Origin of the sequence: Streptomyces sp. B15, from assembly GCF_018070605.1 — a bacterium.
Taxonomy (GTDB): domain Bacteria; phylum Actinomycetota; class Actinomycetes; order Streptomycetales; family Streptomycetaceae; genus Streptomyces; species Streptomyces smyrnaeus.
This window is the reverse complement of the sequence record NZ_JAGPXJ010000044.1, coordinates 1-57671: the sequence shown is the minus strand read 5'-3', so window position 1 is coordinate 57671 and position 57671 is coordinate 1. Positions and strand designations below refer to the sequence as shown.

Here is a 57671-nt window from a genome sequence, read left to right as displayed (position 1 = left end):
CCTCGAAGAGCTCGACGCGGTCGACGGCCTGGTCATACCAGGGGGCGAGTCGACCACGATCAGCAAACTCGCCATCACCTTCGGCCTCATGGACCGGCTCCGGGAGCGGGTCTCGGCGGGGATGCCCGCGTACGGCTCGTGCGCCGGGATGATCCTGCTCGCCGACAAGATCCTCGATCCGCGCTCCGGGCAGGAGACCATCGGCGGCATCGACATGATCGTCCGCCGCAACGCGTTCGGCCGCCAGAACGAGTCGTTCGAGGCGACCGTGGAGATGCCGGCGGTCCCCGGCGGACCGGTCGAAGGCGTCTTCATCCGCGCCCCCTGGGTCGAGTCGACGGGCGCGGCGGCCGAGACGCTGGCCTCCTACGACGGTCATCCGGTGGCCGTCCGCCAGCGGCACCTGCTGGCCACCGCCTTCCATCCGGAGCTGACCGGCGACCAGCGGGTGCACGCGCTGTTCACGCAGATGGTGCGGTCAGCACACTGAGTCGCTGACGGTAGGATCTGCGCGTCGGGAGAAGTCGGGACTGTGAAGGAGCGAGGCTGTGTCCGGCCACTCTAAGTGGGCAACCACCAAGCACAAGAAGGCCGTGATCGATGCCAAGCGCGGCAAGCTCTTCGCGAAGCTGATCAAGAACATCGAGGTCGCGGCCCGGATGGGCGGTGCCGACCCGGAGGGCAACCCGACCCTCTACGACGCCATTCAGAAGGCGAAGAAGCAGTCGGTTCCCAACAAGAACATCGACAGCGCGGTCAAGCGCGGCGCGGGCCTGGAGGCCGGGGGCGCCGACTACGAGACGATCATGTACGAGGGGTACGGCCCCAACGGCGTCGCCGTGCTGGTCGAGTGCCTCACCGACAACCGCAACCGCGCCGCCTCGGACGTGCGGGTCGCCATGACCCGCAACGGCGGCTCCATGGCCGACCCCGGCTCGGTCTCCTACCTGTTCAACCGCAAGGGCGTCGTCATCGTCCCCAAGAACGGCCGGACCGAGGACGACGTCCTCGCCGCCGTGCTGGAGGCGGGCGTCGAGGAGGTCAACGACCTCGGTGAGAACTTCGAGGTGATCAGCGAGGCCACCGACCTGGTCGACGTGCGTACGGCGCTGGTCGAGGCCGGTATCGACTACGACTCGGCCGAGGCCAGCTTCGTCCCCAGCATGCAGGTGGAGCTGGACGAGGAGGGCGCGCGCAAGATCTTCAAGCTGATCGACGCGCTCGACGACAGCGACGACGTGCAGAACGTCTTCGCCAACTTCGACGTGTCGGACGAAGTGATGGCCAAGGTCGACGCATAGGCCCTCCCCCCTGCGACGGTGAGCGGGTGGCCCTGCCCGTCGGCTGCGGGCCGCGGGTCGTCGGTGGCCGGCCGTCGCGCTGTTCCCCGCGCCCGCAACGGGGCACGGCCCCGTTGCGGGGTGCCCGGTTCTGTCAGAGGTTCCCGATAACCTGCGGGAACACAGGCACGGTTGCACAGGGCACACCGGGAGAGGGGGATGGCATTGCGCGTGCTGGGGGTCGACCCGGGGCTGACCCGCTGTGGCATCGGCGTGGTCGACGGTGTCGCGGGGCGACGGCTGACCATGGCGGGCGTCGGGGTGATCCGCACGCCTGCCGAGGCGGAGATCCCCGAGCGGCTGGTGCTGATCGAGCGCGGACTGGAGGAGTGGCTGGATGAGCACCGCCCCGAAGCGGTCGCCGTGGAGCGGGTCTTCAGCCAGCACAACGTCCGCACCGTCATGGGCACCGCGCAGGCCAGTGCCGTGGCCATGCTGTGCGCGGCCCGGCGCGGACTGCCCGTGGCGCTGCACACCCCCAGCGAGGTGAAGGCAGCCGTCACCGGCTCGGGACGGGCCGAGAAGGCGCAGGTCGGCGCCATGGTGACGCGGCTGCTGGGGCTCGCGTCCCCGCCGAAGCCCGCCGACGCGGCCGACGCGCTCGCCCTCGCCGTCTGCCACATCTGGCGTGGCCCCGCGCGCAACCGGCTGCAACAGGCTGTCGCCGCCCGGCAGACCGCCCCCGCCTCAGGCAACCACCGTCCGCAGCCCCGCAGGAAAGGCACCGTTCGATGATCGCCTCCGTCTCGGGACCCGTCGCCGCGCTCGGCCCCGACTCCGCCGTGATCGAGGTCGGCGGAGTCGGTATGGCCGTCCAGTGCACGCCGGGCACGCTCGCCGGGCTGCGCATGGGCGAGCCGGCCAAGCTCGCCACCTCGCTGGTCGTACGGGAGGACTCGCTGACCCTCTACGGCTTCGCGGACGACGACGAGCGGCAGACCTTCGAACTGCTCCAGACCGCCAGCGGGGTGGGCCCGCGGCTGGCCCAGGCGATGCTCGCGGTGCACAGCCCCGACGCGCTGCGGCTCGCTGTCTCCAGCGGCGACGAGAAGGCGCTGACCGCTGTGCCGGGCATCGGGAAGAAGGGTGCGCAGAAGTTGCTGCTGGAGCTGAAGGACCGGCTCGGCAAGCCGCTGGGCACGGTGCCCGCCTCGCGCGCCGCCGCCCGGGCCGCCGCGGGCTGGCAGGAGCAACTGCACGCCGCGCTGGTCGGCTTGGGATACGCGGCCAAGGAGGCGGACGACGCCGTCACGGCAGTGGCACCGCAGGCGGAAGCCGTCGTCGCGGACGGCGGCGAGCCCCAGGTCGGTGTGCTGCTGAAGGCCGCCCTCCAGTCGCTGAACCGGGCACGGTGACACCATGAGCTTTGACGAACGGCTCGTCGACGCGGAGGTCGACAGCGACGAGCAGGCTGTCGAAGCCGCGCTGCGCCCCAAGCAGTTGGGGGAGTTCATCGGGCAGCCCAAGGTGCGCGAGCAGCTCGATCTGGTGCTGCGCGCCGCGCGGGCCCGCGGGGGCACCGCCGATCATGTGCTGCTGTCCGGCGCGCCCGGGCTGGGCAAGACGACACTGTCGATGATCATCGCGGCCGAGATGGGCGCGCCCATCCGCATCACCTCCGGCCCCGCCATCCAGCACGCGGGCGATCTCGCGGCGATCCTCTCCTCGCTCCAGGAGGGCGAGGTGCTCTTCCTGGACGAGATCCACCGGATGTCCCGTCCGGCCGAGGAGATGCTCTACATGGCCATGGAGGACTTCCGCGTCGATGTGATCGTCGGCAAGGGGCCGGGGGCGACGGCCATCCCGCTGGAGCTGCCGCCGTTCACGCTGGTCGGTGCCACCACCCGGGCCGGACTGCTGCCCCCGCCGCTGCGGGACCGCTTCGGCTTCACGGCCCACATGGAGTTCTACGAGCCGACGGAGCTGGAGCAGGTCGTACGCCGGTCCGCTCAGCTGCTGGAGGTGCGCACGGACCCGGAGGGCGCCGTGGAGATCGCCGGGCGGTCCCGGGGGACGCCGCGTATCGCCAACCGGCTGTTGCGCAGGGTGAGGGACTACGCACAGGTCAAGGCCGACGGTGTCATCACCCGCGAGGTGGCGGCGGCGGCGCTGGAGGTCTACGAGGTGGACGGGCGCGGTCTCGACCGGCTCGACCGTGCGGTCCTCGGCTCGCTGCTGAAGCTGTTCGGCGGCGGCCCGGTCGGGCTCTCCACGCTCGCCGTCGCGGTGGGGGAGGAGCGTGAGACAGTGGAGGAAGTGGCCGAGCCGTTCCTCGTGCGCGAGGGGCTGCTGGCCCGTACTCCTCGTGGTCGCGTGGCCACACCAGCCGCATGGGCTCATATGGGTCTCACCCCGCCCCAGCAGTCCTCGCGGTCGGCTTCCGGAGGGTCGGGGCAACAGGGCCTGTTCGGAGCGTGACGGCGCGGAGACTCGTCGAGTCAGGAACCTCGGTGCCATGCTTGACGTTGTTCCATCGGCGAAGGCTCGCTTAGACTCCGCCGACGCCCTCCCTTTGCGGAGGCTTGCCCACCCCGAATACCCAGGCCGCTGAGACGCGGCCATGCGAAGGAATATCTTCCGCCGTGGATCCTATTGCTCTGCTCCCGTTCATTGTGATCATCGGGGCCATGTTCCTGATGACTCGCTCCGCCAAGAAGAAGCAGCGTCAGGCCGCTGAGATGCGCGACCAGATGCAGCCTGGCACGGGCATCCGCACCATCGGGGGCATGTACGCCGTCGTCAAGGAGATCCGCGAGGACAGCGTCCTTGTGGAGATCGAGCCCGGCACGCACGCGCTCTTCGCCAAGAACGCCATCGGTGCCGTGCTCTCCGATGAGGAGTTCGACCGCATCACGAACGGCCCCGAGGGCGAAGAGTTCGATGTCGACACGGTGGTTCCCGACGATGCCTCCTCGCTGACCCAGGACGAGGACGCCCCCTCCGACGCGAAGCCCGACCTCCAGAAGAAGGACGCCGGCGACGACGCCGACGCCGCCGGGAAGCAGGACGGCGAGGAGCCCGCCGAGGCGTCCGACGACGAGCCGAAGACGGACTCGGCCAAGGCCGACACCGCCGAGGCCAAGGACGGCAAGCGGGACGGGGACGCCGACTCCAAGTAAGGTCAGCGCCGCCGGGCTGGGGGAGAAGACCGGGTCCGGCGGCGTAGCACGTCCACAGACCACTTCGCGCGCCGCTGTGCCGCGCCCGGCCGAACTCGCGGGGCGGCACGGGCGGTTGGACAGGGAGAGACGAGAAGGTGGCAGCACCGAAGAGGGGTCGCAGGGCCTCCGGCGCCAAGGGGAGGCCGTGGCGCGCCCTAGGGCTGATTCTGGTGATCACGGCTGGGCTGGTCGTGGGAATGTTCGCCTCGGGCCACACGACGCCCAGGCTGGGCATCGACCTGGCCGGTGGCACCAGCATCACGCTGGAGGCGAAGAACCAGCCGGGCAAGCCCAACGCGATCAACAAGACCAACATGAACACCGCCGTCGGCATCATCGAGCGGCGCGTCAACGGTCTTGGCGTGACGGAGGCCGAGGTTCAGACCCAGGGCGACCGGCACATCATCGTCAACATCCCCAAGGGCACCAACTCCAAGCAGGCGCGCGAGCAGGTGGGCACCACGGCGCAGCTTGCTTTCCGTCCGGTGCTGACGCTGGCGCAGGCCCAGCAGCCGCAGAAGCCGCAGCCCAAGCCCTCCAAGTCCGGCAGCTCCGACAAGCAGGACGGCAAGAGCGGCGAGGACGGCAAGAGCGGCGAGGACGAGAAGGCGTCGCCCTCCTCCTCGCCGTCGGCCTCCGCGTCGTCCAACGGCCAGGGCCGCGCCGTCACCGAGGGGCTGACCGCCAGGACGGACGAGAGCCCCACCCCCAAGCCCGGCGAGTCCGGTGGGAAGAAGAGCCCGCAGCCCACGGCGCCGCCGCAGCAGCCCCAGGCCCCCGGCGTCTCGGCCGCACTCACCAAGAAGCTGAACGCGCTCGACTGCAGCACCAAGGAAGCGCGGGCCAAGGCCAGCGAGAAGGCCGCGAGCACCAAGGGTTCCGAGCCGGTCGTCGCCTGTGACACCAAGGATCCGATCAAGTACGTGCTCGGCCCCGTCGCCGTGCAGGGCAAGAACGTCAGTGAGGCCAAGGCGGTCTTCGACCAGCAGCGCGGTCAGTGGATCGTCCAGATGTCGTTCAACGACAAGGGTTCCGACCAGTTCGGCGAGATCACCGGCAAGCTGTCGAAGAATCCGCAGCCGCAGAACCAGTTCGCCATCGTGCTCGACGGCCAGGTCCAGTCGGCGCCGACCGTCAACCAGCGACTGACCAGCAACGCGGAGATCTCCGGCAGCTTCACCCAGGAGTCCGCGGAGGAACTGGGCAACATCCTCTCCTACGGTGCGCTGCCGCTCTCCTTCGAGGAGTCGGACGTCACCACCGTCACCGCCGCGCTCGGCAGCGACCAGCTGGAGGCGGGTCTCATCGCGGGCGCCATCGGCCTCGCGCTGGTGATCGTCTATCTGGTGGCCTACTACCGCGGCCTTGCCCTGATCGCCATTCTCAGTCTGCTCGTCTCCGCGGTCATGACGTACACGATCATGACGCTGCTGGGCCCGGCGATGAGTTTCGCGCTCAACCTGCCGGCCGTCTGCGGTGCCATCGTCGCCATCGGTATCACGGCGGACTCGTTCATCGTCTACTTCGAACGTATAAGGGACGAGGTACGCGAGGGCCGTACGCTGCGGCCGGCGGTCGAGCGGGCCTGGCCTCGTGCCCGGCGCACCATCCTCGTCTCCGACTTCGTCTCCTTCCTCGCCGCCGCGGTGCTGTTCATCGTCTCGGTCGGCAAGGTGCAGGGCTTCGCGTTCACGCTGGGCCTGACCACCGCGCTGGACGTGGTCGTGGTCTTCTTCTTCACCAAGCCGGTCATGACGCTGCTCGCCCGCAGGAAGTTCTTCGCCGACGGACATCCCTGGTCCGGTCTCGATCCCAAGCGGCTCGGAGCCAGGCCACCCCTGCGGCGCGGTCGCCGCACCGTCAGCACCGACACGAAGGAGGCCTGAGGTGTCCCGTCTCGGCAGTCTCGGCGCCCGGCTGTACCGCGGTGAGGTCGGCTACGACTTCGTCGGACACCGCAAGTTCTGGTACGGCCTGTCGATCCTGATCACCATCACGGCCATCGTCGGTGTCGTCGTCCGCGGCCTCAACATGGGCATCGAGTTCGAGGGCGGCGCCGTCTTCACCACGCCCAAGACCTCCGCCTCCGTGGAGCAGACCACGCACTCGGCGGAGGAGATCTCCGGGCACACCGCCATCGTCCAGGAGCTGGGCGACGGCGGTATGCGCGTGCAGATCGCCAGCGTCGACACCGAGACCTCCACCCAGGTCAAGGAGAAGCTGGCCGAGGAACTGCACGTCAACCCGGAGAAGATCGACGCCCAGCTGGTCGGCCCCAGCTGGGGCGAGCAGATCGCCAACAAGGCGTGGCAGGGGCTCGGGATCTTCATGATCCTCGTGGTGATCTATCTCGCCATCGCCTTCGAGTGGCGCATGGCGCTCGCCGCGCTCATCGCGCTGATCCATGACATCACCATCACCGTCGGTGTCTACTCGCTCGTCGGCTTCGAGGTCACACCGGGCACGGTGATCGGTCTGCTGACGATTCTCGGCTACTCGCTCTACGACACGGTCGTCGTCTTCGACGGCCTGAGAGAGGGCAGCAAGAACGTCACCAAGCAGACCAGGTACACCTACAGCGAGGTCGCCAACCGCAGCATCAACAGCACGCTGGTGCGCTCGATCAACACCACCGTCGTGGCGCTGCTGCCGGTCGCGGGCCTGCTGTTCATCGGCGGCGGGATGCTCGGTGGCGGCATGCTCAACGACATCGCGCTCTCCCTGTTCGTCGGCCTCGCCGCCGGCGCCTACTCCTCGATCTTCATCGCCACGCCGCTGGTCGCCGACTTCAAGGAGCGCCAGCCCGAGATGAAGGCCCTCGCCAAGCGGGTGCACGCCAAGCGGCAGAAGGCGGCCGAGCGTGAGGTCCACGAGCCGGGCGACGACCAGGACGGCGAGCAGGCCGACCCGGACGACGAGGCCCCGGACGGTGACGGCGGTGTCCGCCCCACCGTCACCGTGGACAACGGCCGCGACGGTGGCCCCGCGGCAGCGGGCGCCGGAGTCGCGGGGCAGCGGCGCCAGCCGACCTCCCGTGGCCGAGGCCGCGGCAGGCCGTCCGGAAAGCGCAGGTGAGCCGGTGAGCACGAGCCAGTCCTCAGCGGTCCCGCTGGTCCCCGCCGATGTGCGGGAGCTGCTGACCAGCCGGATCCACGACGTGCCCGACTATCCGAAGCCCGGAGTGATGTTCAAGGACATCACCCCGCTGCTCGCCGACGCCAAGGCGTTCGCCGTCCTCACCGATGTGCTGGCCGACCTCGCCGAGCGGCACAGGGCGACGAAGATCGTCGGTCTGGAGGCGCGCGGCTTCATCCTCGGCGCCCCCGCCGCCGTGCGCGCGGGCGTCGGCTTCGTGCCCGTCCGCAAGTCCGGCAAGCTCCCGGGCGCCACGCTCTCCCAGGCGTACGACCTCGAATACGGCAGCGCCCAGATCGAGGTGCACTCCGCGGGGTTCACGGAGGGCGACCGGGTGCTGGTGATCGACGACGTACTGGCCACCGGCGGCACCGCCGAGGCCTCCGTCCAGCTCATCCGGCGCACCGGTGCCGAGGTCGCGGGCGTGGCCATACTGCTGGAGCTCGGCTTCCTGGAGGGACGCAAGCGGCTGGAGCGGGCCCTGGCGGGTGCGCCGCTCGACGTCCTCGTCACCGTCTGAGCCGACCACCCGCGGTCTGGTCCGACCACCGCACCGTCCCGCCCTGGGACACCGGCCGAGGGCACAAGGCGGCCACCCGATACGTTCTACAGGGCGTACCCCGGCACCGAAGGCCGGGGGAGGGTGGCCGCCTTCGTCGTCCCCCCGTCCCGTCCGGGCGGGCCCGTCCCCGTGCGGGTGGCTACCATGGCAGTCCGACCTGGGGTCCACCGAGGAGTGCTCTTGCCAGACGAGGCCCAGCAGCTCACCGCCGCGCAGCGCCAGGAAGCGGAGGCCGCGGGCGAGGCGGCCCAGCGCCGGCCCGGCGCCGCGGCCAACGGCGGGCTGCCCTCGAAGAGCGAGGGCAGCGGCCGGTCCCGCGCCGCCGACGCCTCCGGGAAGCAGACCGGAGCCCCGGGCCGCGGCGGCAGGGGCGGCGACCGCGGAAAGGGCGCCGAGAACGACGCTCGCGACCGTGTGGCGCCCGCCCGCGCCGTCTCCGGGGTATCGGGCCGCTCCGGGTCCTCCAACCGCGTACGCGCCCGTCTGGCGCGTCTGGGGGTGCAGCGGTCCAGCCCGTTCAACCCCGTCCTGGAGCCGCTGCTGCGGATAGTGCGCAGCAACGACCCCAAGATCGAGTCCTCCACGCTCCGCCAGATCGAGCGGGCCTACCAGGTCGCCGAGCGCTGGCACCGCGGTCAGAAGCGCAAGAGCGGCGACCCATACATCACCCACCCCCTCGCCGTCACCACGATCCTCGCCGAGCTCGGCATGGACCCGGCGACGCTGATGGCGGGCCTGCTGCACGACACCGTCGAGGACACCGAGTACGGGCTCGACACCCTGCGTCGCGACTTCGGCGACCAGGTGGCCCTCCTGGTGGACGGCGTCACCAAGCTGGACAAGGTCAAGTTCGGTGAGGCCGCGCAGGCCGAGACGGTGCGCAAGATGGTCGTCGCGATGGCCAAGGACCCCCGCGTCCTGGTGATCAAGCTCGCCGACCGGCTGCACAACATGCGCACGATGCGCTATCTCAAGCGGTCCAAGCAGGAGCAGAAGGCCCGCGAGACGCTGGAGATCTTCGCGCCGCTCGCCCACCGGCTGGGCATGAACACCATCAAGTGGGAGCTGGAGGACCTCGCCTTCGCGATCCTCTACCCCAAGATGTACGACGAGATCGTGCGGCTGGTGGCCGAGCGGGCCCCCAAGCGGGACGAGTACCTGGCCGTCGTCACCGACGAGGTCCAGGCAGATCTGCGCGCCGCCCGTATCAAGGCCACCGTCACCGGGCGGCCCAAGCACTACTACAGCGTCTACCAGAAGATGATCGTCCGCGGCCGGGACTTCGCGGAGATCTACGACCTGGTGGGCATCCGCGTCCTGGTGGACACCGTGCGCGACTGCTATGCCGCGCTGGGCACCGTCCACGCCCGCTGGAATCCGGTTCCCGGGCGGTTCAAGGACTACATCGCGATGCCCAAGTTCAACATGTACCAGTCGCTGCACACGACGGTCATCGGGCCCGGCGGCAAGCCCGTCGAACTGCAGATCCGCACCTTCGACATGCACCGCCGCGCCGAGTACGGCATCGCCGCGCACTGGAAGTACAAGCAGCAGGCCGTCGCCGGTACCTCCAAGGTGCGCACCGACGTGCCCAAAAGCGCGGGCAAGGGCGGTGCCAACGACGAAGCGATCAACGACATGTCGTGGCTGCGCCAGCTGCTCGACTGGCAGAAGGAGACCGAGGACCCCGGCGAGTTCCTGGAGTCGCTGCGCTTCGACCTCTCCCGCAACGAGACCTTCGTCTTCACCCCCAAGGGCGACGTCATAGCGCTCCCGGCGGGCGCCACCCCCGTCGACTTCGCCTACGCCGTCCACACCGAGGTCGGCCACCGCACCATCGGCGCCCGCGTCAACGGCCGGCTGGTGCCCCTGGAGTCGACCCTCGACAACGGCGACACCGTCGAGGTCTTCACCTCCAAGGCGTCCGGCGCCGGGCCCTCCCGGGACTGGCTCGGCTTCGTCAAGTCACCGCGCGCCCGCAACAAGATCCGCGCCTGGTTCACCAAGGAGCGCCGCGACGAGGCCATCGAGCAGGGCAAGGACGCCATAGCGCGGGCCATGCGCAAGCAGAACCTGCCCATCCAGCGCATCCTCACCGGCGACTCGCTGGTCACCCTCGCCCACGAGATGCGCTACCCCGACATCTCCGCGCTCTACGCGGCGATCGGCGAGGGCCATGTCTCGGCGCAGAACGTCTGCCAGAAGCTGGTGCAGGCGCTCGGCGGGGAGGACGAGGCCAAGGAGGACATCGCGGAGACGGCTCCGCCGATGCCCGCGCGCAGTTCGCGGCGCCGCTCCACGACCGACCCGGGTGTCGTCGTCAAGGGCGCGGGGTCGGACGTGTGGGTCAAGCTGGCCCGCTGCTGTACGCCAGTGCCGGGTGACCCCATCATCGGATTCGTCACCCGCGGCAACGGCGTTTCGGTGCACCGCGCCGACTGCGTCAACGTCGACTCCCTCGCCCGGGAGCCCGAGCGGATCCTGGACGTCGAGTGGGCGCCCACCCAGTCGTCCGTCTTCCTGGTCGCCATCCAGGTCGAGGCCCTGGACCGCTCCCGTCTCCTCTCGGATGTCACCCGCGTACTGTCCGACCAGCACGTCAACATCCTCTCGGCCGCCGTGCAGACCTCCCGCGACCGGGTCGCCGTCTCCCGCTTCACCTTCGAGATGGGCGACCCCAAGCACCTCGGCCACGTACTGAAGGCAGTACGTGGCGTGGAGGGGGTGTACGACGTCTACCGCGTCACCTCTGCACGGCGCCCGCAGTAGGGCTCCGGGGGTGCGGGGGCGGTGCCCCCACACCCCCGGCGGTCAGCCGCCGAACTCCTGGAGGCCCCTGAGCGCTTGGTCCAGGAGGGCCTGGCGGCCTTCCAGCTCGCGCTCCAGCTTGGCGACCTTGGCGGTGTTCCCCGCGGCGCGGGCCTGCTCGATCTGGGCCTTCAGCTTGTCGACCGCGTCCTGCAGCTGACCCGCCAGTCCCGTGGCGCGGGCCCGCGCCTCCGGGTTGGTGCGGCGCCACTCGGCTTCCTCTGCCTCCTGGATGGCCCGCTCGACGGCGTGCATCCGGCCCTCGATCTTCGGCCGCGCGTCGCGCGGCACATGGCCGATGGCGTCCCAGCGCTCGTTGAGGGAGCGGAAGGCGCTCCGTGCTGCCTTCAGATCGGTGACGGGTAGCAGCTTCTCCGCCTCGGCGGCCAGCTCCTCCTTCCGCGCCAGGTTCTCCCGCTGCTCGCTGTCGCGCTCGGCGAAGACCTCGCTGCGGGCCTGGAAGAAGATGTCCTGGGCACCGCGGAAGCGCGCCCACAGATCGTCCTCGTGCTCACGCTGCGCCCGGCCGGCGGCCTTCCAGTCCTGCATCAGCTCGCGGTACTTGGCCGCGGTGGGACCCCAGTCGCGCGAGCCGGAGAGCGCCTCGGCCTCGGCGACCAGCTTCTCCTTGCGCTGCCGCGCCTCCTCGCGCTGCGCGTCCAGCTGTGCGAAGTGCGCCTTGCGGCGCTTGGAGAACGCCGAGCGGGCGTGCGAGAAGCGGTGCCACAGCTCGTCGTCGCTCTTGCGATCCAGCCGCGGCAGGCCCTTCCAGATGTCCACCAGCGCCCGCAGCCGCTCCCCGGCCGCCCGCCACTGCTCGCTCCGGGCCAGCTCCTCCGCCTCGGCGACCAGTTCCTCCTTGGCGCGGCGCGCCTCCTCGGCCTGCTGCGCCTTGCGGGCCTTGCGCTCCTCACGGCGCTGCTCGACGGTCTCGGCGAGCTGGTCGAGCCGGGCCCGCAGCGCCTCCAGGTCGCCCACCGCGTTGTGCGCGTCGATCTGCTCGCGCAGATGGTCGATCGCGGCGGTGGCGTCCTTGGCGGACAGATCGGTCGTCTTCACCCGGCGCTCAAGCAGGTCGATCTCCACGACCAGACCGTCGTACTTGCGCTTGAAGTAGGCGAGGGCCTCGTCGGGCGAGCCCGCCTGCCACGACCCGGCGACCTTCTCGCCGTCGGCCGTACGCACGTACACAGTCCCCGCGTCGTCGACGCGGCCCCACGGGTCGCTGCTCACAGCGCCTCCTCCACAAGATGCCTGCGGGGGCTGTGGCCCCCCGGCATCGTCCACGTATCTCGTCACAGTCAACATAGGCGACCGGCGCCCGCGCTGTCCGCATCCGGCGAGCGGCGAATTGCCGGTCGGAAGCGGTTCGCCGAACCGTACCGCGCGGGCGGCGACGGCTGGTCGGTCAGGACTTACGGACCGTAGCCCTGTCGATCACCACGGTGGCGTTGGGCGGGCCGTCACCCTGCGGGGAGGCCACACCCGCCTTGGCGATCTTCTTGAGCACCTTCATACCCGAGTCGGAGACCTTGCCGAACGGTGTGTACTTGGGCGGGAGCTTACTGTCCTCGTAGACGAGGAAGAACTGGCTGCCGGCGGTGTCCGGGCCGCTGTTGGCCATCGCGACGGTACCCGCGGGGTACTCGGCGCCCTTGAGGTTCTCGTCGGACAGCTCGTAGCCGGGTCCGCCGCTGCCGGTGCCGGTCGGATCCCCGCACTGCAGCACGTGCAGCTGGGGCTGGTCGGTCATCCGGTGGCAGCGGGTGTGGTCGAAGAACTTCTGGCCCGCCAGGAAGTGGAAGGAGTTGACCGTGTGCGGCGCCTCGCCGGCGTCCATGTCGATGTCGATACCGCCGCAGGTGGTCTCCAGCCGCATCGTGTACGAGGCCGACTTGTCCACCTTCATGGGTGGTTCCTTCTTCCACTGCTTGCCGGTCGGCCTGCCCTTGGCGGGCTTCTCGCAGGGGTCCGGGGCCTTGCTGGTGGGAGGCGCGGAGGGCTGATCCGCCGCGGCGTCGTCCTTCTCGTCCCCGTTGAGCCCGCCGGAGGCGGCGTAGGCCCCGCCCATCGCCAGGACCATCACCAGTCCGAGGGCGATCGAGACGTTGCGTATGCGGGCTTTGCGACGGGCCGCCTCCCGTCGCTTGAGCTGCCGCTCGTACTTCTGACGGGCGAGCTGCTTTCTGCGCTGCTCACTGCTGACCACGGTCTCGTCTCCTTCGAGGCGTTAGGCGGGGCGTTGGGCGAGGCGTCTTCGAGGCGTCGTACCTGCGGACCTCACGTACCGTATACGCCACCTGCACGGATTCGCGCTGCCCGTTACGGGTTCGCCGCACGCGGACCCGCGCCGGTAGGCTGGCAGCTGCCTGACCGGCGACGGGCCTGCTCGGCCGCGTCGTCGCCCCTCCGCTGTCGGACGAATGAAGGACGATCGTGCTCGTTGCCGGGTTCCCCGCCGGGGCCTGGGGGACCAACTGTTATCTGGTCGCCCCGGCCGCAGGCGAGGAGTGCGTGATCATCGACCCGGGCCACCAGGCCGCGCAGGGTGTCGAGGAGGCTGTCGCCAAGCATCGGCTCAAGCCGGTGGCGGTGATCCTCACGCACGGTCACATCGACCATGTCGCCTCCGTCGTCCCGGTCTGCGGCTCGCACGACGTGCCCGCCTGGATCCACCCGGACGACCGCTACATGATGAGCGACCCGGAGAAGGCGCTGGGGATGACCATCGGGCAGCCGCTGATGGGCGAGCTGACGGTGGGCGAGCCGGACGACGTCGAGGAGCTGTCCGACGGCGCGGTGTTGACCCTGGCGGGGCTGGAGCTGACCGTCGCGCACGCGCCCGGCCATACCAAGGGGTCGGTGACCTTCCGGATGCCCGAGCAGGCGGATGTGCCGCCGGTGCTGTTCTCGGGTGATCTGTTGTTCCCCGGCTCCATCGGCCGCACCGATCTGCCCGGCGGCGACCCGGACGAGATCCTCCGGTCCCTGGCGCGTGTGTGCCTTCCGCTGGAGGACGAGACCGTGGTCCTGCCCGGACACATGCACCAGACGACCATCGGCCGCGAGCGCGCCACCAACCCCTTCCTGCGACAGGTGGCGGAGCACGGCCCGGGAGGCGGCGGCACCGACGCCGCAGCCGCCCCGCGACGAGGAATGTGACGAGAAGCCACGTGAGCACCTACAAGGCCCCCAAGGGCACCTACGACCTGCTGCCGCCCGACTCCGCGAAGTACCTCGCCGTGCGCGACGCCATCTCCGCACCGCTGCGCAGGTCCGGTTACGGCTATGTGGAAACCCCCGGGTTCGAGAGCGTCGAGCTGTTCGCACGCGGTGTCGGTGAGTCCACCGACATCGTGACCAAGGAGATGTACACCCTCACCACCAAGGGCGGCGACGAGCTGGCCCTGCGCCCCGAGGGCACCGCCTCGGTGCTGCGCGCCGCGCTGGAGGCCAACCTGCACAAGGCGGGCAACCTCCCGGTGAAGCTGTGGTATTCGGGTTCGTACTACCGCTACGAGCGCCCCCAGAAGGGCCGGTACCGGCACTTCTCCCAGGTGGGCGCCGAGGCGCTGGGCACCGAGGACCCGACGCTGGACGCCGAGCTGATCATCCTGGCGTACGACGCGTACCGCTCGCTGGGGCTCAGCGGCTTCCGGCTGCTGCTCAACTCCCTGGGCGACCGCACCTGCCGGCCGGTCTACCGGGCCGCGCTGCAGGACTTCCTGCGCGGCCTCGAACTGGACGAGGACACCCGGGCCCGCATCGAGATCAACCCGCTGCGCGTGCTGGACGACAAGCGGGAGAGCGTGCGTCGCCAGTTGGCCGAAGCCCCGATGATGCGCGACCACCTGTGCGAGGAGTGCAAGGCCTTCCACGAGGAGGTGCGGGCGCTGCTGACCGAGGCGGGCGTGCCCTTCGAGGACGACCCCCGACTGGTGCGCGGTCTCGACTACTACACGCGTACCACTTTCGAGTTCGTCCACGACGGCCTCGGCTCGCAGTCGGCCATCGGCGGCGGCGGCCGGTACGACGGCCTCTCCGAGATGATCGGCGGGCCCGCCCTGCCGTCCGTCGGCTGGGCACTGGGTGTGGATCGCACGGTGCTGGCGCTGGAGGCCGAAGGGGTCGAGCTCGAACTGGCACCGGCGACCGAGCTGTTCGCCGTCCCCATCGGCGACGAGGCGCGCCGACGGCTGTTCGGCCTGGTCACCGAGTTGCGCCGGGAGGGCGTCGCCGCGGACCTGGCGTACGGCGGCAAGGGCATGAAGAACGCCATGAAGTCGGCCAACCGCTCCGGAGCCCGGTTCGCGCTGCTGCTGGGAGAGCGTGACCTCGCCGAGGGCGTGGCCCAGCTCAAGGACCTCACCAGCGGCGAGCAGACGGCGTTGCCACTCGATCGGGTGGTGGCCGAAGTGCGGGCCAACCTGCGGTGAGCGCAGGGCCGGTTGGGGCAGAATGTGCCCGGTACCGGCCATGGACCAGATGACGGGACGAAAAGGCTATGACGACGACGGCACCCCTCGACGAGGCGCACGTGGGCGCGGACGCACCGAAGGGGGGTGCCGTGGGCGCGAGCCGGGCCTTCGCCTGGATGCTCATCGTCACCGGCGCCGCCGGACTCCTCGCGTCCTGGGTCATCACGCTGGACAAGTTCAAGCTGCTCGAGGACAAGAACTTCAAGCCGGCGTGCAGCATCAACCCGGTCGTCTCCTGCGGCAACATCATGGAGAGCGACCAGTCTTCGGCCTTCGGCGCCCCCAACCCCATGATCGGGCTGGTGGCCTACGGCGTGGTCATCTGTGTCGGTGTCACCCTGCTCACCCGCACCGGCTTCCCGCGCTGGTACTGGCTCGCCTTCAACGCGGGCTGCCTGTTCGGCGTCGGCTTCGTGACCTGGCTGCAGTACCAGTCGCTCTACACCATCGGGAACCTGTGCCTGTGGTGCTGCCTGGCCTGGGTCGCGACGATCATCATGTTCTGGTACGTGACCGCCCACAACGTCCGCAACGGCTTCCTGCCGGCCCCGGCGGCGGTGCGCGGCTTCGCCGACGAGTTCCCCTGGGTGCTCCCGGTGCTGCACATCGGAGTGATCGGCATTCTGGTCCTCACCCGCTGGTGGGACTTCTGGACCAGCTGAGCCCCCGGCCCTCGGGCGGCCCGGCGGGCGGCACGACTGTCAGCGGGCTGACTTAGGGTTTCGGGTGTGGAGCCCGATCTTTTCACCGCAGCAGCAGAGGACCGTCAGGCCAAGGACCCGTCCGCCAGCCCTCTCGCCGTCCGGATGCGCCCGCGCACCCTGGACGAGGTCGTGGGGCAGCAGCATCTGCTGCGCCCCGGCTCCCCGCTGCGCCGACTGGTGGGGGAGGGCGGCGGCGGCCCTGCCGGAACGTCCTCCGTGATGCTGTGGGGGCCGCCCGGCACCGGAAAGACGACTCTCGCGTACGTCGTCAGCCAGGCCACCGACAAGCGGTTCGTGGAACTGTCGGCGATCACCGCCGGGGTCAAGGAGGTGCGCAGCGTCATCGACGGCGCCCGCCGCGCCTCGGGTGCGTACGGCAAGGACACCGTCCTCTTCCTCGACGAGATCCACCGCTTCAGCAAGGCCCAGCAGGACTCGCTGCTGCCCGCCGTGGAGAACCGCTGGGTCACGCTGATCGCGGCCACCACCGAGAACCCGTATTTCTCGGTGATCTCCCCCTTGCTCTCCCGCTCCCTGCTGCTGACGCTGGAGCCGCTGACCGACGACGACATCCGCGGCCTGCTGCGCCGCGCCGTCGCCGACGAACGCGGCCTCGCGGGAGAGGTGACCCTCCCCGAGGACTCCGAGGACCATCTGCTGCGTATCGCCGGTGGTGACGCGCGGCGCGCGCTGACGGCGCTGGAGGCGGGAGCGGGCGCCGCCCTCGCCAAGGGGGAGGGCGCCATCTCGCTGGCCACCGTCGAGGAGGCCGTCGACCGCGCCGCCGTGAAGTACGACCGCGCCGGTGACCAGCACTACGACGTGGCCAGCGCGCTGATCAAGTCCATCCGGGGCTCCGACGTGGACGCCGCACTGCACTACCTCGCCCGGATGATCGAGGCCGGTGAGGATCCGCGGTTCATCGCGCGGCGGCTGATGATCTCCGCGAGCGAGGACATCGGGCTGGCGGACCCGACCGCGCTGCAGACCGCAGTCGCCGCCGCGCAGGCCGTCGCGATGATCGGCTTTCCCGAGGCGCGGATCACCCTCGGACACGCCACCGTCGCGCTGGCGCTCGCGCCCAAGTCGAACGCGGCGTATCTGGCGATCGACGCGGCGCTGGCCGATGTGCGGGCGGGGCTGGCCGGGCCGGTTCCACCGCACCTGCGGGACAGCCACTACAAGGGGTCGCAGAAGCTGGGCCACGGGCAGGGATATCAGTACCCGCACGATCTGCCGGGCGGTATCGCCGCCCAGCAGTACGCGCCGGACGCGGTGCACGGGCGCCGCTACTACGAGCCGACCCGCCATGGTGCGGAGGCGCGCTACGCCGATGTCGCAGACCGGGTGCGGGCCCGCCTGCGCGGCGAGGCGGACTGACCTCCGTCTCTTCCGATGAGGGGGTGCCCCTTGCTCCCGGACGAAGTCTGGGGGAGCAGGGTGGGCAAGCGCAGCCCCCGTTGCGGGGTACGCAAGATGCGCCGGGCCTCCTTAAGCTCCGGCGGCGAACAACGCGTGCATCGCATGCCGCAGCTCCGCGACCGTGCCGACCGGGTCCGTGAAGTCGAAGCGGGCGTCCATGCACGGTCCCGTACCGCTCCAGCCCCGTACCCGCAGCCCGAACCGGTCGAGCGCCAGCGGAACAGCCTGCTCCCACCCCTGGCAGGCGCACAGCCCGCGCACCTGCTCCTGGTGCGCGGCGGCCAGGTGCTGCAGGAGCTCGGCCTCATGTGCGGCGAGCGGATCAGGCGCAGCGGCGGCGAAGTCGTCGGGTTCCACGGCCTCCTCGCCCCACAGGTCGTCGACGTAGGCCTCGCCGACCTCCAGCCGCAGCATGCGCCGGGAGGTTCCGGCCACGGGGGCCGAGGGGGCGGCCTCGGCGAGCAGCCGGGCGCAGACGGCGCGGTCCTCCCCGCGTACGGGGGTGAGCCAGCCGGCGACCCAGGCCCGGCCCCGTAGCCGGTGCGGTACGGAGACGGGCGCCACATCCGTGATCTCCATCACCGCCGCGAGGTCGTCGTCCTGCGCGTGGGCACTCACGCGTGCCTCCAACGAGTCCGCCGGGACCAGCAGCAGGACGTCTCCGTCGGGGGTGACGGTGCGGGCCTCGGGCACTCCGGCGCCGGGTTCCCGCAGGTCGGGCTCGGCCCCGGGAATGGTCAGCAGGGCGGATACGCTGGATTGCGCGAGGGTTCGTACACGTTCGGCGGCAGTCGGCTGCCGGGCGTCTTCCACGGGACGCGGCTGTTCCTCCTCGGCGTCGATGCCAGGCGGGGAAATCCCAGGTCGAAACATACGTGCTCCTCGGCTAAGGTAAGGCTCACCTAACTTACACGGAGGTCCGTTCAACGTGAACCAGTCGCGTCCCAAGGTCAAGAAGTCGCGTGCCCTGGGCGTCGCGCTGACCCCGAAGGCCGTCAAGTACTTCGAACAGCGCCCGTACCCGCCCGGGGAGCACGGCCGGGGCCGCAAGCAGAACAGTGACTACAAGGTCCGTCTGCTGGAGAAGCAGCGCCTGCGCGCGCAGTACGACATCAGCGAGAGCCAGATGCGGCGCGCCTACGAGCGTGCCCGCAAGACCGGAGAGAAGACGGGCGAGGCGCTGGTCGTCGAGCTGGAGCGGCGGCTGGACGCCCTCGTGCTGCGCTCCGGTCTGGCCCGTACGATCTACCAGGCCCGGCAGATGGTGGTGCACGGCCACATCGCGGTCAACGACCGCAAGGTCGACAAGCCGTCCTTCCGCGTCCGTCCCGACGACGTGGTGATGGTCCGCGAGCGCAGCCGCGACAAGTACCCCTTCCAGGTCGCCCGTGAGGGTGGCTACGCGGGCGAGGGCGAGACCCCGCGCTATCTGCAGGTGAACCTGCAGGCGCTCGCCTTCCGCCTGGACCGGGACCCCAACCGCAAGGAGATCCCGGTCATCTGTGACGAGCAGCTGGTCGTCGAGTACTACGCCCGCTGACCGCTCGCTTCGGCCCAGCCCCGCCAGCCCGCCTGCCCGGCGCCGGTTTTCCTCCGGTACGGGCACGGCGGGCTGCGGCGTTCCCGGAGCGCCCGGCAACGGGACGCGTCCGGCGGGTGCTTGCCCGGCCTCCGCACGGAAGGGACTCCCCGGCCCCGTAATGCGGTACGGAGGCGGCGGCCCGGCGCGATAAGGTCGGTGTCTCGTACGCCGCCGCGGTCGGCCACCCGGCGAGCGGCGGCCGACCCCCATGACCATCAAGGGAAGCGGTGCAGCGTGTCCGGTGGAGAAGTGGCCGGCCTCCTCGTGGCCGTCTTCTGGGCGATCCTGGTGTCGTTCCTCGCCGTTGTGCTGGTGAGGCTCGCCCAGACGCTCAAGGCGGCGACCAAGCTGGTGACAGGTGTGACGGAGCAGGCAGTCCCCCTCCTGGGAGAGGCGTCGGCGACCGTCCGGTCCGCACAGACCCAGCTCGACCGCGTCGACGCCATCGCGACGGACGTCCAGGAGGTCACCTCCAACGCCTCCGCGCTCTCCTCCACCGTCTCGACCGCCTTCGGCGGCCCGCTCGTCAAGGTCGCCGCCTTCGGCTACGGCGTCCGGCGGGCCCTGGGCCGCAAGGACACGCCCGAGCGGGAGACGCGCGGTGACCGGAAGGTCGTCGTCAGCCGCACCGTACCCGCCGCCCGCCGCGGCGGCCGCAAGCGTGGAAGGGGTTGAGCGCAGATGTTCCGCCGTGCCTTCTGGTTCACCACCGGCGCCGCCGCCGGTGTCTGGGCCACCACCAAGGTCCAGCGCAAGATCCGCAGCCTCGCGCCCGACGCGCTGGCGGTGCGCGCTGCCGACAAGGCCGTCGAAGGCGGCCACCGGCTCCGCGAGTTCGCGCTCGACGTGCGTGCCGGCATGGTCCAGCGGGAGAGCGAACTCAAGGACGCGCTGGGCCTGTCGGTGGCCGAGGAGGCCGACCGCTACCGGGAACTCCCGGCCGGACGGCCCGCCTCCGTCTCGCGGCAGCAGGGCAAGCGCCTCCCGCGGCAGCAGCGCAAGCGGCAGCTCGGCGGGGTACTCCCCGAGCCTGAGGCCGGGAGGAGCCGGCAGGCTCCGCCGCTTCGCACCGACCCGCTGGACCCCCAGGACCAGCGGTCCACCCCCAACCACCCGAACGACCGGAATGAGGACCACTGATGGAGTCGGCTGAAATCCGCCGCCGCTGGCTGCGCTTCTTCGAGGAGCGAGGGCACCACGTCGTGCCATCGGCGTCGCTGATCGCGGACGACCCGACGCTGCTGCTGGTCAACGCGGGCATGGTGCCCTTCAAGCCGTACTTCCTGGGCGAGACGACCCCGCCCTGGCCGCGGGCCACCAGCGTGCAGAAGTGTGTCCGTACGCCGGACATCGAAGAGGTCGGCAAGACCACCCGGCACGGCACCTTCTTCCAGATGTGCGGCAACTTCTCCTTCGGCGACTACTTCAAGGAGGGGGCCGCCAAGCTCGCCTGGGAGCTGCTGACCTCCTCGCAGGAGCAGGGCGGCTACGGACTCGACCCCGAGCGCCTGTGGATCACCGTCTACGAGCAGGACGACGAGGCCGAGCGCATCTGGCGGGACGTCGTCGGCGTGCCCACCGAGCGCATCCAGCGGCTGGGCATGGAGGAGAACTACTGGTCCATGGGCGTGCCGGGCCCGTGCGGACCCTGCTCGGAGATCAACTACGACCGCGGCCCGGAGTTCGGCCCCGAGGGCGGGCCCGCCGTCAACGACGAGCGCTATGTCGAGCTGTGGAACCTGGTGTTCATGCAGTACGAGCGCGGCGAGGGCTCCACCAAGACGGACTTCGAGATCCTCGGCGAGCTGCCCAGCAAGAACATCGACACCGGTCTCGGCCTCGAACGCCTGGCGATGGTGCTGCAGGGCGTGCACAACATGTACGAGATCGACACCTCGCGCGCCGTCATCGACAAGGCCACCGAGCTGACCGGTGTCGCCTACGGCGCCGCCGAGGAGAGCGATGTGTCGCTGCGCGTGGTGTGCGACCACATCCGCACCTCCGTGATGCTCATCGGTGACGGTGTCACGCCCGGCAACGAGGGCCGCGGCTATGTGCTGCGCCGCATCATGCGCCGCGCCATCCGCAACATGCGCATCCTGGGCGCCACAGGGCCGGTGGCCGAGGACCTGATCGATGTCGTCATCACGACCATGGGTCAGCAGTACCCCGAGCTGATCACCGACCGGAAGCGGATCGAGACCGTCGCGCTGGCCGAGGAGGCCGCCTTCCTCAAGACACTGAAGGCCGGCACCAACATCCTCGACACCGCGGTGGCCGAGACCAAGAAGTCGGGCAGCACGGTGCTGCCGGGCGACAAGGCGTTCCAGCTGCACGACACCTGGGGCTTCCCCATCGACCTCACCCTTGAGATGGCCGCCGAGCAGGGGCTGTCGGTGGACGAGCAGGGCTTCCGCCGGCTGATGAAGGAGCAGCGGGAGCGCGCCAAGGCCGACGCCAAGGCCAAGAAGACCGGCCACGCCGATCTGTCGGCCTACCGCGAGATCGCCGACACCGCCGGGGCCACCGCCTTCACCGGCTACGGCGAGACCTCCGGTGAGGCCACCGTCGTCGGGCTGCTGGTCGACGGTGTCTCGTCGCCCGCCGCCACGGAGGGCGACGAGGTCGAGGTCGTCCTCGACCGCACCCCGTTCTACGCCGAGGGCGGCGGTCAGCTCGCCGACACCGGCCGCATCCGGCTGGAGGGCGGCGCCGTCATCCAGGTGCGCGACGTCCAGCCGGATGCGGCCGGTGCCCGGCGTCAGTGTGCACAAGGGCTCCGTCCAGGTCGGTGAGGTCACCGTCGGCTCGTCCGCCTACGCGGAGATCGACAGCGACCGCCGTCGCTCCATCGCCCGCGCCCACAGCGCCACCCACCTCACCCACCAGGCGCTGCGGGACGCGCTCGGTCCGACGGCTGCCCAGGCCGGCTCGGAGAACGCCCCCGGCCGCTTCCGCTTCGACTTCGGCTCGCCCACCGCCGTCCCCGGCACCGTGCTCACCGACGTCGAGCAGAAGATCAACGAGGTGCTGGCCCGGGAACTCGACGTGCACGCCGAGTACATGGGCATCGACGACGCCAAGAAGCAGGGCGCCCTGGCCGAGTTCGGTGAGAAGTACGGCCAGACCGTGCGCGTGGTGACCATCGGTGACTTCTCCAAGGAGCTGTGCGGTGGCACGCATGTGCACAACACGGCGCAGCTCGGGCTGGTCAAGCTGCTGGGCGAGTCCTCCATCGGCTCCGGCGTACGCCGCGTCGAGGCCCTGGTCGGTGTGGACGCCTACAAGTTCCTGGCCCGCGAGCACACCGTCGTCTCGCAGCTGACCGAACTGGTCAAGGGGCGCTCCGAGGAGCTTCCCGAGCGCATCTCCGGGATGCTGACCCGGCTCAAGGACGCCGAGAAGGAGATCGAGCGGTTCCGCGCCGAGAAGGTCCTCCAGGCCGCCGCCGGGATCGCCCAGAACGCCAAGGACGTCCGCGGCACCGCGCTGGCCGCCGCCCGGGTGCCGGACGGCACCACGGCCGACGATCTGCGCACCCTGGTGCTCGACGTACGCCAGCGGCTCGGCAGCCGTCCGGCCGTGGTGGCGCTGTTCGCCGTCACAGGCGGCCGTCCGCTCACGGTCATCGCCACCAACGAGGCGGCCAGGGAAGCCGGGCTGCGCGCCGGTGACCTGGTGCGTACGGCGGCCAAGACCCTCGGCGGCGGTGGCGGCGGCAAGCCGGACGTCGCCCAGGGCGGCGGCCAGAACCCCGAGGCCGTGGACGACGCCGTGGCCGCCGTCGAGCGCCTGGTCGCCGAGGCCGGGGGCAACGCCTGATGGTTCCGGACGACGCCGCGCCCCGGAAGGACGCCGAGGGCCCGGCGTCCTTCCGGCGCGGCAGGCGGCTGGCCGTCGATGTCGGGGACGCCCGGATCGGGGTCGCCGGCAGCGACATCGACGGGCTCCTCGCCACTCCGGTGGAGACGGTGCCCGGGCGGGACGTCCCGGCGGCCCAGCGTCGGCTGAGGGCGCTGGTCGAGGAGTACGAGCCGTTGGAGGTCGTGGTGGGGCTGCCCCGTTCGCTCAGCGGCGGGGAGGGTCCGGCGGCGGCGAAGGTGCGCGGTTTCGCTCAGGAGTTGGCGAAAAACATCACACCGGTTCCGGTCAGACTGGTCGACGAACGCATGTCGACGGTCACCGCGGCACAGGGCATGCGAGCCTCCGGAGTCAGTTCCAAAAAGGGACGTTCACGCATCGACCAGGCGGCTGCCGTGGTGATTCTGCAGAGCGCGCTGGAGACCGAACGGATCTCGGGCCGCCCTCCGGGACACTGCGTCGAGGTGGTTGTGTGATCGCAGTGCGGTAACGTTCCGCGCGACACGGCAGCCGCCGATGCACACGCGTGACGCACTCGTACGGAACTCGTCCGGTGCGGGGACTCCGGCGCAGGCGTCCGGTGCGTCACCGGCTGCCGCTCTCGCGTCGCAAGGGGATCGATGACTGACTATGGCCAGGGACATGGCTCCCAACCGTGGCACCCCGACGACCCCCTCTACGGGGATCAGGAGTGGGACGGTGGCCGGCAGCCCGAGTATCAGGGCGGCTGGAACCAGGCCCCCCAGCAGGGGGAGTATTCCGGCCACCCCGGCCCCCAGCAGCAGTACGCGGAGCAGTTCACGGAGCAGCAGTACCAGCAGTACGCGGCCCAGCAGCAGTACGGGCACGGCGGCTGGGACGGCGCCCAGCAGGCGGCTCCCGGTGCCGGGCAGCACTACGACCCGTCGTACGCCGGGCAGCAGGTGGACCCGTACGGCACGGGGGAGTACCCGTCCGGTGAGTACGGCACGGGCGAGTACGCGACCGGGGAGTACCACACCGGCGGGTATGCGAACGGGAACTACGGCACGGGGGAGTACCAGGCGCCCGGGCACTACACGGAGTACCCGAGCGGTGAGTACAGCACCGGTGAACACCACACGGGCGAATACGGAACCGGCGCGTACGGCACGGGGGAGTACCGCACCGGCGAGTACCCCACGGGCGAGTACAGCACCGGCGAGCACCCCGGCTACTACGCCCAGCAGGGCGGCTACCCGGACCAGCACGCCCCGCACCCGCAGCAGCACCCCGTCCCCCGGCCCCGGCAGCCGTCCGGCGCCACGGCCGATCCGGAGACCGGCTGGGACCCGGGCCCCGACCAGGGCGAGCACGCCTTCTTCCAGGACCGCGACGAGGACCTGGCCGAGGATGAGTACGACTACGACGAGGACGGCGACCGCGGCCGACGAGGCCGCGAGGGCGGCACCAGGACCAGGCGCGGGCGTGGCTGCGGACTGGTGATCTCGGCCGCTCTGATCGCCGGGGTCGGCGTCGTCGGGTACTTCGGCTACGACTTCTACCAGACCCACTTCGGCCCGGCCCCCGACTACGCGGGCGAAGGCACCGGTGAGGTCATGGTCGACATCCCCGACGGCGCCTCGCTCGCCGACATGGGGCAGGTCCTGGAGAAGAAGGGCGTCGTCAAGAGCCCCGGCGCCTTCGTGGAGGCGGCCGGCAACAAGAGCATCCAGGCGGGCACCTACACCCTGCGCAAGAAGATGTCCGGCGCCAGCGCGGTCGAGATGATGCTCGACCCGGCCAGCCAGAACGGCCTCATCGTCGCCGAGGGCTGGCGCGCCACGAAGATCTACGCGGAGATCGACAAGAAGCTCGACGTGGCGAAGGGCACCACGAAGAAGGCCGCCGAGTCCGGCGATCTCGGCCTGCCCGAGTGGGCACACGGCAAGCCGGAAGGTTTCCTCTTCCCCTCCAAGTACAGCATCGGGGAGAAGAGCAAACCCAAGGACGTGCTGCGGAAGATGGTCAAGCGGGCGGAGTCCGAGTACGCCAGGACGGGGCTGGAGCAGAAGGCGAAGGCGACCGGCAAGACGCCGGAGCAGATCATCACCATCGCCTCGCTCATCCAGGCGGAGGCCCAGGAGGACGACGAGTTCGGCAAGGTCTCGCGCGTCATCTACAACCGGCTCGACAAGGACATGCGGCTCGGCTTCGACTCCACCATCAATTACGCGATGGGCCGCTCCACGCTGAACACCTCGGTCGCCGACACCAAGTACCCGTCCCCGTACAACACCTATCTGCACAAGGGGCTGCCGCCCGGCCCGATCGGCAACCCCGGGCACCAGGCGATAGAGGCGGCGCTCAAGCCGACCAAGGGTGACTGGCTGTTCTTCGTCACGGTCAAGCCCGGCGACACCCGCTTCACCGACAGTGCGCACGAACACCAGAAGAATGTCGAAGAATTCAACAAGGAACAGCGCAAGAAGTAAGGAGAACGGCGGCTGATGCCATCCACCCTCTCGCAGGAGGCCCGGCGCGCCGCCGTCCTCGGCTCGCCGGTCGCCCACTCCCTCTCCCCGGTGCTCCACCGGGCCGCCTACGCACAACTCGGCCTCGACGGCTGGACCTACGACCGCTACGAGGTGGACGAGAAGGGCCTCCCCGGCTTCCTCGCCGGCCTGGGCGAGCGGGTGGGGCCGGCCGGGCGGTGGGCGGGGCTCTCCCTGACCATGCCGCTGAAGCGTGCCGTCATCCCGCTGCTGGACGAAATCAGCGGGACGGCCGCCTCCGTGGAGGCCGTCAACACGGTGGTCTTCACCGAGGACGGGCGCCGCACCGGGGACAACACCGACATCCCCGGCATGATCGCCGCACTGGAGGAGCGCGGCATCCACACCGTCGAGAGCGCCACCGTGCTCGGCGCGGGTGCCACGGCCTCCTCCGCGCTCGCTGCCCTCGCCCGGATCTGCGAGGGCGAGGTCACCGCCTATGTACGGAGCGAGGAGCGGGGCCGGGAGATGCGGGGCTGGGGAGAACGGCTCGGGATCACCGTTCGGACGGCCGACTGGACGCGGGCCGCCGAGGGGCTGCGGGCGCCGCTGGTCATCTCCACCACCCCCGCGGGCGCCACCGACGGGCTCGCCCAGGCCGTGCCCGCCTCGGGCGGCACCCTCTTCGACGTCCTCTACGACCCGTGGCCGACCGCCCTGGCCCACTCCTGGAACGGCGCCGTCATCGGTGGACTCGATCTGCTGGTGCACCAGGCGGTGCTGCAGGTCGAGCTCATGACCGGGCACCGGCCGGCACCGCTGGCCGCGATGCGCGCCGCCGGGGAGGCGGAGCTGCGGGCCCGCGCCTGCTGACCGGGCCACTGCCTCCCCCCGGCCGCTACCGGGAGCGCCGCCCACATGCCGAGACGGGATCGGCTCGGGGGAAGGGCGCTCCCACCGGCATGGGAGGATCGACCCAGGAAAACCCCAGGAAGTGGGACGGGCCGCACGGCGGCCGAGAGGAGCACCGTTGAGCAGGTTGCGCTGGCTGACCGCAGGGGAGTCGCACGGCCCCGCACTCGTGGCAACCCTGGAGGGCCTTCCCTCCGGCGTCCCGGTGACCACCGAGATGGTCGCCGACGAGCTGGCCCGCCGCCGTCTCGGCTACGGCCGCGGCGCCCGGATGAAGTTCGAGCGCGACGAGGTCACCTTCCTCGGCGGTGTACGCCACGGCGAGACCCTCGGCTCGCCGGTCGCGATCATGGTGGGCAACACCGAGTGGCCCAAGTGGGAGCAGGTGATGGCGGCCGACCCGGTCGACCCCGCCGAGCTGGAACAGCTGGCCCGCAACGCCCCGCTCACCCGCCCCCGCCCCGGCCACGCCGACCTCGCGGGAATGCAGAAGTACGGCTTCGACGAGGCCCGCCCCATCCTGGAGCGCGCCTCCGCGCGGGAGACCGCCGCGCGGGTCGCGCTCGGCACCGTCGCCCGCTCGTACCTGCGGGAGACGGCCGGCGTCGAACTCGTCTCGCACGTCGTGGAACTGGGGGCGGCGAAGGCTCCGTACGGCTCGGTCCCCGAGCCCGGCGACGTGGCGCGGCTGGACGCCGATCCGGTGCGCTGCCTGGATGCCGAGGCGAGCGAGGCGATGGTCGCCGAGATCGACCAGGCGCACAAGGACGGCGACACCCTCGGCGGTGTCGTCGAGGTCGTCGCGCACGGTGTGCCCGTCGGGCTCGGCTCGCATGTGCACTGGGACCGGCGGCTGGACTCGCGGCTGGCCGGAGCGCTGATGGGGATCCAGGCCATCAAGGGTGTGGAGCTGGGCGACGGCTTCGGTCTCGCCCGGGTGCCGGGCTCCCAGGCCCACGACGAGATCCTGGCGACCCCGGACGGCATCCGCCGCGCTTCGGGGCGCAGCGGCGGCACCGAGGGCGGGCTGTCCACCGGTGAACTGCTGCGGGTGCGGGCCGCCATGAAGCCGATCGCGACCGTGCCGCGCGCCCTGGGCACCGTCGACGTCCGCACCGGTGAGGCCGACAAGGCGCACCACCAGCGTTCCGACGTGTGCGCGGTGCCCGCGGCGGGCATCGTCGCCGAGGCGATGGTCGCGCTGGTGCTGGCGGACGCGGTGGCCGAGAAGTTCGGCGGGGACAGCGTGGGCGAGACCCGTCGCAATGTGCGTGGCTTCCTCGACAACCTGGAGATCAAGTGACCGGGCCCGTCATCGTGCTCGTCGGCCCGATGGGGGTCGGCAAGTCGACCGTCGGCGCGATCCTCGCCGAGCGGCTCGGTGTGACCTGCCGCGACACCGACCAGGACATCGTCGAGCGGGTCGGCAAACCCATCTCGGAGATCTTCCTGGACGAGGGCGAGCCGCACTTCCGCGAACTGGAGCGCTCGGCCGTGCGAACGGCGCTGGCCGAGCACACGGGCGTGCTCGCGCTCGGCGGCGGCGCCGTACTGGCGGACGAGACCAGACAGCTGCTGGCCGGACGCCCGGTCGTCTTCCTGGAGATGGGGCTGACGGAGGCCGTCAAACGCGTCGGTCTGGACGCCCCGCGCCCGCTGCTCGTCATCAACCCGCGCCAGCAGTGGCGCAAGCTGATGGAGGAGCGCAGGCCGCTGTACACCGAGGTCGCCCGCGTCGTCGTCAGCACCGAGGCCCGTTCGCCGGAAGAGGTCGCCGACGAGATCCTCACCGCCCTTCAGCTACCGTCCACCCAGCCGGAGAAGCAGCAATGACCACCCAGGAACCCGCCGCAACCCGCATCGCCGTCGGCGGCACGGCGGGTACGGCACCCTACGACGTGCTCGTCGGACGGCAGCTCCTCGGCGAGCTCGCCGGCCTGATCGGCGCCGACGCGCAGCGGGTCGCCGTACTGCACCCCGAGGCGCTGGCCTCCACCGGCGAGGCGCTGCGCGAGGACCTGGCCGGCCAGGGGTACGAGGCCATCGCCATCCAGTTGCCCAACGCGGAGGAGTCCAAGACCGCGGAGGTCGCCGCCTACTGCTGGAAGGCGCTGGGCCAGACCGGGTTCACCCGCACCGATGTGATCGTCGGTGTCGGGGGAGGGGCCACCACCGATGTGGCCGGGTTCGTCGCGGCGACCTGGCTGCGCGGGGTGCGCTGGGTCGCGGTGCCGACCACGGTGCTCGGCATGGTCGACGCGGCGGTCGGCGGCAAGACCGGCATCAACACCGCCGAGGGCAAGAACCTGGTGGGCGCCTTCCACCCGCCGGCCGGGGTGCTGTGCGATCTGGCGGCGCTGGACTCGCTGGGCGTCCACGACTACGTCAGCGGCCTCGCGGAGATCATCAAGGCGGGCTTCATCGCCGACCCCGCCATTCTGGAGCTGATCGAGTCTGACCCGCAGGCCGCCCGCAGCCCCCAGGGCCCGCACACCGCCGAGCTGGTCGAACGCTCGATCCGGGTGAAGGCCGAGGTGGTCTCGGAGGACCTGAAGGAGTCCGGCCGCCGGGAGATCCTCAACTACGGCCACACCCTCGGTCATGCCATCGAGAAGAACGAGCGCTACAACTGGCGGCACGGCGCGGCCGTTTCGGTCGGTATGGTCTTCGCCGCCGAGCTGGGGCGGATCGCGGGACGGCTGGACGACGCGACGGCGGACCGGCACCGCGCGGTGCTGGAGTCGGTCGGCCTCCCGGTCACCTACCGCGGCGACCAGTGGCCCAAGCTGCTGGAGACGATGAAGGTCGACAAGAAGTCGCGCGGCGACCGACTGCGCTTCATCGTGCTCGAAGGGCTCGCCAAGCCGGCCGTCCTGGAGAGCCCCGACCCCGCGATGCTGCTGGCGGCGCACGCCGAGATCGCCGCCTGAAACCCACCCCGTGCCCGGCGCGGCCCTGGCCCGGCGGACGCCGGGGCAGGGAACCACGTTGATTGCCGCGCGCGTCGGGCACTCGGGAGCGGATCCGGCCGTTCACACGGGGACGGCCGGGGAAGGTACCGTCAGTATTCGCACAACACCTGGCGTTGCGTCGCAACGCCTTCACACGTGGGACGGGAGTTGGGGTCCGGATGCAGCACAGCGGTGCCCAAGGCGCCTACGGAGGCTTCGGGGCACAGTGGCCCGCACCCCCGCCGGCCCCCGGCGCCCGCTCGGCACAGGGACAGGCGCGGCAGCAGTCGCACCCGCATCCGCAGCCACCGCCGCCGCGCCCTCAGCCGCAGCTTCCGCCGCCGCAGCCGCCGCATCCCCACTCCCCGCCCCACCCGCACGCTCCGGCGCACCAGCCGCCGCAGCCCCCGCACCAGCCGCCGCAGCAGCCCCCGCACCCGCGTCCCCTCCCGGCCCAGCCCCCGGCCAACCCCGTGCCGCCCGCCGGCGCGCCGCCGCAGCCGGGCAGCGGTGCGCCCACCGGGGAGTCGACGGGCCATGTGAAGCTGCCGCCGGGCGGCCCGGTCCAGGTCCCGGCGCCGGGCGCGACCCCGGCCCAGCTGGACGCCACCCGGGCCGCCGTCGCCGTCCTGCTGATCGGTCCGGCGGGTGCGGGCAAGACCACCGTGGCGCGCTACTGGGCGGACCACCGTGCCGTCCCCACGGCCCATATCAGCCTCGACGACGTGCGTGAGTGGGTGCGCTCGGGCTTCGCGGATCCGCAGACGGGCTGGAACGAGAACTCCGAGGCCCAGTACCGTCTCGCCCGCCGCACCTGCGGCTTCGCGGCCCGCAACTTCCTGGCCAACGGCATCTCCTGCATCCTGGACGACGCGGTCTTCCCCGACTGGCCCGTCATCGGGCTCGGCGGCTGGAAGCGGCACGTGGGCCCCGGCCTCATCCCGGTGGTGCTGCTGCCGGGCCTGGATGTCGTCCTGGAGCGGAACGCGGAGCGCTCGGGCAACAGGCGGCTGTCCGACGAGGAGGTGGCGCACATCCACGGCCGGATGGCGGGCTGGTACAGCTCCGGGCTGCCGATCATCGACAACTCCCGGCAGGATGTGGCCAGCACCGCGCAGATGCTCGACAACGTGGTCGCACGCAGCCTCGCCAGCCCCGTGAGCTGGTGAGTGACGGCCGGCCGGACCGGCACCGGGACCTCTTCCGAGGCGCGTGGCGCGGCAGCTGAGCTGACAATCCTCATCGCTTCGCTCGCACGGCCGTGTCCGGGCGGCCGAGCGGCCGGGTGCTGCGTACTCTCGGCATATGTCCGAGGTGCATGTGTCCCGCCGTGCCCGGCTGCGCGACCGCTGTGCGGCGAACACCGCCCATGACGGTCCTGCCGACGCGGTGCTGATCTCCCGCCCCGCCAACGTCCGGTATCTGACCGGCCGCGCGGCGCCCAGCAGCGTGCTGCTGCTCGGCCCGGACGGTCAGGACACCCTCGTCTCGGCTCCCGGGGAGGGGCCCGCCAACGGCGCCCACCCGGCCGACGATCTGCGCGAGGTCACCCTGGATGTACCGAGCGGGGCGCACGCCGCCGAACCGCAGGGCGGGGCCAGGAGCGACACCGCCGTGGCCGCCGCCGGACTCGCCGAGCGCGGCGGGGCGCGGGCGCTGGCCGTGGAGGAACACCATCTGACCGTCGCCCGGCACCGGGCGCTGGCCGCCGTCGCGCCCTCCGTGCGTCTGACGGACCTCGGCCTGGCGGTGGAGCAGCAGCGGGTCATCAAGGACGAGGAGGAGATCTCCGCGCTGCGGATCGCCGCCGAGATCACCGACCAGGCTCTCGGCGAGCTGCTGGAGTCGATTCTGGTGGGCCGTACGGAGCGCCATCTGGCGCTGGAGCTGGAGCGCAGGCTGATCGACCATGGGGCCGAGGGTGCCGCCCTGCCCACCTCCGTCGCCACCGGCCCCAACTCCGGGCTCGCCGGTCACCGCCCCACCGACCGGCGGGTGGAGGAGGGAGATTTCCTCTCCGTGCGGCTGGGCGCCCGCTACCGCGGATACGGCTGCCAGATCGGCCGTACGTTCGTCATCGGCACCGCGCCCGAGTCCTGGCAGATCGAGCTGTACGACACCGTCTTCGCCGCTCAGCGTGCCGCACGGGAGTCGCTGGGCCCGGGGACCGAGTGCCGGGAGGTGGACCGGGCGGCGCGTCAGGTGCTGGGGGCGGCGGGGCACGGCGGGGCGCTGGGTGAGTCCACGGGTCACGGGGTCGGACTGGAAATCGGTGAGGACCCTCGGCTCTCCCCCGAGGCCGTGGGTAAACTGGACGCTTGTGTGCCGGTCACCGTCGAGCCGGGGGTCCATCTCCCGGGCCGGGGCGGTGTCCGGATCGACGACACGCTCGTCGTCCGCCCGCAGGCGGACGGCGGACCCGAGCTACTCACCATCACGACCAAGGAGCTGCTCGCCCTCTAGCCCCCGCGGGGGCTCAGCCCACGGGCCGTCGGAGGCGGGTGGCCGCCCTGGTCTCCGCAGCAGTCTCAGGAGATTCCGCGACCGTGGCATCCACGAACGACCTCAAGAACGGCATGGTGCTCAAGCTCGACGGCGACCAGCTCTGGTCCGTAGTCGAGTTCCAGCACGTCAAGCCCGGCAAGGGGCCCGCTTTTGTCCGTACGAAGCTGAAGAACGTCCTCTCCGGCAAGATCGTCGACAAGACGTTCAACGCGGGCACCAAGGTCGAGACGGCCACCGTGGACCGACGTGACATGCAGTTCTCGTACATGGACGGCGACTACTTCGTCTTCATGGACATGCAGACATTCGACCAGCTCCACGTCGACCGCAAGACCGTCGGCGACGCGGCCAACTACCTCATCGAGGGCTTCGACGCCACGGTCGCGCAGCACGAGGGCGAGGTGCTCTACGTCGAGCTGCCCGCCGCCGTCGAGCTGGAGATCAAGCACACGGAGCCGGGCGTGCAGGGCGACCGCTCCACCGGCGGCTCCAAGCCCGCCGAGCTGGAGACCGGCTACAGCATCCAGGTTCCGCTCTTCATCACGACCGGCGAGAAGATCAAGGTCGACACGCGCTCCGGTGAGTACCTCGGTCGGGTGAACAGCTAACCGTGGCTGCACGCAACAAGGCCCGCAAGCGCGCCTTCCAGATCCTCTTCGAGGCCGACCAGCGCGGTGCCGACGTGCGCACCGTGCTCGCGGACTGGTTGCGGCTCGCCCGGACGGACACCCGGCAGCCGCCGGTCTCCGAGTACACGATGACGCTCGTCGAGGGCTACGCGGGGAACGCCGCACGCATCGACGAACTGCTGTCCACGTATGCGGTGGGCTGGACGCTGGACCGGATGCCCGACGTGGACCGGGGCATCCTGCGGCTGGGCGTCTACGAACTGCTCTGGGTCGACGAGGTTCCGGACGCGGTGGTCATCGACGAGGCCGTCCAGCTCGCCAAGGAGTTCTCCACCGACGAATCGCCGGGCTTCATCAACGGCCTGCTGGGCCGGCTGAAGGAACTGAAGCCGACGCTGCTTCGGTAACTCTCCCCGCCGCGGTGGGGGCGAGGGAGCCTTCCCTTGCCACCGCCACGGTGCTCGGCGCGACGCAACAAAACCGGCGGTGCCAAGCCGGCCGGACCCGTCCATCCGGATGGGTCACGGCCGCCTCGGCACCGCCGGCTCGCGTCGTGGGGGGCCGCGCTCCCCGGCCTCGGCCGGGAAGTGGCCCCACGCGGTGGGAGAGCCTGCTCCGCGGAAGAGGGTCAGACCTCTTCGTGGGAGACGGCCCGCCGCGCGTCCGCGTCCAGCACGCCCCAGCTGATCAGCTGCTCCGTGAGCACGGACGGCGACTGGTCGTAGATGACGGCCAGGGTCCGCAGGTCGTCCTGGCGGATGGAGAGGACCTTGCCGTTGTAGTCCCCGCGCTGCGACTGGATCGTCGCGGCGTACCGCTGGAGCGGACCCGCCTTCTCGGCCGGTACGTGGGCCAGGCGCTCGAGGTCGAGCACCAGCTTCGGCGGCGGCTCGGCGGCCCCGCCCGGAGTGGTTCCCGGCAGCAGCTCCTGCACCGGAACTCCGTAGAAATCAGCCAGCTCGGCGAGGCGCTGCACGGTCACGGCCCGGTCGCCGCGCTCGTACGAGCCCACCACGACCGCCTTCCAGCGGCCCTGGGACTTCTCCTCGACACCGTGGAGGGAGAGGCCCTGCTGGGTGCGGATGGCGCGGAGCTTGGCTCCGAGCTGTTTGGCGTATTCGCTGGACATATGGCTCCCCGGACGCTGTATCGCTGAGCGGCTGCGCCACGCGGTTCTCTTGCGCCGCGCGCCTCGCGCTTCGTAACTCACTGTGAGGTTACGCAGCGTAATGTGCCGCGTCAAGCCGAGGGGGTCCGAACGGCTGGCACCGCCCTGGGGCGGACCCGGAACCGGGCCCTGGTAGCGTTGAGCAGCGACAGTGCAGGCGTCCTTTAAGGCCCGTCCCGTGAGGCGGGGAAGGAGGTCCGATTCCCATGGACGACAGCAGCCCGAACCTGCATCCGGCACGCCCCGTACTGGAGGCGCCGGACATCAAGCGGGTACTCACCCGTATCGCCCACGAGATCGTCGAGCGCGCCAAAGGCGCCGACGACGTGGTACTTCTCGGCATCCCCACCCGCGGTGTCTTCCTCGCCCGACGGCTGGCCGCCAAGCTCGAAGAGATCACCGGCAGCGCGATCCCCGTAGGTTCGCTCGACATCACGATGTACCGGGACGATCTGCGTCTCGGCCCCGCACGGGCCCTCGCGCACACCGAGATCCCGGCCGAGGGGGTCGACGGACGACTCGTCGTCCTGGTCGACGACGTGCTCTACTCCGGCCGCACGATCCGCGCCGCACTCGATGCCCTGGGTGACATCGGGCGTCCCCGCGCGGTGCAACTCGCCGTTCTCGTGGACCGTGGTCACCGCGAGCTTCCGATCCGCGCCGACTACGTCGGCAAGAACCTGCCCACCTCGCAGCGCGAAACCGTCAAGGTGCAACTGACCGAGGAGGACGGCCACGACGGCGTACTGCTCGGCACCCGCGCGCCCGCGTCCGAGCACGCCGAATCAGGCGCACGCCCGCGTCGCGGCACGGCTCCCGCGGGCTAGGCCACCCGAACCGCGTCCAGGCGCCCGCCCGGCGCACGCCTGCGGCGCGCGGAGCGCGGCCGTACGCCCGTGTGCTGCGCTGCACGGACCCGCCCCGTCCGACACGCCGCCCCGACGCGCCCGCTGCCCCGGTGCGCAACTCCCCAGGCCCCGGCCGGGAGGTGCCCCGGCGTGCGAGCTCTCGCGACGACCACACATCCCACCCCACGGAAGGCACCAGGCAACAGATGAAGCGTCACCTCATCTCGGCCGCCGACCTCACCCGCGACGACGCCGTCCTCATCCTCGACACCGCCGAGGAGATGGCCCGGTTCGCCGACCGGCCGATCAAGAAGCTGCCCACCCTGCGCGGCCGCACCGTCGTCAACCTCTTCTTCGAGGACTCCACCCGCACCCGGATCTCCTTCGAAGCGGCGGCCAAGCGGCTGTCGGCGGACGTCATCAACTTCTCCGCCAAGGGCTCCTCGGTCTCCAAGGGCGAGTCCCTCAAGGACACCGCGCTCACTCTGGAGGCCATGGGCGCCGACGGTGTCGTCATCCGGCACGGCGACTCCGGGGCCCCGCACCGGCTGGCGACCTCCGGCTGGATCGGCGGCTCCGTGATCAACGCCGGGGACGGCACCCATGAGCACCCGACCCAGGCGCTGCTGGACGCCTTCACCATGCGTCGGCGGCTGGTCGGGGAGGAGGGCGCCGCGCTCGACGGCAGGCGGATCACCATCGTCGGCGACATCCTGCACAGCCGTGTCGCCCGCTCCAACGTCCATCTGCTGAGCACCCTCGGTGCCCATGTCACCCTCGTCGCACCGCCCACCCTGCTGCCCATCGGGGTGGAGCGCTGGCCGTGCGAGGTCTCCTACGACCTGGACGCCGTACTGGCCAAGTCCGACGCCGTGATGATGCTGCGCGTCCAGCGTGAGCGGATGAACGCCGCGTTCTTCCCCACCGAGCGCGAGTACGCCCGCCGCTACGGTCTCGACGGCGAGCGCATGGCGCGGATGCCCGAGCACGCCATCGTGATGCACCCCGGGCCGATGAACCGCGGTATGGAGATCACCGCCGCGGTGGCCGACTCGCCCCGCTGCACCGCCGTCGAGCAGGTCGCCAACGGCGTCAGCATCCGGATGGCCGTGATGTACCTGCTGCTGGGCGGTGCCGAACCGGCCCTGTCCCGCGAAGACACTGCCCACCCGTCACCCGCCACCACCCCGGATGGAGGCGCTGCGCGCCGCCCGGCCGTAGAGGAGAACAACTGAGATGACTGAGCAGAACAGGACACTGCTGCGCGGTGCCAAGATCCTCGGCGGCGAGCCGCAGGACGTGCTGATCGAGGGCGGCACCATCGCGGAGATCGGCCGGGGCCTGCAGGCGGCGGGCGCGGAGGTGGTCGAGACCGGCGGCGCGGTGCTGCTGCCGGGGCTGGTCGACCTCCACACCCATCTGCGCGAGCCCGGCCGCGAGGACTCCGAGACGGTGCTGACCGGCACCCGGGCCGCCGCCAAGGGCGGCTACACCGCCGTACACGCCATGGCCAACACCTTCCCCGTCGCCGACACCGCCGGCGTGGTCGAGCAGGTGTGGCGGCTGGGCAAGGAGTACGGCTACTGCGATGTGCGCCCCGTCGGCGCCGTCACCGTCGGGCTGGAGGGCAAACAGCTCGCCGAGCTGGGGGCCATGCACGACTCCGCCGCCGAGGTCCGGGTCTTCTCCGACGACGGCAAGTGCGTCGACGACGCGGTGATCATGCGGCGCGCCCTGGAGTATGTGAAGGCGTTCGACGGTGTGGTGGCGCAGCACGCCCAGGAGCCGCGGCTGACCGCCGGTGCCCAGATGAACGAGGGCATCGTCTCGGCGGAGCTGGGGCTGGCCGGCTGGCCCGCGGTCGCCGAGGAGTCGATCATCGCCCGGGACGTGCTGCTCGCCGCACACGTCGGCTCCCGCGTCCACATCTGCCATCTGTCGACGGCGGGTTCCGTGGAGATCGTCCGCTGGGCCAAGTCCAAGGGCTGGAACGTCACCGCCGAGGTCACCCCGCACCACCTGCTGCTGACCGACGAGCTGGTCCGCTCCTACAACCCCGTCTACAAGGTCAACCCGCCGCTGCGCACCGAGGCCGATGTACTGGCGCTCCGGGAGGCGCTGGCCGACGGCACCATCGACTGCGTCGCCACCGACCACGCCCCGCACCCGCACGAGGACAAGGACTGCGAGTGGGGTGCGGCCGCCATGGGGATGGTCGGGCTGGAGACCGCCCTGTCGGTGGTGCAGCACACCATGGTCGACACCGGGCTGCTGGACTGGGCGCAGGTCGCCGACCGGATGTCCTTCCGGCCGGCCGCCATCGGACGGCTGGAGGGCCATGGCCGTCCCGTCTCACCCGGCGAGCCAGCCAACCTGGTCCTTCTCGATGCCGACTACCGTGGACAGGTGGACCCCGCGGGCTTCGCCTCCCGCAGCGCCAACACCCCCTACGAGGGCCGTGAGCTGCCCGGTCGCGTCACCCACACCTGGCTGCGGGGCCGCCCGACGGTCGTGGACGGGAAACTCGTGGGAGCAGCGTGAGCGGTGTGAACAGTGTGAGTGCAACAAACCTCCCTCTGATCGGCCTTGCGGCGGATCAGAAGTCACAGCAGGTCACCGACTGGGCCGCCCGGATCGGCTGGGTCGTCGGCCTCGTCCTGTTCGTCGCGCTGCTGTACTGGCTGATGCGCCAGGGCTGGAAGTGGCGCGGCACCCTCCAGGGCGACCTGCCCGAGCTCCCGCAGCCCCCGGAGCACAGCGGCGAGCCGCTGCTGAGCGCCACCGGCCGTTACCACGGCTCCACCAGCGCGGGCCAGTGGCTCGACCGGATCGTCGCACACGGTCTGGGCACCCGCAGCCGCGCCGAGCTGGCACTGACCGAGCGCGGACTGGATGTCGTACGGCCCGGCGCCCAGGACTTCTTCGTCCCGGCGGACCAGCTGCGCGGCGCCCGGCTCGACACCGGTATCGCCGGCAAGGTCCTCACCGAGGGCGGCCTGCTGATCGTCACCTGGGAGCACGGCGGACGGCGGCTCGACTCCGGATTCCGCTTCGACCACTCGGCCGACCAGGCCCGATGGGTCGAGAAGATCAACGCAATGTGCGGCGACAACGGCGTCGCGGCAATGCAGCAGCACAAGGAAGGCGCATGATGACGACCTCCGCCAGGGGAGCGACCGGAACCACGGCGAATCCCGCCCTTCTCGTCCTGGAGGACGGCCGTACCTTCCGCGGGCGTGCCTACGGGGCCGTGGGGGAGACGTTCGGGGAGGCCGTGTTCTCCACCGGCATGACCGGATACCAGGAGACCCTGACCGACCCCTCCTACCACCGCCAGGTCGTCGTCATGACGGCCCCGCACGTCGGCAACACCGGCGTCAACGACGAGGACCCCGAGTCCGCCCGGATCTGGGTGGCCGGCTACGTCGTACGCGACCCGGCGCGCACCCCCTCCAACTGGCGCGCCACCCGCTCCCTCGACCAGGAGCTGCGCGACCAGGGCGTGGTGGGCATCAGCGGCGTGGACACCCGCGCCCTGACCCGGCACCTGCGCGAGCGCGGGGCCATGCGCGTCGGCATCTTCTCCGGCGACGCCTGCGCGGCCGAGGAGGAGCAGTTGCTGTCCCGGGTGCGCGAGGCCCCGGCGATGAAGGGCGCCGACCTCGCCGGCGAGGTCGCCACGCAGCAGGCCTACGTCGTCCCGGCGATCGGCGAGAAGCGGTTCACCGTCGCCGCCGTCGACCTCGGCATCAAGGGCATGACCCCGCACCGGATGGCCGAGCGCGGCATAGAGGTGCACGTGCTGCCCGCCACCGCCACGGTCGAGGACATCTACGCGGTGCGGCCCGACGGGGTCTTCTTCTCCAACGGCCCGGGCGACCCGGCCGCCGCCGAGCACCCCGTCGCCCTGATGCGGGGCGTGCTGGAGCGCGGCACCCCGCTGTTCGGGATCTGCTTCGGCAACCAGATCCTCGGCCGCTCCCTCGGGTTCGGCACCTTCAAGCTCAAGTACGGCCACCGCGGCATCAACCAGCCCGTCCAGGACCGTACGACCGGCAAGGTCGAGGTCACCGCGCACAACCACGGCTTCGCCGTGGACGCGCCGCTCGACCGCGTCAGCGACACCCCCTTCGGCCGCGCCGAGGTCTCGCACGTCTGTCTCAACGACGGCGTGGTCGAGGGGCTGCGGCTCCTGGACAAGCCCGCCTTCAGCGTCCAGTACCACCCCGAGGCGGCAGCCGGCCCGCACGACGCCGCCTACCTGTTCGACCGGTTCGTCACGCTCATGCGGGACAACCCCCAGCACAGCGCCAAGCTCATGGAGGACCAGCGTGCCTAAGCGCACCGATATCCAGTCCGTCCTGGTCATCGGCTCAGGACCGATCGTCATCGGGCAGGCCGCCGAGTTCGACTACTCCGGCACCCAGGCATGCCGCGTGCTCAAGGCCGAGGGCCTGCGCGTGATCCTGGTCAACTCCAACCCGGCCACGATCATGACCGACCCGGAGATCGCCGACGCCACATACGTCGAGCCGATCACCCCCGACTTCGTCGAGAAGATCATCGCCAAGGAGCGCCCCGACGCGCTGCTGCCCACCCTCGGCGGCCAGACCGCGCTCAACACCGCGATCTCCCTGCACGAGGCCGGGACACTGGACAAGTACGGCGTCGAGCTGATCGGCGCCAACGTCGAGGCCATCAACAAGGGGGAGGACCGCGACCAGTTCAAGGAGGTCGTCGAAGCCGTCCGCGGCAAGATCGGCCACGGCGAGTCCGCGCGCTCCTACATCTGCCACTCCATGGACGACGTACTGCGCGGCGTCGAGGAGCTCGGCGGCTACCCGGTCGTCGTCCGCCCCTCCTTCACCATGGGCGGCGCCGGCTCCGGCTTCGCCCACGACGAGGAGGAGCTGCGCCGTATCGCCGGGCAGGGGCTGACCCTCTCGCCGACCACCGAGGTACTCCTGGAGGAGTCGATCCTCGGCTGGAAGGAGTACGAGCTGGAGCTGATGCGCGATCACCACGACAACGTGGTGGTCGTCTGCTCCATCGAGAACTTCGACCCGATGGGGGTGCACACCGGCGACTCGATCACCGTCGCGCCCGCGATGACGCTCACCGACCGTGAGTACCAGATCCTCCGTGACATCGGCATCGCCGTCATCCGTGAGGTCGGCGTCGACACCGGCGGCTGCAACATCCAGTTCGCCGTCAACCCGGCCGACGGCCGGATCGTCGTCATCGAGATGAACCCGCGGGTCTCCCGGTCCTCGGCGCTCGCCTCCAAGGCCACCGGCTTCCCCATCGCGAAGATCGCCGCCAAGCTCGCCGTGGGCTACACACTGGACGAGATTCCCAACGACATCACCGAGGAGACCCCGGCCTCCTTCGAGCCCACGCTCGACTACGTCGTCGTCAAGGCGCCCCGCTTCGCCTTCGAGAAGTTCCCGGCCGCCGACTCCCAGCTCACCACCACCATGAAGTCGGTCGGCGAGGCCATGGCCATCGGCCGCAACTTCACCGAGGCCCTGAACAAGGCGCTGCGCTCGCTGGAGAAGAAGGGCAGCCAGTTCGACTTCGCCACGCCCGTGGCCGAACTCGGCGACAAGGCCGAACTGCTCGCCCTGGCCGCCCGCCCCACCGACGGCCGGATCAACACCGTGATGGCCGCCATCCGGGCCGGCGCCACCCAGCAGGAGGTCTTCGACGCCACGAAGATCGACCCCTGGTTCGTCGACCAGCTCTTCCTCATCAAGGAGATCGCCGACGAGATCGCCGCGGCGCCCGAGCTGAGCCCCGGGATGTTCGCCGAGGCGAAGCGGCACGGCTTCTCCGACGCGCAGATCGCCGCCGTCCGCTCGCTGCGCGAGGACGTGGTGCGCGAGGTGCGGCACGCGCTGGGCATCCGCCCCGTCTACAAGACCGTTGACACCTGCGCCGCCGAGTTCGCCGCCAGGACCCCGTACTTCTACTCCTCCTACGACGAGGAGACCGAGGTCGCGCCGCGTGAGAAGCCGGCGGTGATCATCCTGGGCTCTGGCCCCAACCGCATCGGTCAGGGCATCGAGTTCGACTACTCCTGCGTCCACGCCTCCTTCGCACTGGGTGCGGCCGGGTTCGAGACCGTCATGGTCAACTGCAACCCGGAGACCGTCTCCACCGACTACGACACCTCCGACCGGCTCTACTTCGAGCCGCTCACCCTGGAGGACGTGCTGGAGATCGTCCACGCCGAGCAGCAGGCGGGTCCCGTCGCCGGCGTCCTCGTCCAGCTCGGCGGCCAGACCCCGCTCGGCCTCGCCCAGGCGCTCAAGGACAACGGGGTGCCCATCGTCGGCACCTCGCCCGAGGCGATCGAACTGGCCGAGGAGCGCGGCGCGTTCGGCCGGGTGCTCACCGAGGCCGGACTGCCGGCCCCCAAGTACGGGACCGCCTTCTCCTTCGAGCAGGCCAAGGGCATCGCCGCCGAGATCGGCTACCCGGTCATGGTCCGCCCCTCCTATGTGCTGGGCGGCCGTGGCATGGAGATCGTCTACGACGAGCCCTCGCTGGAGTCCTACCTCCAGCGGCACGCCGGGCTGATCGAGAAGCACCCGGTCCTCATCGACCGCTTCCTCGACGACGCCATCGAGATCGACGTCGACGCGCTCTACGACGGCCACGAGCTCTACCTCGGTGGCGTCATGGAGCACATCGAGGAAGCCGGTATCCACTCCGGTGACTCGGCCTGCGCTCTGCCCCCGATCACCCTCGGCGGCTACGACATCAAGCGGCTGCGGACCTCCACCGAGGCCATCGCCCGCGGCGTCGGCGTCCGAGGCCTGATCAACATCCAGTTCGCCATGGCGGGCGACATCCTCTATGTGCTGGAGGCCAACCCGCGCGCCTCCCGCACGGTGCCCTTCACCTCCAAGGCCACCGCCGTCCCGCTCGCAAAGGCCGCAGCCCGGATCTCGCTGGGCGCCACCATCGGCGAACTGCGCACCGAGGGACTGCTCCCGGCCGAGGGCGACGGCGGCGACCTGCCGCTGGACGCGCCGATCTCCGTCAAGGAGGCGGTCCTGCCCTGGAGCAGGTTCCGCGATGTCCAAGGGCGCGGCGTGGACACCGTGCTGGGCCCGGAGATGCGCTCCACCGGCGAGGTCATGGGCATCGACACGGTGTTCGGCACCGCCTACGCCAAGTCGCAGGCCGCCGCGTACGGGGCGCTGCCGGACAAGGGCCGGGCCTTCGTCTCCGTCGCCAACCGCGACAAGCGCTCGCTGATCTTCCCCGCGCGGGAGCTGGTCGCCATGGGCTTCGAGCTGCTGGCGACCTCCGGCACCGCGGAAGTTCTCAAGCGCAACGGGATCAACGCGACGGTCGTCCGTAAGCACAGCCAGGGCCCCGGCCCGCAGGGCGAGCCGACGATCGTGCAGCTCATCCACGACGGCGTGGTCGACCTGATCGTCAACACCCCGTACGGCACGGGCGGCCGTCTGGACGGGTACGACATCCGCACCGCGGCCGTCGCCCGGTCGGTGCCGTGCCTGACGACCGTCCAGGCGCTGGCCGCGGCGGTCCAGGGCATCGACGCCATGGCCCGCGACGAGGTCAGCGTGCGGTCCTTGCAAGAGCACGCCGGTCACCTGGTCGCCGCCCGCCGGAGCTGATCGCGCCTCCCTCCCCCGGCCCGGCCGGGGGAGGGGCCGGGCCACTCCCACCCACAGGAACCCACCACACCCCATGTACGGACTCCTCTTCCGCACCGTCTTCTGCCGAATGGATCCGGAAAAGGCGCACCACCTGGCCTTTTCCTGGATCCGCTCAGCAGCCCGCACCCCCGTCCTGCGCACCTTCGCGGCAGCCGCTCTGGCCCCGCGCCGCAAACAGCTCCGCGTCGAGGCGCTGGGCCGCCGGATGCACGGCCCGTTCGGTCTGGCCGCCGGGTTCGACAAGAACGCGCAGGGCATCGACGGTCTGGCCATGCTCGGCTTCGACCACGTCGAGATCGGCACCGTCACCGGCAGCGCCCAGCCCGGCAACCCGAAGAAGCGGCTGTTCCGCCTGGTCGAGGACCGGGCACTGATCAACCGTATGGGCTTCAACAACGAGGGCTCGGCCGCCGTCGCCGCCCGGCTGGCCGCCCGGAAGCCGGTCTTCCGTACGACCGTCGGCGTCAACATCGGCAAGACGAAGGCCGTGCCGGAATCCGCCGCGGTCGCCGACTACGTCACCTCCACCGAGGCGCTGGCGCCGTACGCCGACTACCTGGTCGTCAACGTCTCGTCACCCAACACTCCCGGCCTGCGCAACCTGCAGGCCACCGAGCAACTGCGCCCGCTGCTGACCGCCGTACGCGAGGCCGCCGACCGCACGGTCACCACGCGCCGAGTCCCGCTCCTGGTCAAGATCGCACCCGATCTGGCGGACGAGGACATCGACGCGGTCGCTGACCTGGCCGTCGAACTCGGGCTGGACGGGATCATCGCCACCAACACCACCGTCGCGCGTGACGGGCTCGGCCTCGCCGCCGACCCCGCGCTGACCGCCGAGACGGGCGGGCTGTCCGGCGCCCCCGTCCGCGACCGGTCCCTGGAGGTGCTGCGCCGGCTGTACGCACGCGTCGGCGACCGGCTCACGCTCGTCGGTGTCGGCGGCATCACGACCGCCGAGGACGCCTGGCGCCGCATCCTGGCCGGGGCCACGCTCGTGCAGGGCTACACGGCGTTCCTGTACGAGGGTCCGTTCTGGATGCGGCGGATGCACCAGGGGCTCGCCGACCTGCTGGCGGCCAGCCCCTACGCCACTCTCGCCGAGGCCGTCGGGGCCGAGCACCGGCACACCCGGGAGGCAGCAGCGTGACCGTTCAGGAGACCACCGCGCCGGAGCCCTTCGGCGCACGGCTGCGCCGCGCCATGGACGCCCGGGGCCCGCTGTGCGTCGGTATCGACCCGCACGCCTCCCTGCTGCACGCCTGGGGGCTGGAGGACGACGTGGCGGGGCTGGAGCGGTTCAGCCGCACGGTGGTGGAGGCACTGGCCGACCGTGTCGCCGTGCTCAAGCCGCAGGCCGCCTTCTTCGAGCGCTTCGGCTCACGCGGCGTCGCCGTGCTGGAGCGGACGGTGGCCGAGGCCCGGCAGGCGGGTGCGCTGGTGGTCATGGACGCCAAGCGCGGCGACATCGGCTCCACCATGGACGCGTACGCCGCGGCCTTCCTCGACCCCGGCAGCCCGCTGTTCTCCGACGCGCTGACCGTCAGCCCCTATCTGGGGTTCGGCGCGCTGGAGCCCGCCGTCGCCGCGGCCACCGCGAACGGGTGCGGGCTGTTCGTCCTGGCGCTCACCTCCAACCCCGAGGGGCAGGAGGTCCAGCGCGCGGTCCGCGAGGACGGCTCGACGGTGGCGGCCACGGTGCTGCGGCACCTTGCCGACCGGAACGCGGGAGCCGAGCCGCTGGGCTCCTTCGGCGCGGTGGTCGGCGCGACGCTGGGCGACCTCTCGGCGTTCGACCTGGCGGTGAACGGCCCCCTGCTCGCGCCGGGCATCGGGGCACAGGGCGCGACCCCCGCGGACCTGCCCGCGGTCTTCGGCGGCGCGGTCCGCAACGTGGTGCCGAGCGTCAGCAGGGGAGTGCTCCGTCACGGGCCCGACACAACCGGACTGAGAGATTCCGCGATCAGCTTCGCCGACGAGGTGCGCAGCGCGGTGGGCTGAGCGGGAGGTGATCCCACGCCGAGAGCGGAAAATGTGCCGGTTTTGCCCAAAAAAGTCCGGGTCGGCAGAGGCTGACCTGGACTTTTCGTCTGTTCTCGCTGACTCCGGCGCTCACGCCCGCTAGTCTCCGTCGAGAGCACCGCGAACAGGCGCGTTGCTCGTTGCTCCGCAGGTGCGGGCCTACTAGGTTCCTCACCGATCCGTATCCGACAGTTCAACATCCGAGGTGACGTAGGCGTGGCTCTTCCGCCCCTTACCCCTGAACAGCGCGCAGCCGCGCTCGAAAAGGCCGCCGCGGCTCGCCGGGAGCGCGCCGAGGTCAAGAACCGGCTCAAGCACTCCGGCGCGTCTCTGCACGAGGTCATCAAGCAGGGCCAGGAAAACGACGTGATCGGCAAGATGAAGGTCTCGGCGCTCCTGGAGTCCCTGCCCGGCGTCGGCAAGGTCCGCGCCAAGCAGATCATGGAGCGGCTGGGGATCTCCGAGAGCCGGCGGGTCCGCGGTCTCGGCTCCAACCAGATCGCTGCCCTGGAGCGCGAGTTCGGCGGTGCCAACGCCTGAGGTCTCAGGCACTCGCGTTAACCGGGATAATCGCTGCATGAGTTCTGCAGTTCCCCGGGGGGAGACCCCGGCACCCCCGGTCGGCACATCGCGGCTGACCGTGCTCTCCGGCCCCTCCGGGGTCGGCAAGAGCACGGTCGTCGCACATATGCGCAAGGCCCATCCCGAGGTCTGGCTCTCCGTCTCCGCCACCACTCGAAGGCCTCGCCCGGGCGAGCGCCACGGAGTGCAGTACTTCTTCGTGGGCGACGAGGAGTTCGACAAGCTGATCGCCAACGGCGAGCTGCTCGAATGGGCGGAGTTCGCGGGCAACCGCTACGGCACCCCCCGACAGGCGGTGCTGGAGCACCTGGAGCGCGGGGAGCCCGTCCTGCTGGAGATCGATCTGCAGGGCGCCCGGCTCGTCAAGCAGTCCATGCCCGAGGCACAGCTCGTCTTTCTGGCCCCGCCCAGCTGGGAGGAGCTGGTCAGGCGGCTGACCGGCCGGGGCACCGAGGCGCCCGAGGTCATCGAGCGCCGGCTGGAGGTCGCCCGTACCGAGCTGGCGGCCGAGGCCGAGTTCGACCGGACCCTGGTCAACACCTCTGTCGAGGAGGTCAGCGCTGAACTGCTAGCCTTGATGAGTATCGATTGACCTGACCTCCAGCGCTCGGCAACGCCCGAAGGGCACCGAGCGAGCATCGAAACGGAAGGCAGAGAGTGGCCTCTTCCATCACTACGCCCGAGGGCATCATCAACCCGCCGATTGATGAGCTGCTCGAGGCCACCGACTCGAAGTACAGCCTTGTGATCTACGCCGCCAAGCGCGCGCGCCAGATCAACGCGTACTACTCCCAGCTCGGTGAGGGCCTTCTCGAGTACGTCGGCCCGCTGGTGGACACCCACGTGCACGAGAAGCCGCTGTCCATCGCGCTTCGGGAGATCAACGCGGGTCTCCTCACCTCCGAGCCCGTGGAGGCTCCGCCGGTCGTTCCGTAGCCGGTCGGCACAACTTCCACCAGGGGCCCGGCAGCGCGGCTGCCGGGCCCCTGGTGTGTCATAGGACAACGACGCGTGTGGCATGTGGGGAGAGACGAGTGACGCAGCAGCGGGACGGGCGGGCGGCGGCCGGCAAGCCGAAGGTCGTGCTCGGGGTGAGCGGCGGCATCGCCGCCTACAAGGCGTGCGAGCTGGTGCGGCGCTTGACCGAGAGCGGCCACGACGTGCGGGCCGTCCCCACCGAGTCGGCGCTGCACTTCGTCGGAGCCGCCACCTTCTCGGCGCTGACGGGCCACCCGGTGGCCACCGATGTGTGGGAGTCCGTGCACGAGGTGCCGCACGTGCGCATCGGGCAGGGCGCCGACCTGGTGGTCGTCGCGCCCGCGACCGCCGACCTGCTGGCCAAGGCCGCGCACGGCCTCGCCGACGACCTCCTCACCAACACGCTGCTCACCGCGCGTTGCCCCGTCGTCTTCGCTCCCGCCATGCACACCGAGATGTGGGAGCACCCCGCGACACAGCAGAACGTGGCCACCCTGCGGAGCCGCGGTGCCCTCGTCATCGAGCCCGCCGTGGGTCGACTGACCGGGAAGGACACCGGCAAGGGGCGGCTGCCGGACCCCGACGCGATCTTCGACGTCTGTCGCCGGGTGCTGCTGCGCGGCGCGGCGGGGACGGCCCCGGATCTCGCCGGACGGCATGTGGTCGTCAGCGCGGGCGGCACCCGTGAGCCCCTCGATCCGGTGCGTTTCCTGGGTAACCGCTCCTCCGGCAAGCAGGGGTACGCGCTCGCCCGGGTCGCCGCCGCGCGCGGTGCGCGCGTGACGCTCGTCTCCGCGAACAGCGCGCTGCCCGACCCGGCGGGCGTGGACGTCGTACGGGTCGGCAGCGCCATGGAACTGCGCGAAGCGGTGACGAAGGCGGCTGCCGACGCGGACGCCGTGGTGATGGCCGCCGCGGTCGCCGACTTCCGTCCCGCCGTGTATGCGACCGGGAAGATCAAGAAGAAGGGCGACCAGGAGCCCGAGCCGCTGACCTTGGTGCGCAACCCGGACATCCTCGCCGAGATCTCGGCGAGTCGTCCCCGTCCTGGACAGATCGTGGCCGGCTTCGCGGCCGAGACGGACGAGGCGCTGGCGCACGGCCGCGCCAAGCTCGCCACGAAGGGCTGTGACCTGCTGGTCGTCAACGAGGTGGGGGAGAGCAAGACCTTCGGCGCGGAGGAGAACGAAGCCGTGGTGCTCGGCGCCGACGGCAGCGAGACGCCGGTCCCGTACGGGCCGAAGGAGATGCTCGCGGAGACCGTGTGGGACCTGATCGCGGAGCGCCTTCCTGAGCTTCCCGAGGAGTGAGGCACCGCTGCGGCTCGCGGAGCTCTCGATGGCGGGAGGGGCGGGAGAGGGCAACCGGAACCACTGCTTCCGAATGTTCGTTCGGGTGGCTTCCGGGTGGCCGTCCGGGGAAATTCGGCACTGGGACCGAGTGGGCCGGAAGTCGTCGTACCAGGCCGGAACGGCGCTCTTGACCAGTACCTTCACCGACCGACACGCCCCGACATGTCCGGATCTCAGGTGGCCTTCCGGTGCCATTGGAGTCCGGATTGAGCAGGTCATGGTCGTCTCGTAGTTCGAGAGTCCGTGATTGGATGCGGGTGGAGATGGATAAACTGGCCGCGGACCGTGCTTGGGCGCAGCCCCCGACCGGTCCGCCCCATGCTCAGCCAGCAGCCGCTGCAACCCCAGGGAGCGATGTGTCGCGCCGCTTGTTCACCTCGGAATCTGTGACCGAGGGTCACCCTGACAAGATCGCTGACCAGATCAGCGACACCATCCTCGACGCCCTTCTCAAGGAAGACCCGCACTCCAGGGTCGCCGTCGAGACGCTGATCACCACCGGCCTCGTGCATGTGGCCGGAGAGGTGACGACCAAGGCTTACGCCCCGATTTCGACGCTCGTGCGCAACAAGGTCCTCGAGATCGGCTACGACTCCTCCAAGAAGGGCTTCGACGGCGCCTCCTGCGGCGTCTCCGAGTCCATCGGTGCCCAGTCGCCCGACATCGCGCAGGGCGTCGACACCGCCTACGAGAAGCGGGTGGAAGGCGCCACCGCGGGTGAGGAGATCGACGAGCTCGACGAGCAGGGCGCGGGCGACCAGGGCCTGATGTTCGGCTACGCCTGCGACGAGACCGCCGAGTACATGCCGCTGCCGATCACCTTGGCGCACCGGCTCTCGGAGCGGCTGTCGGCCGTCCGCAAGAACGGGACCATCCCCTACCTGCGCCCCGACGGAAAGACGCAGGTCACCATCGAGTACAACGGCGACAAGGCCGTGCGGCTGGACACCGTCGTGGTCTCCTCCCAGCACGCGGCCGACATCGACCTGGACTCGCTGCTCGCACCCGACATCCGCGAGTTCGTCGTCGAGCCCGAGCTGAAGGCCCTGGTGGACGAGGGCATCAAGCTGGACACCGAGGGCTACCGGCTGCTCGTCAACCCGACCGGACGCTTCGAGATCGGCGGCCCGATGGGCGACGCCGGTCTCACCGGCCGGAAGATCATCATCGACACCTACGGCGGTATGGCCCGCCACGGTGGCGGTGCCTTCTCGGGCAAGGACCCGTCCAAGGTCGACCGCTCCGCCGCCTACGCGATGCGCTGGGTCGCCAAGAACGTGGTCGCCGCCGGCCTCGCCTCCCGCTGTGAGGTGCAGGTCGCGTACGCCATCGGCAAGGCCGAGCCGGTGGGTCTGTTCGTGGAGACCTTCGGGACCGCCACGGTGGAGGACGAGAAGATCGAGCAGGCCATCTCGGACGTCTTCGACCTCCGTCCGGCCGCGATCATCCGCGACCTCGACCTGCTGCGCCCCATCTACGCGCAGACCGCCGCCTACGGCCACTTCGGCCGTGCGCTTCCCGACTTCACCTGGGAGCGCACGGACCGGGTCGACGCCCTGCGCAAGGCGGCCGGGCTCTAGCCCTTCCGCTCGCGTATCCGTCCTCCGCTTCGTCCCGGAGGCCCGGCACCCCATGCTGGCGGGGTGCCGGGCCTCCGGTGTGTCCGTACCCTCGTGCGACACCGACTTCCGCCTCTCGCGTTCGCTCGCGTTGTTTCCGGCCGCGAACACGCAAATATCCCCTCGACCGCAGTCGGCTGCCGCTTCTAGGATGAAGGCGGACGCGCCCGGTGCGCAGGCGGGGGATACTTCTTCACCGGAGTTTTTACTCCTCGCGGGTTCGAATCCCGTCGCCGACCTCACCTCGCGTGACGTGGCGTGGCCGAGCGGCCGAAGGCAGTGGCCGGGCAGCTGCCCACTCCCCGGCCGAATCAGACCTCGGGCGCGTCCGCTCCGTCCTCCTCCCCGGGCACCGTCGACGAGCTCGGCTCCGGGGCGACCGCCGGGTCGAAGCGCCGCCGGAGGTCTTCGCTCGCCTCCTCCCGGCCGACCTGGGCGGCCCCCTCGTACAGCGCCCGGGCCAGGACGCCCGAGTCCGCGTGCCCGGCCGGTACGCCCATCGCGGCCAGCAGCCGCTCGAACGCGTCCACCGGCGCGGGCGCCCCCGTACCGTCCACCCCGAACGCCCGGCTGAACTGCGGCACACCGTTGTGCCCGTTGCCGTTGTGCCCGTAGCCGTTCGGCTGCCCCTCGGCCTCCGGCGCTCCCGTCGGGCGGGGCACCAGAGCGGCGTAGCGCTCCGGGACGTCGCGGTTGTTCGCGGCTGCCGAGAGCTGGGCGAGTACACCCAGGTCGTCGACGGTCTTGCGGATCTGGTCGTCGTTCTTGGCGAGCCACCACACCACGGCACTGCCGGTGTCGTGGAGCACGTCCTTGCCCAGATACTCGCGCCGATCGCGCTCGTACCGGCGTTCGTGCGACCACAGGATCTCGTCCTTGCGGACCGTGGCGAGCTTGCGCAGCCGCACCGCGTCTGCCTCCGTGAGGGTGAGCGTCACGTTCTCCGCCATGGCGAGCACCCGCCCGCACGGGTCAGGCAGCATGACCGCCAGCTCGCCGACGAGTCGGTGCTGCGCCAGCGAGCCACGGTGGGGCTGCCAGGTTTCGGTGACCGCGCGGGCCCGCTCCAGCACCGCGCTGACCGCCACGCCCGCGGGGGAGAAGGGCGGACTGTCCTTCGGCAGTTCCTGCGGCCACCAGCGCACCGTGGCCGAGAAGCGGAAGTCGTAGTCCTCGGCCGCCGAGGGAAGCACCACATCGGTCACCGTCTGCTCGCGGCGCTCGGGCGGATCGGTGGGCCGGTCGGGCTCTGCCGTGAACTCCTGCGAGAGGGGATCCACGGCGGGAGTCGCCAGCCGAGACAGCACGAGAGCGGCAGCTGTGAACAGTAACGCGACAACGGCCCACGCCCACACAGGCCAGTGCAGTACGAGGCCGACGAGGACCAGAACGAGGCCCAGGAGGACGGTGCAGAAACCGCTCATCGTCTTGTGGCCAGAACTCATGGGGTCTCCTGACACATCATGGGGACCGCTGCGGCGGTCAAGGGGCTGCGGGGGCGGGACGGTGATTCGGCGCGGTCCTGGAGGTGGTCCACAGCGCGTCCACCGTGCGGGCGCGGGCAGGGTCTGTACCGGCCCAGGCGCATGCCACGGCGTATACGGCACCGAAGGCCGCCCGGTGCCGCGCGCATGCCTCCCCCAGGACCCCCAGGGGCGTGGGCCCGACGCCGGGCCGGGAGTGGGCCCGGTCCAGCCACGCGCGCAGCGGCCTCTCCCAGCCGGCGCGGGGCACAGCGGCGAGTGCTTCCGCCCAATGATCCGTGAGAAGGACGTGTACCTCACCGTCGTCCATCAGCCGTGCCGGATCGGCGACCTGGAGGAAGATGTCGAGGTCGCGGCGGCCGCGCGCGTCGGCACCTGGCCGCAGCCGGCTCAGCAGGCTGCGGTAGAGCCGGTCGTCGGAGTCGGTGATCCGCGACAGGGCCTCGCGTGCCGTCTCGCGGACGCCCGGTTGGTGGTGCCGGCTCAGATGGCGCAGGCGGACCATCGCCTGGTCGGGGAAGCGGCGGGAGAGCACCTCGGAGCACACCCCGATCAGGACGTGGGCACGCGACGTCGGCAGCGCCGCATCCTGCGCCCAGGCGTAGAGCCGGTGCCGGAAGAAGCTGCCGTACCGGGGGTGCACCACGCTCTCCCCCAGCGCACGCGCGGCCATGGACAGCTCGTCCTTCGAGGCCGACGGCCGGGACCAGCGCTCGGCCAGATCGCTGAGGCCTTCCGGTGGTCCGGTGCGCAGGCACTCGCGGGCGACGCGCGTGACGAGCTCCAGCCGCTCGGAGGTGCCGAGTGCCTGGAACTCCGTTGCCTGGCGCATCCAGCGGCCGAGCGGGGCGCGCAGTTGCGGATAGTTGTCCCAGAAGTACGCGCGCACCCGGTCGTCGTAGGCTGCCGCGTCGAAGCGGACCCGGCCGTCCGCCCCCACAGCGGCCTTGATGTCACCGAGCCGGGCGGTCAGTGTGCGGTGCTGGAGGGGAGGTGCGGTCACCTCCGGGTGTTCTGTGACCCGCACCAGCCGGACCGCCGCCTCGTGCACGGTGTCGGCGCGTGCTCCGTGCAGCAGCGCTGTCGCCAGCAGGAGGGCGCGTTGTGCGCCGCCCTGCAACTCGGCCAGATGTTTGTCGACGTCACGCATCCCCGGCTGCCGCGCTGCGAGAGCGGCGCTGAGCCAGGACTCGAAGCCGGCCCCCTCCGATGCACCCTCGCCGGCTGCCGCGATCTCTTCGGCCAGGTCCGCGACCTCGGCCATGGTCGCCTTGGCCAGCAGAAGACCCAGCTCCTGCCCGGCCAGTTGCGAGGGGGCGGGGCGGATGCCGCAGCCGCGCAGATGCACACGCAGTACATCCAGGGCGTCGGGGCGCCCCAGTGGCGCCACGAGTCCCTGCAGCATGCGGTCGAACCCGGCCTGCCACTCTCGTGGAAGCACGGTGGCGAGCCATGCGCCGCGTTCCCGCACGACCTTGATCAGGCCGGGCAGATCGGCCATGAAAGCGGCGTAGCGGCTGTCCGATACCCCGGACAGGTCGAGCAGCAGAGCAGCGCCGTTCTCCACCTGGTCGGCGTCGAGCGCCCGGCCGGTGTCCTCCTCCTCGGCCTGGTCGACGAGTTCACGGAAGCGCTGTGTGCCCTGGGGGAGTTCGCACAGCAGCACCTTGGCCGCCGTCAGCGCGCCGTGTCCGGGGCGGGCGCTGAGAAGGACCGCACGCTTGTCCTCCAGCAGCCGTCGGGCCCGGTCCGCGCCGGGTGGCGGCACGAAGCGCTGTTTGAGCCTTCGCAGTTCCTCCGCGGCTGCCTGGCGCGGGTCCCGGCCGCTCCTGTCGTGTGCCGCGGACGCCCTGATGTCCTGGTAATAGGCGACGTACTGGGGCCCGGGGCCGGAGTTGACGGGCCCGTGCGAGCTGTCGAAACGAGTGCTGTTCGTCATCACCGCTCTCCGAACCGGTGCTTGACGCTTCCCTTGTTGTCGCCGCCGATGTAGGTGGCTCCGTCGCCGTCGATATGGGGCTGGTGCACATGCTGTGGTCCGGAGCCGGTGTTGACGGGACCGTGGGAGTCGTGGATGACAGTGGAGGTGAGACCGCCGCTGACGTCCCGCGCCTGGATGCGGCTGTCCCCGTCTCCGTCCATCGTGTTGGTCACAGCACCGGGCGCCGGGTCCCCGGGCTGCTCCGGGGACTCCGGTTCGGCGAGTCCGGGCACGAGATCGGTGAGCACCTCGGCGATCCGGGCGAGGTCGGTGGACGCCTGCTGGTGGTCGTAGCGCAGGGACTGGACATACGCGAGGCGGACGAGCGGCGGGGGAAGGGCGGCAGCCGTCAACCGCTCCGTACGGCGGCCGAGCAGCACGGGGATCACGGGCAGCCCGCGGGAGAACGCTTCCAGTATCTCCTTGCGCACCCAGTCCTCCGCGTTGTCGAGCGCCCTGCGGCCCGGCCGGGTGCTGTCGGGGGCGTCGAGCCAGTGCGGCCCGATGAGGGCCAGGAGCGCGTCACTGCGGCGTACACCTGCGAGCAGTTCTTCGGGATACAGCTGCCCAGGACGGATCGATTCGCTGGCGCGGAAGACCGGACCCGGCCCGAATCGATGCGTCAGATCGCGCGCGATCGTGGTGGCGGCCTGCTCGCCGTCGCCGGTGCGGTAGTTGACGAAGACGTGCGGCATGAGGGCTCCTTCTCGGGGCGGGAGTGCGAACTGTCGGACCTGTCGGATGCCGGACCGAGCGGGGTGCCGCCGGCGCGGCGGCAGCGCCGGTCAGATGTGGGTGGCCAGCCAGGGCGAGAGGTGCTGGGCGGCCGAGGTGGGGTGGCGGCGCAGCACATGTGCGAGGCGGCGCAGGTCGGTCGCGACCGTCGCGGACGCGACGGCGTCCGTTGCCTCGGTGAGGGCCTCGAGAAGCGCACACGCATGGTCGATCTCGCCCGCCGTGGCGTGGGCGAGTGCGCGCCGCATCCCGTACCGCGCCTGCGACCTGAGGGCGTCCCGGGGCAGTTTGGCCGTCTCGCGGTCCAGGATCTCAGCGGCCTCGCCGGGCCGGCCCAGGTCGTGCAGGCACCAGCCGGTGATCATCGACACCGGGTCGGTCAGCGTGCTGGATCCGATGACCGGAGAGGGCGAGGCGGCCTGCGCGCTGCTGCTCGTGGGACGGTCGGTGATGGTCAGCAGGGCTCGCGCCATGTCGAGGCCGCGCATACAGGCGCGGTGATCGCCGGCGAGGGCGTGCCCCTGTGCTTCGCGCTGCGCGGCCAGACCGCGTACCCGGTCGCTGTCGGCGAGCCGTTGGGCGCGGCGGGCCAGTTCCACTGTCTGCTTCGCGTCGCCCCGGTAGAGAGTGATCAGCGCGCGGCGCACCAGTGCATAGGCGGTCAGCCCGTGGTCTCCACCGGCCTCGGCGAGCTCCACCGCGCGGTCGGTCCACCACAGCGCTCCGCGCTCGTCCCCGGTTTCCTGTACGAGCCAGCCGATGTACTCCGCGTAGCGGGAAGCCAGCGACAGCAGACCCTCCCTGGTGCGTGGGCCCGCCTGCTTGGCCAACGTGCGAAGGGTGTGGGTCTGGGCGATGAGTGGTGGGAGGACGAGTTGGGAGCCCGCGCTCTGGCCGAGGCGCCGGTAGTGGTCGAACAGCGAGCGGGCGGTGCGCAGGAGTGTGGCGTTGTCCGCCTGCGGTGCCGGTTGGCCCAGCGGGATCACGGACGCCGCGCCGGCGGCCATCAACGTTCGGCGGGGTACGGACTGGAAGGAGGCACTGCCACTGGGGTCCAGATGCATCAGCCACATCTCGTCTTCGTCGGAGTCGGGCTCGGGAGTGTCGGTCGTGGGGCGCGGAGGCGGGACCAGCGCTGCCAGGGCACCGTCGGCCCGGAGAGTGGTGTCGCAGAGACGGGCCAGTTCGGGGGAGGGCGCTTTGAGGCCGCGTTCGACCTTGCTCAGCTGGCTTTTGCTGTAGTGGACGCGGGCGCTGAGGTGGCCGAGGGTGAGTCCGCCGGCGAGGCGCAGTCTGCGGAGCTCGGGACCGAAGCGAAGCTGCTGCTGCTCCTGTTGAGGCACTGGTGATCTCCGTATCTCTCCTTCCGGGACGGCGGCCCTCGCCTGGGATTCAGCTTGGGTCGCGCCCGCCCGGACCGACAAGGCGCGGGGGGTGTTTCCCGTTTCCTCTCCTCACCGCTCTCCCTCTGCGGCTCTCGGCGCCCCGCCTGTCCAGCGCCTCCGTCCGCAGCGGTCGCGGCCGGGCCACATCCCCTCGCGAGCAGGCAAGCAGGAGAGAGTCAGCACGTCGAGAGGGCGTCGTGGCGGAGTGAGTCCTCACTCATTGACGGAGTGAGGACTCACTCCGTATGCTCGATGCATGGACGAAACGACGGGCAGGCGCCGAGCGCCGGCCATGGATCCGGAGCAGCGGCGCGCCATGATCATCTCGGCGGCGTTGCCGCTCGTGGTGGAGTACGGGCCGTTGGTGACGACCGCGAAGGTCGCGCGGGCCGCCGGGATCGGGGAGGGCACCATCTTCCGGGTCTTCACGGACAAGGAGGAACTGCTGGCCGCGTGTCTGGAGGAAGCCCTGCGGCCCGACGACACCGTCGCGCGTCTGGGCGGGATCTCGCTCGACCAGCCGCTGGCCGCGCGGCTGGTCGAGGCGGCCGGGGTGATGCGGGGCCATATGAACCGGATAGGGGAGGTGGCCGGGGCCCTGGCCTCGCGCGGCAAGGTCGAGCAGGCGCGCACCGCCGACATGGAGGAGGGGCAGCGAGCGCGCGAGGCCGGGCTGGCTGCGCCACGTGCGGCGTTGGCGGCACTGCTGGAGCCCGAGCGGGAGGCGCTACGGCTGGCGCCCGAACGTCTTGCCGACCTCTTCCAGTTGATGCTGATGAGCGCCGGACGCTCCGGTGTGAGGGACGTGAGCGACGCCGAGATCGTCGACCTCTTTCTGCACGGGGCCCTGTCCGCACAGCGGAGCTCCGATGCCTGACACCTCCTCGATCCGGCCGGCGGTCGGCCGGACACCCGCCCATGCCGGAGATCTCCGTGGTGGGGGCCGGGGCAGGAAGACGGCGAGCGGCGGCGTATGCCCGGGTCGCGTACGGAACGTCGGGCGCCCGGCGCGGGCAGGTGAGCGGCGCCCGTCGGCGCTGTTTGCGAGACTGAGGCTGTGAGCAGGGGTGACGCCAACGGCGAAGGGGAGCGGCAGCCGGATGCGCCGGAGCAGCTGGCGCTGATCCGCGAGACGGTACGGGAACGCAAGGCCCGGCAGCCGAGGGCCAAGCCGCGTACCTGGCGGGGTGCCGAGATGGCGGAGCGGCTGCCCGTGGCCCGGGTGCTGGTCGACAAGGGGCTGGTCCATCTCGACCGGTTCTTCGACTATGCCGTTCCGGCGGTGATGGACGAAGAGGCCCAGCCCGGCGTGCGGGTGCGGGTCCGGTTCGGGGCCGGTGAGCGGGAGGGGCGCCGCGAGGGGGGCGGCCTGATCAACGGGTTCATCGTCGAGCGCCGGGCCGACACCGACTTCGCCGGGCGGCTCGCCCCGATCGCCCAGGTGCTGTCACCGGAGCCGGTGCTCACGCCCGAACTGCTTCAGCTGTGCCGGGCGGTGGCCGACCGGTACGCGGGATCGCTCGCCGACGTGGTGCAGCTCGCCGTCCCACCGCGCCGGGCGAGGGCGGAGACGCAGTCCTCGCCGCGCCGCCCGCCCAAGCCGCCGGTGCCCGAGCCCGGTGGGTGGGCGCGCTATCCGGAGGGTCCGGCGTTCCTTCGGGCGCTCGCCGACAAGGCCGCGCCCCGCGCCGTGTGGACGGCGCTGCCCGGTCCGGAGAGCTGGGCGGACGAGCTGGCCCGTGCCATGGCCACCACCCTGGCGGCGGGCCGGGGGGCGCTCGCCGTACTGCCCGACGGCAAGTCGGCGGCGCGGGTGGACGCGGCGCTGACCGCGCTCGTCGGCGAGGGGCAGCACGTGCTGCTGACCGCGGATGCCGGTCCCGAGCCACGCTACCGGCGTTGGCTGGCCCTCAGCCGCGGTGCGGTGCGTGCGGTGGTCGGAACGCGCGCCGCGATGTTCGCGCCCGTACGCCGTCTCGGCCTCGCCGCGATCTGGGAGGACGGCGACAGCGGCCACAGTGAGGAGCGGGCGCCGCAGCCGCACGCCCGCGAGGTGCTGCTGCAGCGGGCGGTCACCGAGCAGGCTGCCTTCCTGCTCGGCGCGCACGGTTGCACCGTGGAGGCCGCGCAGCTCGTGGAGTCGGGGTTCGCACGGCCGTTGGCGGCCGACCGGGACACCGTGCGGACGGTGATGCCCCGGGTCCGTACGACCGCCGAGGGCGACGAGGGGCGCGACCCGGCGGCTCGCAGTGCGCGGCTGCCGAGTCTGGCCTGGCGCACCGCGCGGGACGCGCTGGACCGCGGCCCGGTGCTGGTGCAGGTGCCGCGCCGCGGCTACGTGCCGCGTCTGGTGTGCGAGCGGTGCCGGGAGCCGGCGCGCTGTGCGCACTGCTCGGGGCCGTTGGAGGCGGCGGGTGCCGGTACGGCGCTGCGCTGTGGATGGTGCGCTCGGGAGACACCGCAGTGGAGCTGCCCGATGTGCTCGGGTACGCGGCTGCGCGGCAGCGTCATCGGCGCCCGGCGTACGGCGGAGGAGCTCGGCCGTGCTTTCCCCTCGGTGCCCGTGCGGACCTCGGGCGGCGCACATGTGCTGGGGTCGGTGCCGGGTCGTCCGGCGCTGGTCGTGGCCACCCCCGGAGCCGAACCCGTACCGGAGGGCGGCGAGGGGTACGCGGCGGCGCTGTTGCTCGACGGCTGGGCGCTGCTGGGCCGCCCCGACCTGCGCGCGGGGGAGGAGGCGCTGCGCCGCTGGTTGGGCGCTGCCTCCCTGGTGCGGCCGCAGGGCGAGGGCGGGAGCGTGGTGGTGGTCGCGGAGGAGACGATGCGGCCCGTGCAGGCCCTGGTGCGCTGGGATCCTGCGGGGCACGCGCTGCGGGAGTTGGCCGACCGTGCGGAGCTGGGTTTTCCGCCGGTGTCCCGGATGGCGGCGGTCACCGGTCCGCCGGAGGCCGTCGCCGCCTTGCTGGCTGCCGCTCGGGGTGCCGGACTCCCGGAGAGCGCGCAGGTGTTGGGACCCGTTCCGCTACCGGTACGGGAGCCGGGCCGGCCGCGCAACCCGGGCGATCCGCCGCCCGGCGAGCTGTGGGAGCGGGCGCTGGTGCGGGTGCCGCGCGGCAGTGGCGCGGCATTGGCAGCGGCGTTGAAGACGGCGCAGGCGGGCCGGTTGGCACGCCGGGAGGGCCCGGTCGCACACGTACGGGTCGATCCGCTGGACATCGGGTGACGACCGGGGATCGCCCGGTCGTTGGGGGACGTCGGGGGGCATCGTCCGCGTGGGCGCACCGGCCGGTCCCGGACGCCGCGCGGCCCCCGGGGGGCGG

49 protein-coding genes and 2 pseudogenes (1 of these 51 running past the window's edge) are annotated in these 57671 nt (G+C 71.1%); 43 read left to right on the top strand and 8 right to left on the bottom strand.

Annotated elements, in window-relative coordinates:
• The 10 genes from pdxT to KBY19_RS20250 form a co-directional block, all read left to right on the top strand.
• Positions 1 to 490, top strand: the 3' portion of a protein-coding gene (gene pdxT / locus KBY19_RS20295; protein ID WP_099878716.1) for a pyridoxal 5'-phosphate synthase glutaminase subunit PdxT. The gene continues 101 nt to the left of window position 1, outside the view; 490 of the gene's 591 nt are visible here — the last part of the coding sequence; the start codon falls outside the window, past its left edge; the stop codon is at positions 488 to 490.
• A gap of 58 nt (positions 491 to 548) precedes the next feature.
• Positions 549 to 1301, top strand: a complete 753-nt coding sequence (locus KBY19_RS20290; RefSeq protein ID WP_099878713.1) for a YebC/PmpR family DNA-binding transcriptional regulator — start codon at positions 549 to 551, stop codon at positions 1299 to 1301.
• A 204-nt stretch (positions 1302 to 1505) separates the two neighbouring features.
• Positions 1506 to 2075, top strand: coding sequence for a crossover junction endodeoxyribonuclease RuvC (gene ruvC, locus KBY19_RS20285; RefSeq protein WP_210966351.1), 570 nt, complete (start codon positions 1506 to 1508; stop codon positions 2073 to 2075).
• The gene (gene ruvA / locus KBY19_RS20280; RefSeq protein WP_099878711.1) at positions 2072 to 2695 is read left to right on the top strand and encodes a Holliday junction branch migration protein RuvA; all 624 of its coding nucleotides are present in this window, start codon (positions 2072 to 2074) and stop codon (positions 2693 to 2695) included. Before ruvC ends, ruvA begins: the two co-directional genes overlap by 4 nt.
• 4 nt (positions 2696 to 2699) lie before the next feature.
• Positions 2700 to 3758 (top strand): Holliday junction branch migration DNA helicase RuvB, encoded by a 1059-nt coding sequence (ruvB, locus tag KBY19_RS20275; RefSeq protein WP_099878709.1) that lies wholly within the window; start codon positions 2700 to 2702, stop codon positions 3756 to 3758.
• Between the two features lie 164 nt (positions 3759 to 3922).
• Positions 3923 to 4459 (top strand): preprotein translocase subunit YajC, encoded by a 537-nt coding sequence (gene yajC / locus KBY19_RS20270; protein WP_099878707.1) that lies wholly within the window; start codon positions 3923 to 3925, stop codon positions 4457 to 4459.
• Between the two features lie 137 nt (positions 4460 to 4596).
• Positions 4597 to 6387, top strand: coding sequence for a protein translocase subunit SecD (secD, locus tag KBY19_RS20265; protein WP_210956341.1), 1791 nt, complete (start codon positions 4597 to 4599; stop codon positions 6385 to 6387).
• Between the two features lies 1 nt (position 6388).
• Entirely contained in the window at positions 6389 to 7576 is a 1188-nt protein-coding gene (gene secF, locus KBY19_RS20260; RefSeq protein ID WP_099878703.1) for a protein translocase subunit SecF, read from the top strand.
• A 4-nt stretch (positions 7577 to 7580) separates the two neighbouring features.
• A complete protein-coding gene (locus tag KBY19_RS20255; protein WP_210966349.1) occupies positions 7581 to 8156 on the top strand; it encodes an adenine phosphoribosyltransferase in 576 nt (191 codons plus the stop codon).
• 222 nt (positions 8157 to 8378) lie between these two features.
• Positions 8379 to 10967: a bifunctional (p)ppGpp synthetase/guanosine-3',5'-bis(diphosphate) 3'-pyrophosphohydrolase gene (locus KBY19_RS20250; RefSeq protein ID WP_210966348.1), complete on the top strand. Its 2589-nt coding sequence runs from the start codon at positions 8379 to 8381 to the stop codon at positions 10965 to 10967.
• A gap of 42 nt (positions 10968 to 11009) precedes the next feature.
• Here the strand turns inward: KBY19_RS20250 and KBY19_RS20245 are convergent, their stop codons facing one another.
• Both KBY19_RS20245 and KBY19_RS20240 read right to left on the bottom strand, forming a co-directional pair.
• Positions 11010 to 12239 carry a DUF349 domain-containing protein gene (locus KBY19_RS20245; RefSeq protein WP_210966347.1) on the bottom strand — a complete coding sequence of 410 codons (1230 nt, stop codon included), beginning with the start codon at positions 12237 to 12239 and terminating at the stop codon, positions 11010 to 11012.
• Positions 12240 to 12414: 175 nt separating this feature from the next.
• Positions 12415 to 13215, bottom strand: coding sequence for a peptidylprolyl isomerase (locus KBY19_RS20240; RefSeq protein ID WP_099878696.1), 801 nt, complete (start codon positions 13213 to 13215; stop codon positions 12415 to 12417).
• Between the two features lie 227 nt (positions 13216 to 13442).
• On the opposite strand from KBY19_RS20240, the gene KBY19_RS20235 reads away from it, so the two are divergent.
• The 4 genes from KBY19_RS20235 (at position 13443) to KBY19_RS20220 (ending at position 17568) form a co-directional block, all read left to right on the top strand.
• Entirely contained in the window at positions 13443 to 14168 is a 726-nt protein-coding gene (locus KBY19_RS20235) for an MBL fold metallo-hydrolase (RefSeq protein WP_210966346.1), read from the top strand.
• 11 nt (positions 14169 to 14179) lie between these two features.
• Entirely contained in the window at positions 14180 to 15442 is a 1263-nt protein-coding gene (hisS, locus tag KBY19_RS20230) for a histidine--tRNA ligase (RefSeq protein WP_099878692.1), read from the top strand.
• Positions 15443 to 15510: 68 nt separating this feature from the next.
• Complete coding sequence (locus KBY19_RS20225; protein WP_099878690.1) at positions 15511 to 16146, top strand: vitamin K epoxide reductase family protein; 636 nt, start codon at positions 15511 to 15513, stop codon at positions 16144 to 16146.
• 66 nt (positions 16147 to 16212) lie between these two features.
• Entirely contained in the window at positions 16213 to 17568 is a 1356-nt protein-coding gene (locus tag KBY19_RS20220; RefSeq protein ID WP_099878688.1) for a replication-associated recombination protein A, read from the top strand.
• 111 nt (positions 17569 to 17679) lie between these two features.
• On the opposite strand, the gene KBY19_RS20215 is transcribed toward KBY19_RS20220, so the two are convergent.
• Positions 17680 to 18483 carry a DUF2470 domain-containing protein gene (locus KBY19_RS20215; protein ID WP_185016314.1) on the bottom strand — a complete coding sequence of 268 codons (804 nt, stop codon included), beginning with the start codon at positions 18481 to 18483 and terminating at the stop codon, positions 17680 to 17682.
• A 55-nt stretch (positions 18484 to 18538) separates the two neighbouring features.
• Here KBY19_RS20215 and rpsD point away from each other — a divergent pair, with 55 nt between their 5' ends.
• From rpsD to nusB, 14 genes and pseudogenes are all read left to right on the top strand, one after another.
• Positions 18539 to 19150, top strand: coding sequence for a 30S ribosomal protein S4 (gene rpsD, locus KBY19_RS20210; protein WP_099878684.1), 612 nt, complete (start codon positions 18539 to 18541; stop codon positions 19148 to 19150).
• A gap of 291 nt (positions 19151 to 19441) precedes the next feature.
• Complete coding sequence (locus KBY19_RS20205; protein WP_185019313.1) at positions 19442 to 19867, top strand: DUF948 domain-containing protein; 426 nt, start codon at positions 19442 to 19444, stop codon at positions 19865 to 19867.
• 6 nt (positions 19868 to 19873) lie between these two features.
• Positions 19874 to 20146, top strand: a pseudogene (locus tag KBY19_RS36645) (DUF6167 family protein); the annotation flags it as partial.
• Between the two features lie 185 nt (positions 20147 to 20331).
• A pseudogene (alaS, locus tag KBY19_RS20195) lies at positions 20332 to 23014 on the top strand (alanine--tRNA ligase).
• Complete coding sequence (ruvX, locus tag KBY19_RS20190) at positions 23014 to 23529, top strand: Holliday junction resolvase RuvX (protein WP_210966345.1); 516 nt, start codon at positions 23014 to 23016, stop codon at positions 23527 to 23529. Before alaS ends, ruvX begins: the two are co-directional and overlap by 1 nt.
• Before the next feature lie 144 nt (positions 23530 to 23673).
• A complete protein-coding gene (gene mltG / locus KBY19_RS20185; protein WP_099878674.1) occupies positions 23674 to 25506 on the top strand; it encodes an endolytic transglycosylase MltG in 1833 nt (610 codons plus the stop codon).
• Between the two features lie 15 nt (positions 25507 to 25521).
• Entirely contained in the window at positions 25522 to 26379 is an 858-nt protein-coding gene (locus KBY19_RS20180; RefSeq protein WP_210966344.1) for a shikimate dehydrogenase, read from the top strand.
• A gap of 157 nt (positions 26380 to 26536) precedes the next feature.
• Positions 26537 to 27721, top strand: coding sequence for a chorismate synthase (gene aroC, locus KBY19_RS20175; protein ID WP_099878670.1), 1185 nt, complete (start codon positions 26537 to 26539; stop codon positions 27719 to 27721).
• Positions 27718 to 28251 (top strand): shikimate kinase, encoded by a 534-nt coding sequence (locus KBY19_RS20170; RefSeq protein ID WP_210956336.1) that lies wholly within the window; start codon positions 27718 to 27720, stop codon positions 28249 to 28251. Before aroC ends, KBY19_RS20170 begins: the two co-directional genes overlap by 4 nt.
• Entirely contained in the window at positions 28248 to 29348 is a 1101-nt protein-coding gene (gene aroB, locus KBY19_RS20165; RefSeq protein WP_099878667.1) for a 3-dehydroquinate synthase, read from the top strand. Before KBY19_RS20170 ends, aroB begins: the two co-directional genes overlap by 4 nt.
• 200 nt (positions 29349 to 29548) lie before the next feature.
• On the top strand, positions 29549 to 30538 hold the full coding sequence (locus KBY19_RS20160; protein ID WP_099878665.1) for an AAA family ATPase: 990 nt from the start codon (positions 29549 to 29551) through the stop codon (positions 30536 to 30538).
• A gap of 136 nt (positions 30539 to 30674) precedes the next feature.
• Positions 30675 to 31832 carry an aminopeptidase P family protein gene (locus KBY19_RS20155; RefSeq protein WP_099878663.1) on the top strand — a complete coding sequence of 386 codons (1158 nt, stop codon included), beginning with the start codon at positions 30675 to 30677 and terminating at the stop codon, positions 31830 to 31832.
• A gap of 83 nt (positions 31833 to 31915) precedes the next feature.
• Positions 31916 to 32482, top strand: coding sequence for an elongation factor P (gene efp / locus KBY19_RS20150; protein WP_099878661.1), 567 nt, complete (start codon positions 31916 to 31918; stop codon positions 32480 to 32482).
• A 2-nt stretch (positions 32483 to 32484) separates the two neighbouring features.
• Entirely contained in the window at positions 32485 to 32910 is a 426-nt protein-coding gene (gene nusB, locus KBY19_RS20145) for a transcription antitermination factor NusB (RefSeq protein ID WP_099878659.1), read from the top strand.
• 221 nt (positions 32911 to 33131) lie between these two features.
• Here nusB and bldD read toward each other — a convergent pair whose 3' ends face one another.
• The gene (gene bldD / locus KBY19_RS20140; protein ID WP_030407913.1) at positions 33132 to 33632 is read right to left on the bottom strand and encodes a transcriptional regulator BldD; all 501 of its coding nucleotides are present in this window, start codon (positions 33630 to 33632) and stop codon (positions 33132 to 33134) included.
• A 245-nt stretch (positions 33633 to 33877) separates the two neighbouring features.
• Here bldD and pyrR point away from each other — a divergent pair, with 245 nt between their 5' ends.
• The 13 genes from pyrR (at position 33878) to metK (ending at position 48727) form a co-directional block, all read left to right on the top strand.
• A complete protein-coding gene (pyrR, locus tag KBY19_RS20135) occupies positions 33878 to 34498 on the top strand; it encodes a bifunctional pyr operon transcriptional regulator/uracil phosphoribosyltransferase PyrR (protein WP_099878657.1) in 621 nt (206 codons plus the stop codon).
• A gap of 227 nt (positions 34499 to 34725) precedes the next feature.
• Positions 34726 to 35754 (top strand): aspartate carbamoyltransferase catalytic subunit, encoded by a 1029-nt coding sequence (locus tag KBY19_RS20130; RefSeq protein WP_099878655.1) that lies wholly within the window; start codon positions 34726 to 34728, stop codon positions 35752 to 35754.
• A 1-nt stretch (position 35755) separates the two neighbouring features.
• Complete coding sequence (locus KBY19_RS20125) at positions 35756 to 37060, top strand: dihydroorotase (protein WP_099878653.1); 1305 nt, start codon at positions 35756 to 35758, stop codon at positions 37058 to 37060.
• 14 nt (positions 37061 to 37074) lie between these two features.
• Positions 37075 to 37671, top strand: coding sequence for a hypothetical protein (locus KBY19_RS20120; RefSeq protein ID WP_099886322.1), 597 nt, complete (start codon positions 37075 to 37077; stop codon positions 37669 to 37671).
• Positions 37671 to 38858, top strand: coding sequence for a glutamine-hydrolyzing carbamoyl-phosphate synthase small subunit (carA, locus tag KBY19_RS20115; RefSeq protein WP_210966350.1), 1188 nt, complete (start codon positions 37671 to 37673; stop codon positions 38856 to 38858). Before KBY19_RS20120 ends, carA begins: the two co-directional genes overlap by 1 nt.
• Complete coding sequence (gene carB / locus KBY19_RS20110) at positions 38851 to 42171, top strand: carbamoyl-phosphate synthase large subunit (protein ID WP_210966343.1); 3321 nt, start codon at positions 38851 to 38853, stop codon at positions 42169 to 42171. Before carA ends, carB begins: the two co-directional genes overlap by 8 nt.
• A gap of 73 nt (positions 42172 to 42244) precedes the next feature.
• Entirely contained in the window at positions 42245 to 43363 is a 1119-nt protein-coding gene (locus KBY19_RS20105; RefSeq protein WP_099878647.1) for a quinone-dependent dihydroorotate dehydrogenase, read from the top strand.
• Positions 43360 to 44214: an orotidine-5'-phosphate decarboxylase gene (pyrF, locus tag KBY19_RS20100; protein WP_099878646.1), complete on the top strand. Its 855-nt coding sequence runs from the start codon at positions 43360 to 43362 to the stop codon at positions 44212 to 44214. Before KBY19_RS20105 ends, pyrF begins: the two co-directional genes overlap by 4 nt.
• 237 nt (positions 44215 to 44451) lie before the next feature.
• Positions 44452 to 44775 (top strand): integration host factor, encoded by a 324-nt coding sequence (locus KBY19_RS20095; protein ID WP_019356158.1) that lies wholly within the window; start codon positions 44452 to 44454, stop codon positions 44773 to 44775.
• Between the two features lie 37 nt (positions 44776 to 44812).
• Positions 44813 to 45409: a guanylate kinase gene (gene gmk / locus KBY19_RS20090; RefSeq protein WP_185016307.1), complete on the top strand. Its 597-nt coding sequence runs from the start codon at positions 44813 to 44815 to the stop codon at positions 45407 to 45409.
• A gap of 65 nt (positions 45410 to 45474) precedes the next feature.
• Complete coding sequence (gene rpoZ, locus KBY19_RS20085) at positions 45475 to 45753, top strand: DNA-directed RNA polymerase subunit omega (protein WP_099878644.1); 279 nt, start codon at positions 45475 to 45477, stop codon at positions 45751 to 45753.
• A 98-nt stretch (positions 45754 to 45851) separates the two neighbouring features.
• On the top strand, positions 45852 to 47105 hold the full coding sequence (gene coaBC / locus KBY19_RS20080) for a bifunctional phosphopantothenoylcysteine decarboxylase/phosphopantothenate--cysteine ligase CoaBC (protein WP_210966342.1): 1254 nt from the start codon (positions 45852 to 45854) through the stop codon (positions 47103 to 47105).
• Positions 47106 to 47503: 398 nt separating this feature from the next.
• The gene (gene metK / locus KBY19_RS20075; protein ID WP_099878640.1) at positions 47504 to 48727 is read left to right on the top strand and encodes a methionine adenosyltransferase; all 1224 of its coding nucleotides are present in this window, start codon (positions 47504 to 47506) and stop codon (positions 48725 to 48727) included.
• A gap of 350 nt (positions 48728 to 49077) precedes the next feature.
• On the opposite strand, the gene KBY19_RS20070 is transcribed toward metK, so the two are convergent.
• From KBY19_RS20070 to KBY19_RS20055, 4 genes are all read right to left on the bottom strand, one after another.
• Positions 49078 to 50211, bottom strand: a complete 1134-nt coding sequence (locus KBY19_RS20070; RefSeq protein ID WP_210966341.1) for a hypothetical protein — start codon at positions 50209 to 50211, stop codon at positions 49078 to 49080.
• A 37-nt stretch (positions 50212 to 50248) separates the two neighbouring features.
• Complete coding sequence (locus tag KBY19_RS20065) at positions 50249 to 52189, bottom strand: hypothetical protein (RefSeq protein ID WP_185016305.1); 1941 nt, start codon at positions 52187 to 52189, stop codon at positions 50249 to 50251.
• On the bottom strand, positions 52189 to 52926 hold the full coding sequence (locus tag KBY19_RS20060; protein WP_099878633.1) for a toll/interleukin-1 receptor domain-containing protein: 738 nt from the start codon (positions 52924 to 52926) through the stop codon (positions 52189 to 52191). The genes KBY19_RS20065 and KBY19_RS20060 overlap by 1 nt, the downstream gene beginning before the upstream one ends.
• Before the next feature lie 90 nt (positions 52927 to 53016).
• Positions 53017 to 54309, bottom strand: coding sequence for a helix-turn-helix domain-containing protein (locus KBY19_RS20055; protein ID WP_210966340.1), 1293 nt, complete (start codon positions 54307 to 54309; stop codon positions 53017 to 53019).
• A 298-nt stretch (positions 54310 to 54607) separates the two neighbouring features.
• Here KBY19_RS20055 and KBY19_RS20050 point away from each other — a divergent pair, with 298 nt between their 5' ends.
• Together KBY19_RS20050 and KBY19_RS20045 are read left to right on the top strand one after the other, a co-directional pair.
• Complete coding sequence (locus tag KBY19_RS20050; RefSeq protein ID WP_247691198.1) at positions 54608 to 55228, top strand: TetR/AcrR family transcriptional regulator; 621 nt, start codon at positions 54608 to 54610, stop codon at positions 55226 to 55228.
• 180 nt (positions 55229 to 55408) lie between these two features.
• A complete protein-coding gene (locus tag KBY19_RS20045) occupies positions 55409 to 57574 on the top strand; it encodes a primosomal protein N' (RefSeq protein ID WP_210966339.1) in 2166 nt (721 codons plus the stop codon).
• Positions 57575 to 57671 lie beyond the last annotated feature (97 nt).

Excerpts from the sequence above, each read along its gene's own strand:
- ruvA (WP_099878711.1), top strand. The coding sequence starts at position 2,072 with ATGATCGCCTCCGTCTCGGGACCCGTCGCCGCGCTCGGCCCCGACTCC.
- ruvB (WP_099878709.1), top strand. The coding sequence starts at position 2,700 with ATGAGCTTTGACGAACGGCTCGTCGACGCGGAGGTCGACAGCGACGAG.
- KBY19_RS20225 (WP_099878690.1), top strand. The coding sequence starts at position 15,511 with ATGACGACGACGGCACCCCTCGACGAGGCGCACGTGGGCGCGGACGCA.
- KBY19_RS20215 (WP_185016314.1), bottom strand. The coding sequence starts at position 18,483 with ATGTTTCGACCTGGGATTTCCCCGCCTGGCATCGACGCCGAGGAGGAA.
- ruvX (WP_210966345.1), top strand. The coding sequence starts at position 23,014 with ATGGTTCCGGACGACGCCGCGCCCCGGAAGGACGCCGAGGGCCCGGCG.
- mltG (WP_099878674.1), top strand. The coding sequence starts at position 23,674 with ATGACTGACTATGGCCAGGGACATGGCTCCCAACCGTGGCACCCCGAC.
- KBY19_RS20180 (WP_210966344.1), top strand. The coding sequence starts at position 25,522 with ATGCCATCCACCCTCTCGCAGGAGGCCCGGCGCGCCGCCGTCCTCGGC.
- aroB (WP_099878667.1), top strand. The coding sequence starts at position 28,248 with ATGACCACCCAGGAACCCGCCGCAACCCGCATCGCCGTCGGCGGCACG.
- KBY19_RS20160 (WP_099878665.1), top strand. The coding sequence starts at position 29,549 with ATGCAGCACAGCGGTGCCCAAGGCGCCTACGGAGGCTTCGGGGCACAG.
- KBY19_RS20155 (WP_099878663.1), top strand. The coding sequence starts at position 30,675 with ATGTCCGAGGTGCATGTGTCCCGCCGTGCCCGGCTGCGCGACCGCTGT.
- bldD (WP_030407913.1), bottom strand. The coding sequence starts at position 33,632 with ATGTCCAGCGAATACGCCAAACAGCTCGGAGCCAAGCTCCGCGCCATC.
- pyrR (WP_099878657.1), top strand. The coding sequence starts at position 33,878 with ATGGACGACAGCAGCCCGAACCTGCATCCGGCACGCCCCGTACTGGAG.
- KBY19_RS20130 (WP_099878655.1), top strand. The coding sequence starts at position 34,726 with ATGAAGCGTCACCTCATCTCGGCCGCCGACCTCACCCGCGACGACGCC.
- KBY19_RS20125 (WP_099878653.1), top strand. The coding sequence starts at position 35,756 with ATGACTGAGCAGAACAGGACACTGCTGCGCGGTGCCAAGATCCTCGGC.
- carA (WP_210966350.1), top strand. The coding sequence starts at position 37,671 with ATGACGACCTCCGCCAGGGGAGCGACCGGAACCACGGCGAATCCCGCC.
- KBY19_RS20105 (WP_099878647.1), top strand. The coding sequence starts at position 42,245 with ATGTACGGACTCCTCTTCCGCACCGTCTTCTGCCGAATGGATCCGGAA.
- gmk (WP_185016307.1), top strand. The coding sequence starts at position 44,813 with ATGAGTTCTGCAGTTCCCCGGGGGGAGACCCCGGCACCCCCGGTCGGC.
- KBY19_RS20070 (WP_210966341.1), bottom strand. The coding sequence starts at position 50,211 with ATGAGTTCTGGCCACAAGACGATGAGCGGTTTCTGCACCGTCCTCCTG.
- KBY19_RS20065 (WP_185016305.1), bottom strand. The coding sequence starts at position 52,189 with ATGACGAACAGCACTCGTTTCGACAGCTCGCACGGGCCCGTCAACTCC.
- KBY19_RS20060 (WP_099878633.1), bottom strand. The coding sequence starts at position 52,926 with ATGCCGCACGTCTTCGTCAACTACCGCACCGGCGACGGCGAGCAGGCC.
- KBY19_RS20050 (WP_247691198.1), top strand. The coding sequence starts at position 54,608 with ATGGACGAAACGACGGGCAGGCGCCGAGCGCCGGCCATGGATCCGGAG.